Origin of the sequence: Salinibacterium sp. SWN248, assembly GCF_015864575.1 — a bacterium.
Classification (GTDB): Bacteria; Actinomycetota; Actinomycetes; order Actinomycetales; family Microbacteriaceae; genus Rhodoglobus.
On record NZ_JADYWW010000001.1, the window covers coordinates 1,249,188 to 1,304,639 of the forward strand.

Here is a 55,452-nt window from a genome sequence, read left to right on the forward strand (position 1 = left end):
GCTGCCTGAGGGTGGTGTGGTCTGGGTGAGGGGCGTCCGCGCCGCTACGCGGGGCTGAACCCGATGACAGGCTTGCCCGTGACCGGATTGCGCAGGATGGATGCCGTCACGCCATACACGTCAGCGATCAGCTGTTCCGTCAGCACGGTTTCGGTCGCGCCTGCCGCCACGACGCGGCCATGGGAGAGCACAATGATGTGGTCGCAGTAGCTCGCCGCGAGGGAGAGGTCGTGCAGCGCGGCGAGTACGGTGACGCCGGTGGTGCGCAGGCTCGACAGCAGTTCGAGCACGGCGAGTTGGGCGGCGATGTCGAGGTGGTTGGTCGGTTCGTCGAGGGTGAGTAGTTGCGGTTCTTGGGCGAGGGCGCGGGCAAGCATGACGCGTTGCTTTTCGCCACCAGAGAGGCTCTGGAATTCGCGTTCGCGGAACGCGGTCATTTCCACGGTCTCGAGGCTTGCCGTCACGACGGCAGCGGATTCGGGGGAGTCGGCCTCCCACAGTGACTGGTGCGGCAGGCGCCCGAGCTTCACGACCATGTCGACGGTGAGGGAGGAGTCGGTGGTGGCGTCTTGTTCCACGAACGCGGCGAGGCGCGCGCGTTGGCGACGCGGCATCCCGAGCAGGTCGGCGTTGCCGAATGTGACGGTTCCGGATGCCGGAGCCTGCACGGCAGTTAGGGCCCGCAGCAGGGTGGATTTTCCGGCACCGTTTGGCCCGACGAGAGCGCTGAGGGAGCCTCGCGCTACCGTGCAGTCGACATTGTCGATGAGCAGGGTGCCGTCGATAGTGACGCGGATTCGTTCGGCGACAAGGCCGGTGTCGTCACTCATGTTGAGCTCTTTCGCCGGGTGAGGAGGAACGCGAAGATGGGGGCACCGATCATGGCGGTGACAATGCCGACAGGAATCTCGCGCGGGTCGAAGAGTGTGCGCGCAAGGGTGTCGGCCCAGACGAGAAAGACGGCGCCGAGGAGGGCGCTCAGGGGGAGCAGGGCGCGGTTCCCGGGCCCGACGAGCAGTCGAACGGCATGCGGCAGGATGAGCCCGACGAAGCCGATCGATCCGCTCACCGAGACCATGGCGCCGGTGACGAGGGCGGATGCCGCCAGCAGTCCCCAGCGGGTCGCGCTGACGTTCACTCCGAGCGACGCTGCCTGCACGTCGCCGAAGGCAAAGGAATCGAGCAGCCGTCCCGTAAGCATCACGGGGACTCCGATCACGATGATGGCAACCATGGTGATGCCGACCGCAGGCCAGCGTGCTCCGCTAAGGGAGCCGAGCAGCCACGACAACACTTCACGGTAGGAGTCGCCGTCGACGCTCCAGAAGATGACAAAGCTTGTGACTGCCGAGGCAAGCGCCGAGACGGCGATGCCGGCGAGCACCGTGCGCGACGGGGTGATCGCGCCGAGGGATCCCGCCAACAGCAGCGTGAGGGTCAACGCGAGTAACGCGCCTGCAAATGCGGCAAACGGAAGTAACACGGCGGCGCCAAGCACAATCACTGACACCGCGCCCAGAGCCGCGCCCGATGACAGCCCGAGCAAATACGGGTCGGCGAGTGGGTTGCGCGTAATCGCCTGCATCACCGCACCGCTCAGCGCGAGCCCTGCACCCACTGCCGCAGCGGTGAGCACGCGAGGCAAACGCAACTGCCACACAATGCCATCCCGCAATTCTGTGAGCGGGCTCACTCCGATACCGAGGTGGCTGCCTATCGAGCGCCAGACCTCATCGAAGCGGATGTCGGCAGGGCCAATCGTCACCGCGATGGTGATCGACACGAGAAGTGCGATCCCCAGCGCGGTGCCGAAGGCGAGCGGAGAAACTTTAGCCATCGAGCTCCGCAATTTGAGCCGACAAGCTTTCGGCAGCTTCAACACTGCGTACGCCGGCCTCGCTCGCCGCGAACGGCACCACGAGGTAACGGCCAGCCTTCACAGCGCTGAGGTTCGCGGTGGCGGGGTTGGCCTCAAGCACGTCGATCTTGCTGTCTGCGGTGTTCCAGGCGGCATCCACGAGCACAATGAAGTCGGGGTCGGCGTCAACGACGGCTTCCCAGTTGAAGGGAGCCCACGTCGAGTCGATGTCTCCAGCGATGTTGGTGAGGCCAACTGTGTCGAGCAGCAGCTGCGGTGCTCCGATGCCGGCGCCGACGTAAGGAGTGTCGGAGCCCGAGGAGAACCAGAGAGCGGTGCGGGAGTCACCGTTGGCATCGATCGCGGCCAGTTGTGCCCGCTGTTCATCGACGATCTCGGTGGCATCCACGCGGAAGATCGAGGCAACCGTCTCGATGTCGCTGAAGACGTTGTCGAAGCTGAGCTGTTCAGGCTGTTCTGCGCTTTGGCAGGCGGAGGGAGCCACGAAGGTGTTGATGCCGAGAGAAGTGAGGTCGGCGCGCTCGCCGGCGCCGTCAGCGCTGAACGTTGATTCCCACCCGGCAAAGACAAGGTCGGGCTCGAGATCGAGAACGGCTTCTTCGCTCGGCACGCGCTCAGCAATCGAGGTCAGGCCCGCAGCATCGGATGCCCACTGTTCGGGCACAGGGCCGTCCTGAAACGCGGTTCCAATGATGCGATCGCCGAGGCCGAGCGCCAGAAGCATCTCGGTTGTTGACGACTTGATCGTGATGACGCGCTCGGGAGCGGAGTCGAAGGTGACATCGAAGCCACAATTGCTGAGCTCAACCGATTGCGTCGCAGCATCGGGCGACGTGGCGTCGGTCTCGTCAGCGGCAGCAGCGCATCCGCTCAACGCAAGAACAGAGACGCCTGCCAGCAGCGCGGTGCGGGAGAACGCGGAACGGGATAAAACGGAACGAGACAGTGCAGACATGGAGCCTTCCAAGAAACGGGTGAATGGGCGCGAGAATGCGCCACAAAGAACGAAAAGTGTTTCGAGAAGACCGGCAGCCCAATCCTGGGCAAACCAACCACGCCATACCAAGCGCACGGGTCTGTCGCACCAGTCTAGAGAGGTACAAAGCCTCATGCCTACACCGACCCACGCGGTCTGGCGTGCTCATCCGTGGGTTAGCTGACTGAGCGATTGCTGACCGGGGGCGACAGGGGAGCCGTTGCGGGGGTAGAATCGACGATCGTGTCTAGAATCAACGAGAGTCCGTATGCCGTGTTGGTGCGCGATCTCATTCACCGCCCAGGCGAGATGAGAGAGCACTCCATTCAGGTCGTCGTACCCGAAACCTTTGGTACCGCCGTTGTTGGGGTAGAAAAGGGTTCGAAACTGTCCGTCAAGGGCCGTTTTGAGTCACTCCACGACGGCATTCTTGTGGATGCTGTGGTGTCGGGCAAAGCGCAAGCAGAGTGTGTTCGTTGCCTCATTGACGTCACCCTGCCTGTCCGAGTCGAGTTTCAAGAACTTTTCGCGTATTCTGAGGACGAAGCTTTCGACTACACGGTTATCGACGAATACATCGATCTAGAACCTGTAGTGCGGGATTCGGTAGTGTTGTCACTGCCGTTCCAGCCGGTCTGTCAAAAGGATTGTCTTGGCCTGTGCCCCGAGTGTGGGGTTCGGTTGCTCGATAATCCAGGACACGAACACGAAGCGCCCATCGATGCTCGCTGGGCGGCGTTGGCCGGCCTCCAAGATTTCACGCAAGACTCGCATGACCAGAACTCGCACGACGCGAACGATTCACCTGAGACCCAAGAAGAAAAGAGTTAGCCATGGCAGTACCGAAGCGCAAGATGTCGCGGGCCAGCACCCGCATGCGCCGCGCCCAGTGGAAGGCAACCCCTCCCACCCTCGTCAAGACCGTTGAAAACGGCAAGACTGTTTACAGCCTGCCGCACCGCGCCAAGGTAGTCGAAGACTCCGCTGGCACGCCCCTGTACATGGAGTACAAGGGCCGCAAGGTCGCTGACGTTTAACTAGTCTTCACATTCTCGAGTCGAAATGGCGATGACGGGCTCTGCCTCACCGGTTGAGCTCTCTGCTGTGCTCGGGGTCGCTATTGACCCCGAGTTGCTCACGCTCGCGTTGACACACCGCTCTTTCGCGTACGAAAACGGCGGAATCGCGCACAACGAGCGACTCGAATTTCTTGGTGACTCAATTCTTGGCCAGGCAGTAACGGTCAAGCTGTATCGCGATAACCCGGAGCTTGACGAGGGAGACCTTGCCAAGCGTCGGGCTAGTCTCGTTTCTTCTGTAGCGCTCGCTGAAATTGCGCGCCTGATCGGCCTTGGCGCGTTCATTCGCCTCGGCAAGGGAGAAGAGCAGACGGGCGGCCGCGAAAAGCCGTCCATTTTGGCGGACACCGTTGAGGCAATCATCGGTGCCGCCTACCTCGACCTCGGCGAGGACGAAGCCACCGCGCTCGTCCTTCGCCTCGTCGCCCCGTTGCTTGCCGACCCTGAGCGGTTTGGCGCAGCGATGGATCCCAAGACGAGCCTTCAAGAGCTCGCCGCCCAAATCGGGCGTGGGGCTCCCGACTATCGCATCGAAGATAGCGGCCCCGATCACTCCAAGCGTTTTCACGCGAGTGTCTGCCTCGACGATGAAGTTATCGCGACGGGTATCGGCTCCAGCAAGAAGCAGGCCGAAATGGCTGCAGCGCTCGAAGCCTGGACTAGCCTCCAAGCCGCAGCGAAGTAACTGGCGTGCCCGAACTTCCCGAAGTTGAAGTGGTGCGCGCAGGGCTTGAACCGGCCGTTACCGGCGCGACTGCGGCATCCGTCACCGTGTTTGACGAGCGCTCTCTGCGCCGTCATGAGGGCCCGAGCGAAGACTTCATTGACCGTCTGACCGGTCGCACGTTTCTCACGCCTCAACGCCGCGGCAAGTTCATGTGGCTCCCTCTCGCCGATAGCGCCGAGGCTCACGGTGAAGCGCTCGTCACACATCTCGGTATGAGCGGGCAAGTACTTCTGCGCGATCGGAGCACGGATGACCGGCTCACGCGCATCCGCATCGAACTTGATCATCCTGACCACGGCGCACTGCGCCTCAACTTTGTCGACCAACGTATTTTCGGCTCGATGGCGATCGACAGCATGCTGTCCACTGTTGATCAGCCCGCTTTCGCGGTGCCGAGCCAAGTGGCACACATTGCGCGTGACCCGCTCGACCCCTTCTTTGACGACGCCAAGTTCTTGCGCTCGTTGAAGGCCAAGCGCACGACGGTGAAGCGGGCGCTGCTCGATCAAACCCTGATCAGCGGTATCGGTAATATCTACGTCGACGAAGCGCTCTGGGCGGCGCGCGTGCACTACAACCAGCCCACCGAGACGCTGAGTCGTGCAAAGGCCGTGCTGCTACTCACCGAAGTGCGGGCGGTGTTCTCCAAGGCTCTCGCCGAGGGCGGCACGAGCTTCGACACGCAGTACCTCAACGTGAACGGTGAGTCCGGCTACTTCGCGCACTCGCTCAACGTCTATGGTCAGCAGGGGCGGGCGTGCCCGCGCTGCGGTCGCGAGGTCGTGCGCGAGCAGTTCATGAACCGTGGCTCGCATTTTTGTAAGTTCTGCCAGCGTATTCGCGTGAGTCAGTCCGCGAGCTAGCGCAACTCTTTCTTCCACGCGCCTTCAGAACCGATGGGAACAAAGCCGACCGCTTCGTTCACCGAGAGCATGGGGCGATTCTCCGCCGCGTTGTAGGTGATGACCGAGGGATGGCCGGGCGCGACTCGTTGGAGATGCGCCAGATTCAACACCTTGAGCAGGTTGCCGAGGCGGTGACCGCGGTGCTCGCTCAGGACGATCGTGTTGTCTTGGAGCACCGCGAATTCCGGCTGCTCTGGCACGGTGAGCGCGGTGTAGGCCACCAATTCTGCTGAGGCTACGTGCTCAATCGCGGCGTAGACGGTCGTCACCCCGCTAGCGAGCTCGCGTTCGTCGTGATCGACCACTCGTTCTGCGGTCCAGATATCTTCGGGAGGCTCGAGTCCCGCACTGGGTTCGTCGGTACTCATGCGCGTGTAGAGCAGCGCGAGGTCGTCGCGCCACTGTTCTGGGCACATCCCCACCCACTCGTGCACGGCATAGTCGCGGCTACACCGCGTGATGGCGTCGTCGACGAGGGAGTGCAGGCCCGGTACCGGGAGGGGGAGCCGGCTCACGCGCTCAACCTGCTCGAAGCTGTACTGCTGCGACTGCAGAAACTGGGTGCCGTCACCGTCGCGAGGAACGGCGCCAAAGCCCGTGGGGGAGTCCAGTAGCGCACCATCAGTGGGCACGCTTGAGACGTAGACGTGAACTTTGCGCTTGCCCGCATCCGCCGCAATCGTTTCAAGCTCGGCGAGAAGGCGGGCCCCAATACCGCGGCGCCGATAGTCCGGATGCACGTACGCTTCGATCCACGCTGTGTCCGCCTCCTCGCCGACGTTGGTGCTGTAGTCGCCGCGGCCCACGATGCGTCCGCGATCGCGGGCGATGAGCATTCGCCGGTCTTCGAAGGCGCTGGGCTGCCAGGTCGCGAGGGAGACATGCGGGTCGTGCGCCAGCTCGGGGTAATGCTGCACTATCTCGTCGGTCTCATTGCGCAACGCGGTTGCCGCGGTGAAGTCATCCGATCCATCGGCCGAGAGCGCGAGGGGGATCTCGAGGGTCGTGATCTCGATCTCTAACATGAGCGCACCAATCTGCGGGGGTAAGCGCCACGGAGGTAGCCGACCAGAATACGCCGCGGGCCTGCAGCGCGCTAGGGGTTGCGGCGGCGCCCTCTGCGCGGCAGAACGGCCGGACCCCGCGCATCCGGTACCGTATAGCAAGGTTCTGACCAGCAACTTGGTCAGAAATTTGACCAACGCTGAGACCAGCAACGACCGGGCGGTGACGTGTACCTCAAGAGTTTGACCCTCAAAGGGTTCAAGTCGTTCGCTCAACCGACCACTTTTGCGTTCGAACAGGGCGTGACGTGTGTCGTCGGCCCCAACGGTTCGGGCAAGTCGAATGTGGTGGATGCTCTCGCCTGGGTCATGGGCGAGCAGGGTGCCAAAACTTTGCGCGGCGGCAAGATGGAAGACGTCATCTTTGCCGGAACGGCCACCAAGGGCCCGCTGGGTCGTGCCGAGGTAATCCTCACAATCGATAACGCGGATGGCGCGCTGCCGATTGAGTACAGCGAAGTCACTATTAGCCGCACCCTGTTCCGCAACGGCGGCAGCGAATACGCGATCAACGGCACCTCGTGCCGTCTGCTCGACGTTCAAGAGCTCCTCAGCGACTCCGGTCTCGGCCGTGAAATGCACGTCATTGTTGGTCAAGGTCAGCTGGATGCGGTGTTGCACGCCAGCCCCGAAGACCGTCGCGGCTTCATCGAGGAAGCAGCCGGCATCCTCAAGCACCGTCGTCGCAAAGAGAAGACGCTGCGCAAGCTCGACGCGATGCAGGCGAACCTCACGCGCCTCTCCGACTTGGCGGGAGAGATCCGTCGTCAGCTGAAGCCGCTCGGTCAACAGGCCGAGATTGCGAAAGAAGCGGCCTCGATTGCCTCGATCGTTCGGGATGCCCGCGCCAGGCTCCTCGCCGACGAAGTAGTTGAACTGCGCTCGAGCATCAACGACTTCAGCCGCAGCGAGAGCGAACGTAAGACGCAGCGCATCGTCTTGCAAGAGCAGCTCGACCAGAACAAACTGCGCGAAGCCCGCCTCGAGCAAGCCCAAGTCGGTGGCGAAGTAGACGAAGCCCGCCGCGTGGCTTTCGGCCTCGAGTCGGTGCAAGAACGCTTGCGTAGCCTCTACACGCTCGCGAACCAACGACTGTCGTTGCTCGGCCAGCAGAGCGACGCGCCTGTCTCGAGCAACAGCGTCAGTCAGACCCTCGTCGATGAAGTCAAAGCCGGCGCCGATGAACTTGCGACCGGTGTTGAGGATGCCGAGAAGGCCGTCGCCGCAGCCGCTGCCGCAACCGCGACAGCGAAGGCCGCGCTCGACTCCCTCGACGAAGAAATCGCCGCACAAAGCGCGCTCGTTTCGCGTCATGAACTGGAGAGCGCCGGTCTCACCGCTCGCGTTGAAGTCGCCACCTCCACTCTGACCGCAGCGCAGGGTGAACTCGTGCGTCAGCAGCAGGCGCTCGCCGAAGCCCAGGCTCGTCGCGAAGCCGCTCAAGCCGAGTTCGAAGCTCTCGAAACCCAGGCCAGCAACTCCACTGTCGAAAGCGATGGCTCGCTCGACACCGCCTACGAGGCTGCCGAAGCCACAGTTTCGAGCATTCAGGCCGAGATTGAAGCCCTGCGCGAAGCCCTCCACGCCTCCGAGCGCGAGCGCGATGCCTTGGCCGCCCGCAACTCGGCGCTATCCCTCGCGGTTGACCAGAAGGACGGCTCAAGCGCTCTCGTCGCGGCCAAGCTCTCGGGCATCCGCGGTCTCGTTGCTGAGCATGTCAAGATCACCCCCGGCTACGAAGCGGCCATCGCAGCCGCTCTCGGCACCCTTGCGGATGCCGTGCTTGCCGATGACCGCGATTCGGCCATTGATGCGCTGGCCGAGTCTGCCGCGCGCGATTTCGGTCGCGTCGAAGTGGTTGTCGCGAACGCCGCCAAGCAGTCGGTCTCGCTCGGAACGGCGGCCGGAACCATTCCGGCCACCGACGTCGTCACGGCCCCCGACGGAGTGCACGGTCTCCTCACCCACGTTCTCATCGCCGACGATCTTGAGGTCGCCCGCGCCGCGTACGGCTCACTCGCGAACGCCGCCGATCTCACCTTCGTGACTCGCGACGGAGACGTGCTCACGCAGTTCGTGCTGCGTGGCGGCTCTGGTGCGAAGCGCTCTCGCCTCGAGCTCGTTGCCGAGCGGGATGCTGCCGCTGACAAACTCGGCGTCGTCACCACGCAGATCGAGCGCACGAGCTTCGAACTCGACGAGAAGCGCCGCGAGTTGACCTCCGCGAAGACGGATGCTGAACAAGCCCTCGTGACTCTGCGCGAATACGACGCCCAGCTTGCCGCGCAGTCCGAGTTGCTCGGCCGTCACCGCATCCAAGCCGAAGCGGCGCAAGCCGAGTGCGACCGTCTGGCCCGCGCCGTCGATGTTGCCGAAGAAGCCGTGGCCGACGCCACCACCGAAGTGGCTCGCGCGCAGACCGCGGCAGACAAATACCAGGCTGCTCCGCGCCCTATGCTCGACGTCTCCGAACGCGAACCGATGCTGGCCGAAGTGGATGCCGCCCGGGCCCACGAAGTTGAGTTGCGCATTCAAATGGAGACCATCCGCGAGCGAGTGCGCGCCGAGCGTGCCCGCGCCGAACAGTTGGCAGCCCAGCTGGTGCGCGAGCGCGAAGCAGCCCAAGAGCAGGCGCGACTGGCCGTTATTCGTCAACGTCAGATCGCCTCCGCGACCAAGGTCGTAGAGATGCTTCCCGCGGTGCTCGACTCGGTTGATCGTTCGCTCTCCGAAGCACGCGTTGTTCTCGCGTCGAAGGAAGCGGCGCGCTCGGCCCAGAACGAAGAACTCTCCACTCTGCGCCGCGAAGAATCGGCATTGCGTGAACGCCTCTCGGCGGTCAGCGAAAGCGTTCACGGTCTCGAAATGCAGATCTACGAAAAGAAGCTGCATCTCTCCAGTCTCCTCGAACGCTCGGGCGAAGAACTCGGACTCGTCGAAGACGTACTCGTGGCGGAATATGGCCCTGAGGTGCCCGTTCCCGATGACCGTGTGAACGACGAAGCGGCCGAGAGCGCCGCCGTCGCCGAGCCCGATGAGAACTCCGCTGCCACGGAATCTGACGCGAGCCCCGCGGCACCCCAGCCAGACGAGAACGCTGAGCCTGTGGCATCCGGCCGACCGTTTGTGCGTGCCGAACAAGAGGTTCGCCTGCAGAAGGCCGAACGCAAACTTGCGCGCCTTGGCCGGGTGAACCCACTCGCGCTCGAAGAGTTCGATGCGCTCGAGCAGCGCCACAAGTTCTTGACCGAGCAGCTCACCGACCTCACGAACACGCGTAAGGACTTGCTGACAATCATCGATGAGCTCGATGAAAAGATGCAGGTCATCTTCGCGAGCGCATTCGAAGACACCAAGAACGCGTTCAACGATGTCTTCCCGGTGCTGTTCCCCGGTGGCACGGGAAGCATCTTCCTGACCAACCCCGACGAACTGTTGACCACGGGAATCGAAGTCACGGTGAAGCCGGCCGGCAAGAAGATCGAGCGCCTCTCCCTGCTGAGCGGTGGTGAGCGGTCGTTGGCCGCCGTCGCGCTGCTGATCGCCATCTTCAAGGCGCGCCCCAGCCCGTTCTACATCATGGATGAGGTTGAAGCGGCGCTCGACGACGCCAACCTTGGCCGCCTGCTGGCGATCTTTGAAGACTTGCGCCAGACCAGCCAGCTCATCGTCATTACCCACCAAAAGCGCACGATGGAAATCGCGGATGCCCTCTACGGCGTCAGCATGCGTGCCGATGGCATCAGCGCCGTCGTGGGCCAGCGCGTCGCTAAAGAGACGGCGTCAGTCGACGCGAGCTAGATCGTGAGGCGATCGCTCGTGATGAGCGGTTACTGCTAGTCGACGCGCGAGAGCGGTTCGCCATTGACGGTGTGCACACACCAGCCCGTGTGCAGCTTTTCGACCGTCGATACCGAGCCATTGAGAATGTGGTCGAAGTCACGACCGGCCAGTTGCGAAAGCGTGTAGCGGATGATCGTGCCGTGGCACACGACGATCACCTTTTTGCCGGGGTAGTCCTGAGTCACCTCGTTGAGGGCAGCGATTCCGCGCTCGACGACGTCATGGAGTGATTCGAGTCCGGGGTAGCCGCTGTGGTTGGGCCAGCGCTCGTTGATCTCAGGGGTCGTGAGGCCTTCGCCTTCGCCATAGTTGCGCTCAATAAGCAGGTCGTAGCTGCGACCGAGCTCGAGACCCAAACCGTCGGCGATGATCTGGGCAGTTTCGCGGGCACGCTGCAGGGGAGAGCTGACGATAACGTCCCACTCGGAGCCCCGCAATACCTCTACGGCCTCCCGTGCCTGCTCGCGACCGGTGTCGTTGAGGGGAATGTCGCTGGAACCTTGCATGCGTCCAGCAGCGTTCCAGTCAGTTTGGCCGTGGCGAATCAATGAGAGCATCTAAAAACCCTAGCGCGGTTAGGGAAGCAGCATGAACCTGCCTTAACCTGTAGTCATGGCAGCATCCTGGTCGCTCTCGGGCGCACTCAAATCAATGTTCGCGCGCGACACGATCGACGCGGAGACCTGGAGTGACCTCGAAGACGCAATGATCTCGGCCGACTTCGGCCCCGACATCACTGAATCCGTTATCGACGAGCTACGGGCAAGTGTCGCGCGTTTCAAAACTGACGACCCTGCAGACCTGAAGCGGATGCTGCGCGAAACCCTCGAGGAACGTCTCGCCCGCCTCGACCCGACTCTCACCCTCAGCGCCCGCCCCGCAGTCGTGCTGGTCGTGGGTGTCAATGGCGTCGGAAAGACCACCACGATTGGCAAGTTCACCAAGTTCCTCGTTGGCCACGGCCGCACGGTGGTCGTGGGGGCGGCTGACACGTTCCGTGCTGCTGCCGTTGAGCAGTTGGCGACGTGGGCGGAGCGCGGGGGAGCCGAAATCGTGCGCCCCCAGCAGCAAGGTCAAGATCCGGCATCCGTCGCCTTCCAAACGGTCGAGCGCGCTCAGCGCGAGGGCATCGACATCGCGATCATCGACACCGCTGGTCGTTTGCAGACCAAGAGCGGTCTGATGGATGAGCTTGGCAAGATCCGTCGCGTTGTCGAAAAGCAGACGGAGATCGCTGAAGTGTTACTCGTGCTTGACGCGACAACCGGCCAAAACGGTGTCGCTCAGGCAGAAGCGTTCATTCAGCACGCGGGTGTGACCGGTCTCGTCATTACGAAGCTTGACGGCTCAGCAAAGGGTGGCTTCGTGCTCGCCGTTCAGGAGCGCACGGGCATCCCGATCAAACTCGTTGGGCAGGGTGAGGGCATCAACGACCTCACCGGTTTCACCCCGCACGTCTTCGTGCAGGGCCTCGTCGGCTAGTTGCCGGTTGCTAGTTGTCGGACGCGCGGGTATCGGTCGCCCAGGCGCGACGAGTAAGCGCCTCGCGCTAGTTGCTGACCGCCTTGTGCGCCGCAGAGAGCTCGAGGTAGTGCGCGGCGTTCTCCCGAACGCCAGCTTTCTCCTCGTCGCTGAGTTCGCGGCGAACCTTTGCTGGCACGCCGGCGACGAGTGATCCGGGCGGAATCACGGTGCCTTCGAGCACAACAGCGCCGGCGGCGACGAGTGATCCGGTTCCGATTACGGCTCCGTTGAGCACGGTGGCGCTCATGCCGATGAGGCAGTCGTCTTCGACGGTGCAGCCGTGGAGTACGGCGCCGTGACCGACGCTCACTCCGGAGCCGACGGTGGTGGGGATGCCTTCATCGCAGTGCACGGTGACGTTGTCTTGCAGGTTCGAGCCTTCGCCGATCGTGATGGCGTCGGTGTCGCCGCGCAGAACGGCGCCGTAGAAGATACCGACGCGCTCGGCCAAGGTGACATTGCCGATGAGCGTGGCGTTGGGCGCAACGAAGGCGCTGTCGGCGACGGAGGGGGTTTGTCCGGCGAGGGTCACAATGAGAGCTGTCATGTCTCTAAGCTATCGCGTGCTGCGTGCGGGCTTCGCGTCACTGTGGACGCTCAGCGGGAGAAGCGGGAGGCGATCTCGATCAGCACGCTTTCCTTACCGACGTAGATGCCGTCGGCGCGGGGCCAGTGGCCAATCACATCGGTGAAGCCGAGGGCGTCGGCGCGACCCACAGCGTCTTCCCACGTGTCGACGCTTTCCAGACTGAACTGGGGTGCGCCATCCAAATTGAGGTAGCGATCAATGCTGCCGGATGCTCGGCCGGCCTTCTCGAGGGCGTCATCCATGCGCGCGGAGGCGTCGGCGACAATCTGCCACCACTCGTCGAGGGTGTCGGCGGTGCGGCCGAGGGTGAGCCAGCCATCGGCCAGTTCGGCGGTAAGCCGTAGGCCGCGAGGGCCTTCGGCGGCAACCACGAAGGGTAAGCGCGGGCGCTGGGCTGGTGCCCCGACCATCCGCGCGTTCACTGCGGTGAACCAGTCGCCGCTGAAGCTGATGCCGCCGCTGCCGGGATCTTCGAAGCGCAGCAACTCGTCGAGGCCGCGCACAAACTCTTCGAAGCGCGCGTGACGTTCGCGGGGGCTGAGTTCGGCTTGACCGAGCACTGTTGAGTCGAAACCGGTGCCACCCGAGCCAACGCCGAGCAGAAAGCGGCCAGCGCTCACGTCGTCGAGAGTTGCCAATTCTTTGGCGAAGGGAACCGGATGCCGGTAGTTGGGCGAGGCGACAAAGGTGCCGAGCCCGATGCGGTTCGTGACGCTCGCGGCTGCCGTGAGGGTCGGAACGGTGGCATACCACTGCTCGTCGGCGAGGGACCGCCACGACAGGTGGTCGTAAATCCAGGCGTGATCGAAGCCCATTTCTTCGGCGTGAATCCAGCGATGTTGGGCTTCAGCCCAGGGCTGTTGGGGCAGTATGACGATTCCGTGTCTCACGTTCTCACCCTACTCGGAGCCCCTGTCGGCGTTGTGGAGTCGCAGCACAGCCAAAGACACCTTAAACTGGTGGCATCATGGCCACTTTTGGAAATCTCACCGACCGCCTCGCGGATACCTTCAAGAACCTGCGCGGCAAGGGCAAGCTCAGCGAGGCGGATGTCGATGGCACCGTTCGCGAGATTCGCCGTGCCTTGCTCGATGCTGACGTTGCGCTCGAGGTTGTCAAGGAGTTCACGGGTCGCGTTCGCGAACGTGCGCTTGGCCACGAAGTTTCTGGTGCGCTGAACCCGGCGCAGCAGGTGGTGCAGATCGTCAACGACGAGCTCGTCACGATTCTGGGTGGCGAGGCTCGCCGCATCGAGTTCGCGAAGAACCCGCCGACGGTCATCATGCTCGCGGGTCTGCAGGGTGCCGGTAAGACGACCCTCGCCGGAAAGCTCGCGAAGTGGCTCGCAGCTGACGGCCACACGCCGCTGTTGGTCGCAGCTGACCTCCAGCGCCCGAACGCTGTCACCCAGTTGCAGGTTGTTGCCGAGCAGGCTGGCGTCGCCGTCTTCGCTCCCGAGCCGGGCAACGGCAAGGGTGACCCGGTCAAGGTCTCCAAGCAAGCGATGAAGTTTGCCAAAGACAAGCAGCACGATGTTGTGATCATTGACACCGCTGGTCGTTTGGGTGTGGATGCCGAGCTCATGAAGCAGGCAGCCAACATCCGCAAGGCTGTCGACCCTGACGAAGTGCTCTTCGTTATTGACGCAATGATCGGTCAAGACGCCGTCAAGACCGCTCGCGCCTTCCAAGAGGCCGTGGACTTCACGGGTGTAGTGCTCACCAAGCTCGATGGTGACGCTCGCGGTGGTGCAGCGCTCTCCGTTGCCTCCATCACCGGTCGTCCGATCATGTTCGCGTCGACGGGTGAAGGTCTTGGCGACTTCGAGCCGTTCCACCCCGACCGTATGGCCAGCCGCATCCTCGACCTCGGTGACATCCTCACCCTCATCGAGACGGCGCAGAAAACCTTCAACGAAGAAGAGTCGCGCAAGGTTGCCGAAAAGTTTGCGACAGACACATTCACTCTTGATGACTTTCTGCAGCAGATGCAGCAGCTCAAGAACATGGGCTCGATCAAGAGCATGCTTGGCATGCTTCCCGGTGCGAAAGGCATGCGAGAGCAGCTCGACAACTTCGATGAGTCGGAGATCACGCGCACTGAGGCCATCATCCAGTCGATGACAAAGCAGGAGCGCACCACGCCGAAGCTCCTCAACGGTTCGCGCCGCGTGCGTATTGCGCGTGGTTCGGGAACGACTGTCACCGAGGTGAACGCGCTCGTGAATCGCTTCGAGCAGGCCGCGAAGATGATGAAGACGGTTGCTAAGGGTGGAACGCCTCAGATCCCGGGAATGGGCCCGATCCCTGGTGGCCACGGCGGCAAGTCCGCTAACGCCAAGAAGAACCAGAAGAAGAAGGGTTCCAAGTCTGGCAACCCCGCCAAGCGCGCTGCAGAAGAGGCAGCTCGCGCTCAGGGTGCTGTCGAAACCTCTGCACCCGCCGGCTCTGGCTTTGGTCTTGGCGGTTCGAAGCCTGCCGCTGGGGGACCGTCACCAGAAGAACTCGAAAGCCTACAAAAGTTCCTCGGGCGCTAGCCGCTAGCACTTTTTGACCCTTCCGTCGCCGGTGCTGCACCACTCTTCGTGGTGTGTGCGGGAGGGGATATTGTGGAGCTATGACACAGAGCCGCCCCGTTCGTATTGCCGTTCAGCTTCAACCTCAGCACGCCGAATATTCGGTCATTCGTGACCGCGTAAAAGAGCTTGAACAGCTGGGTGTTGACGTTCTCTTCAACTGGGATCACTTCTTCCCGCTCTACGGCGAGCCCGACGGGCTGCACTTTGAAGCGTGGACCGAGCTGGCATCGTGGGCTGAGATGACGAGCCGCGTCGAATTCGGCACGCTCGTGAACTGCAATAGCTACCGCAACCCCGATCTGCAGGCCGACATGGCTCGCACCCTTGACCACATCAGTGGTGGCCGCTTCATCTTCGGTACAGGCTCAGGCTGGTTCGAGCGCGACTACCAGGAGTACGGCTACGAGTTCGGCACGGCCGGCTCGCGGTTGGATGCTCTTGCTGAAGCACTGCCGCGCATCGAGTCGCGCTGGGAGAAGCTCAACCCGCCGCCCACGCGCAAGATCCCTGTTCTTATCGGTGGTGGGGGAGTGAAGAAGACTCTCAAGCTTGTCGCCAAGCACGCCGACATCTGGCACAGCTTCGCCACGGGCGAGGAGTTGGTGCACAAGCTCGAGGTGCTTGCCGGTCACTGCGAAACCGTCGGCCGCGACATCAACGAGATTGAGCTCTCGAATGAGTTGCGCGAGAAGAGCGTTGAAGATGCTGACAGCATGCGCGAGCAGGGCATCACCCTCTTCACGCTCGGTATTACGGGGCCCGATTACGACCTCACGACTACCAAGCAGTGGCTTGCGTGGCGGGACTCTCAGAACGGCTAAAGGCACCTCTTTGGGGCTTTATTGGCGATCGGTTCCCCAAGCCGTCAAAACTCTGGCAGAATAGGCGGTTGAGTCCTCCGTAGCCCGACCCTCTAATCAGGCCCGGATGGAATCCACTAGAGCTTTTCTGCCGAGTGTGCCCCCACGCTCACGGCTAGCGGTTCGCCACCAATAACATTTAAATCAGGAGAATTGTGGCTGTAAAGATTCGTTTGAAGCGCATGGGCAAGATCCGTGCACCCTACTACCGCATCGTCGTTGCCGACTCGCGCAAGAAGCGCGATGGCCGTGTCATCGAAGAAATCGGAAAGTACCACCCCACCGAGGAGCCCTCGTTCATCGAGGTCGAGTCCGAGCGTGCACAGTACTGGTTGAGCGTTGGCGCGCAGCCTAGCCCGCAGGTTGAGGCAATCCTCAAGCTGACCGGCGACTGGGGCCAGTTCAAGGGTGACAAGAACGCTGTAAGCACCGTCAAGGTCAAGGAAGCCAAGGCAGAGTTCCAGGCTGACGAGAAGAAGAAGCCTGTTCTCAAGCCCAAGGCTGAGAAGGCAGAGCCCAAGGCTGAAGAAGCACCTGCTGCAGAAGCTCCCGTCGCTGACGAGGCTGCTGCTGAAGCACCTGCCGCCGACGCAGACAAGGCTTAGCAATTGCTCGCTCCCGCGCTCGAACACCTCGTTAAAGGCATCGTCGATCACCCCGAAGACGTTCAGGTCGTTGCAAAGAACACGCAACGCGGCGAACTCCTCGAGGTTCGCGTGCACCCAGAAGATCTTGGCCGTGTAATCGGTCGCTCTGGTCGCACCGCGAAAGCACTGCGAACGCTGATCACGGCTCTGGCCGATGGTCGCAAGGTTCGTGTCGACGTCGTCGACACTGACTTCTAAGCAGTGGGCGAAGTAAAGATTCCCCGAGAAGGTCGCACACAGCTGCGAGTGGGGCGTCTGACGAAGGCTCACGGGCTTAAGGGAGCCGTCAAAGTAGAGATGTACACGGATGCCCCGGAACGTCGTTTCGTTCCGGGCGCCGTGTTTTCTCTGCAAGTGCCGACAAGTTCGGCCTGGCATGGCAAGACACTAGAGCTCATTGAGCTCAAGTGGTTCAACGCACAACCGGTCGCGTTCTTTAAGGGCGTTCCTGACCGCAGTGCCGCTGAGAAGCTCGTCAAGGCAATTCTGTGGATCGATCACGATCCCAACGAAGCGCCAGAAGAAGACGCGTGGTTCAACCACCAGCTGATCGGCCTCACCGTTATCCGTGACGGCAAAAAGGTCGGCACTCTCGCTCAGGTAGATCATTTCCCCGGGCAAGACCTGTTGACGGTCACGACCGACAACGGCGACGTTCTGGTTCCTTTCGTGAAATCGATTGTGGCCAGCGTCGACATCGAAGCGGGCGAGATGGTTGTTACTCCGCCTCCCGGACTCTTCGAGGAGATTGCGGAAGACGCATCCGAAGAGCCCACAGAAACGGTCGTAGAAACGGTCGAAAAAGAGACGCCGAGCGCAGCTTCTGACGAGGCTGACGCGCCCGAGTGCGACTAGTAGCGAAGGTCACCGCGTGCGCATCGACATCGTGACGATCTTCCCTGATTTTTTCGGGGTGCTCGATATTTCCCTTCTGGGCAAGGCTCGCGAGCGGGGAATCATCGATTTGGGCGTGCACGATTTGCGCGACTACACACACGATCGTCATCGCACCGTCGATGACACTCCCTATGGTGGTGGCGCTGGCATGGTCATGCGCCCCGAACCGTGGGGAGAAGCGCTGGATGCCGTTCTCACGCCCGAAACGGTAGTGATCGTTCCCACGCCTGCCGGAGTTCCGTTCACGCAGGCTGCAGCCCGCGAACTGGCTCTCGAGAAGCATCTCGTCTTTACGTGCGGCCGCTATGAGGGCATCGATCAGCGCGTGATCGACTACGCGGCATCCACTGTTCGGGTTCGTGAGATCAGCCTCGGCGATTACGTGCTCAATGGGGGAGAAGTTGCCACGATGGCGATGATCGAGGCGATTGGTCGTCTCGTGCCAGGTGTGATTGGCAACCCCGAAAGCCTCACGGAGGAGAGCCACGAACAGGGCCTTCTCGAATACCCCAGCTACACCAAGCCATCGACGTGGCGTGAGCGTACTGTGCCTCCGGTGCTGCTCAGTGGCAACCACAAGGCGATTGCCGATTGGCGTCATGCGCAGCAGGTCGAGCGCACCAAGCGCGTCCGCCCCGATCTCTTGCCCGACGCGGAGTAGTACAACTTTCTTCGCGTCTCAGCCCCCTGTGTAAGCATGGAGCCATGACGATCAGAGTGACGCCCGGCTCCTTTTTCGCAGCGATTGCGGCAGTTGCGTTGCTGGCTGGCTGCACCGCGACTGATGCTGATTCTTCGGACTCGTCGTCGACGGATGCCGCGACGCCAGCGCCAGCATCAACGGCAAGCTCCGAAGGTGGAGCGGGTGAATCGAGCGACTCGACCCTCACCACTCGACGGATGACGGTCGACGATGTCACGTTCGCCGATTTCACCGCGAGCCCGCTCCCGGATGGTTACGCGCAGTCTGCGGTGTCGGTGGATGCGTGGCCGTCAGTTGACGTGCTCGTCGACGCCACTGACGCCGAAGTTGTGCAGGCTCGGGGAGAGTTGGCGGCGACGCTCGGCGGAGCGGACATGGTCATCACCGCTGAGGTGCCGTCGTGCGAGCTCATCGCCGTCTGGGTGCTTCCGCAGCCCGATAGTCTGCGCGTCGGCCACGAAACCAACCCGTCTGCGGTCGGATGCTCGGCGCCGACCACCTACGACGTGCTGTTTGCAATCCCGAAGGCAGGAACTAACAGCGAAGGCAGCTGGGACTACACCAGCGCGGTTGCGCCGATTCAGCTCGAGCGTCGCGTCGGCACCCAAAGTTAGAGCTGACCGCTTTCGAGAACGCTGGCGTGCGGTCTCGATACGTTGGAGTTAAGTGCGCGCGGACTGCTCCTACTTGCGAGCGGTAAGGACGAGCGGGCCATCCGGAGTCACGGCAACAGTGTGCTCGAAGTGAGCCGCGCGAGAACCATCGACGCTGCGCAGGGTCCAACCATCGTCATCCGTGTAAATGTCATCGGTGCCGATCATGAGCCAGGGCTCGATCGCGAAGACCAGTCCCGGCTTGAGCGGCATTCCACGACGGGCTTTTCCATCGTTGGGGATGTGCGGGTCGCCGTGCATTTCGCGGCCAACGCCGTGCCCACCAAAGTCCAAGTTCACTTCGTAGCCGGCACCGTAGGCGACATCACCGATCGCGGCCGAGATGCCGCCGATGCGATTGCCAACGATAGCCGCGGCAATGCCAGCATCGAGGGCGCGAGAGGTGGCATCCATGAGCTTGAGGTCTTCGTCACGGGGAGTGCCCACGGCGAAGGTGATCGCAGAGTCGGCAACCCAACCATCGACCGCAACAGCGAAGTCGAGGCTCAGGAGGTCGCCATCTTTCAGCGTGTAGTCGTGGGGGAGGCCGTGCAGCGCCGCGTCGTTGACGGAGGTGCAGATGACCTTGCCGAACGGCGAAGCACCAAACGAGGGGTGGTAGTTGATGTAGCAGCTCTCCGCGCCACGCTCGCGAATCATGCTGTGGGCAAGCGCATCGATCTCGAGCAGGTTCACGCCCACTTTGGATGCCGCTTCGGTAGCGGTGAGGACGCTGGCGACAAACTCGCCTGCCGCCTTCATCTCATTAATTTCGGCGGGGGTTCTCAACTCGATCATGCGGTAGCTGCCTCTTTCGTGTGCGGTGCCAAGAGTTGCGCAATGAACTCTCGGAGCTTGTCGATAAACGGTTCTTCACCGCGCGGGTCATACAAGAATGCACGCTCCAACAGCGAATCGGCGATTTCTACCGTCACTTCGATGTCGAAAGCGAGGGCATCCGAGGCGGGAACTTCGTAAGTGGTGACAAGAAGGTCGGTCAAGATCTCTGCCAGCGCCGTGTTGTTGCTTTTGCGATCAACGTTGAAGCGGCGGTCGATGATGTTGCCGAACGACAACACTCGAAAGCCTGGCTCGGTGCGGCAAAACTCGACATAGAGGTCGATGGCGGTGTTGAGAGCCTCAAGGCCCGTTGTCGCACGCTTCGCGAGGGTTGCCGAAAGCCCGGCGCGATATTTATCGAAGTTGCGTGACGCGAGGCCGCGAAGAAGCGACTGGATGTTGGGGAAGTAGCGATAGATAACGCCAACCGAGGAGCGTGACCGCTTTGCGACTTCACTCGTGGTGAGGGCATCAATGCCTATTTCGTCGAGCAGTACAGCGGCCGCATCGAGGAGGACGTTGATTCGTTCTGCGCTTCGCTGCTGCACTGGTTCGGTGCGAACGATCGCGGTGTTGGGCACGGGGGACACCAAGTCTTTCGGTTCGATGCTTCTCAGCATTCCTGATCACATCGAAGATACCCTGAGAAGCATGATGATCAGGCGTGCGTTTTATTACTGGCAGTTCATCGCGGTACTTGTCTTGCCCGTGTGGGTACTGATTGCGCGCGGAATTTACGGGTCGAGCGTGGGCTGGGACTTCGTTCTGTTTCTCATCCTGTGCCCCATCTTGGCTTTCGCGCTGCTCGCTATTGCCGGTCTCACCGTCGCCCGCAAGAGCGTTCGTGATTCGAAGAGCGTCTCGTGGATCGATGCGGGGCTGCTTACTGTGTGGCATGCCGCGATCATCATTTACGGCTTTGTGGATGCGCCGTTCCCGGCCGCACTCATTGTGATCGTCGCCATTGCAGCGTTCTGGATCGCCCTCTGGCAGCTGGTTACCGAGACACGCAACCGTTTCACGAGCCTCGTTGAGGGCTTCGAGCGCGATGCCCAACGGCCAACCCACCCGGGAGAGAAGCTCGACAATGGTCGTGTGATCATCCTCGAACCGGATGAGAATGGTAATTTCGACTAAATCTGTGGCAGAATTGTCGATTGTGCTCGCGCACGACTCTGCCATGAGGGCGTCGTAACCGCTTGAAGCACAAACTTTCTTATCTAACTAAGTGTGTTCGACTCATGGCGGGCGCAGAGAGCGATCACTAATGCATATTCTCGATGGCGTCGACAAGGCGTCTCTCAAAGACAACATTCCTGACTTCCGTGCCGGCGATAACGTCAAGGTTCACGTAAACATCATCGAAGGTACGCGCTCGCGTATTCAGGTGTTCCAGGGCGTAGTTATCGGTCGCTCGGGCCACGGCGTTCGCGAGACCTTCACGGTCCGCAAGGTCAGCTTCCAGGTCGGCGTAGAGCGTACCTTCCCGGTTCACTCGCCCGTCATCGACCACATTGAGGTTGTATCGCGCGGACTCGTCCGTCGCGCCAAGCTGTACTACTTGCGCGATCTTCGCGGCAAGAAGGCAAAGATCAAAGAGAAGCGCGACAACTAACACGACTCGCAATTCACAAACCAACGGCTCCCAGCGGCATATGCTTGCTGGGAGCTTTGGGGTTAAATGACAAACGAAACTGTTGAAAACACGCTGCCGGGCAGCCGTGGCGGTACTCGCCATGCAGCCAAGAAGACCGGCGGGTGGAAGCTTTTCCTTCGCGACTTAGTAATCATCTTTGTCGCGGCGATTCTGATCTCTTTCCTGATCAAGACTTATCTGGTGCGGTCGTTCTATATTCCGTCGTCGTCGATGGAAAACACTCTCCAGATCGATGACCGCATTCTGGTCAATCAGCTCGAACCTGACCTCTTTGCCATTGAGCACGGCGATGTTGTCGTCTTCACCGATCCGGGTGGCTGGCTCCCTGCGATCTCTAGCGAACCGCAGAACTGGTTCGTCGGCACCGTGGACGGCGTGCTTGCTTTCGTCGGGCTCAGCGCTCCCGACAGCAGCAACCACCTCATCAAGCGCGTCATCGGGCTTCCGGGCGATAGCGTGGAATGCTGCAATGAATTCGGGCAAATTATTGTCAACGGCATCCCGCTGGAAGAGCCGTACATCAAGCTTCCCGACGCGGTCACCAAGGCCACTCAAGAAGATTTCTCTGTCACCGTTCCCGACGACTCCATCTGGGTGATGGGTGACAACCGCTACAACTCTGCTGACTCCGCCTTTCACAAAGACGATCCCACCGGCGGTTTCGTGAAGATCGATTCTGTCGTCGGCCGCGCCATGCTCATCAGCTGGCCAACCGAGCGCTGGAGCATCCTCGATAACTACTCCACGACGTTCCAGCGGGTCACGCAGAACGCCGAGTAGACGGTGGCAGTAGCAGACCCGAATAGCGACGTTGAGCTCGAACTCTTTCGGGCGGGCGCGCTGGCAGTTATAGGGTGCGATGAGGTAGGGCGCGGCGCGATTGCGGGCCCCGTTGGTGTCGGCATGACGGCGATGACTCCGGCGCATGGTGACTGGCCGGTAGGCCTTCGCGATTCCAAGATGCTCAGTCAGAAACGTCGCGAACTCCTCGAGCCGCTCACTCTCGAGTGGGCGCCGCTTTCCGCTGTTGGATACGCGGATGCCACCGAAATCGACTCCATCGGAATCACCGCTGCCCTCGGGCTCGCCGGCAAGCGCGCGCTCATCCAATTGCACGAAGCGGGGCTCGACATCATGTCGTCCATAGTGCTGTTGGACGGCAGCACCGACTGGCTCAGCGGTGCCCTAACCGTTGCGCCGCGAGTGCACACCCGCGTCAAGGCCGACCGTGACTGCGTATCGGTGGCTGCGGCATCCGTGGTAGCCAAAGTGCAACGCGACAAGCTCATGATCGAAGCCGACGGGGAGTACCCGGGCTATGGCTGGCCGAGTAACAAAGGCTACGGTTCGGCAGCTCATTTCGAGGCCGTGCGCAGTCTTGGTGCCACCGAACTTCATCGGCACACATGGTTGCGGTAGTGCGGCCTACAATAAGGGCAGCATGGATGAAGACGAGTTTGAAGACTACGACCGTGAGGTCGAGCTTGCGCTGTATCGCGAATACCGCGATGTAGTGAGCCAGTTCCGTTTTGTAATTGAGACGGAACGGCGGTTTTACCTCGCCAACGAGGTCGATTTGGTGCGCCGCGATACGGAGCACGACTTCTACTTCGAGCTCTCGATGACCGACGTGTGGGTGTGGGATGTGTACCGTTCCGACCGCTTCGTGAAGAGCGTGCGCGTGCTCACGTTCAAAGACGTCAACATCGAAGAACTCAGCGCCAAGGATCTCGAACTGCCGAAGGAGCTCGCGCTCGACGAATAGCGCGTGTCGCTGGTTGGCCTGCTGCAGTTGTTACGGGGTTGGGTCGGCGTCGGTTTGGTGAGGGTATGCCGCTTAGCGCTCGGGCAGTGCTGCGGCGAGAACTTCCGCGAGATGCTTGCCCTCGGTGTTCGCGAGTTGTGATGCCTGGGTGCGGCACGAGAAGCCGTCGGCGATCAGAGTGCTGTCGGATGCCGCTTCACGCAGAGCAGGCAGGATGCCGTTCTCGGCGACCGCGACCGACACGTCGTAGTGTCTTTTCTCCATGCCAAAGTTTCCGGCGAGCCCGCAGCATCCGCTGATCTCGGTGACGGTTGCTCCCGTGGCGGCGAGCAGCGCGCGGTCGGCGTCAAAACCCATGACGGCATGTTGGTGGCAGTGCGGTTGAACGACAAAGGTGTGGTTGCTGAGGGCGGGCGGGGTCCATGTTTGTGGTCCCAGCGGTGCCGGTGCGGTGAGCAGCTCGGAAAGCGTAAAAGTTGACCGGGCGACGGCTGCCGCTGCGGGGTCGTCGGGCAGAAGCTCAGTCAGATCTGAGCGCAACACGGCCGTGCACGACGGTTCGATGCCGATAATCGGGATGCCGCGGTCGACATAGCCGGAGAACTCGCTCACCAGGTCGGTGAGTTTCTGGCGCGCACCCGCCAACTGCCCGGTGGTGATCCAGGTGAGGCCGCAACACACATCGCGTTCCGGAAGCAGGATCTCGTAGCCAGCCGCATCCAGCACACGAATCGTGGCGCGGGCGATATCAGGCGAGAAGTTGTCGGTGAAGGAGTCAGCCCAGAGGAGGACTTGGGGGCGCGGGGCTGAGTGGCGGTCCGCGGTTTCGGCTGCTGAGGTGGCGGGGGTTGAGGTGCCGGGGGTTGCCCGTCCAGCGCTGGTTGCCGCGGCCGGGGGCGCCGCGCGCAGGGCGCGAGCCTCGGCGCTCGAGCGGAAGGGGTGACGGGCGAAGGCGGGGAACGTGCGCCGAGCATCCATGCCACCGGCCCAGAGGGCGATGCGGCGCACGAGCGGCACGCGCAGTAGGGAGTTCGCGAGCGGGGCGAGCGGCGAGATCAGGCGCGCCCAGCGTGGCAGTTGGCCGAGGAGGTAGTGGCTGCGCGGGCGGAGTTTTCCCTCGTAGCGGCGGTGCAGCACTTCGGCTTTGAGGGTGGCCATGTCGACGCCGGCGGGGCAGTCGCTCGCGCAGGCTTTGCAGGAGAGGCAGAGGTCGAGGGCGTCGCGCACTTCTGGCGAGTTCACGCCGCCCGAGACGAGCGAGCCGTTGGCCATTTCTTGCAGTACGCGGGCGCGGCCGCGAGTGGAATCCTTCTCGTCGCCGGTCTCCAAGAACGACGGGCACATGACACCGTGGCTGGCCGAGTTATCGGCACGACACTTGCCGACGCCAACGCAGCGATGGCTGGCCGTTGTGAGGTCGCCGTCGTCGTCGCTCAACGCGAAACCATTGACCTTGATGAGCGGCAGCGCGACCGGGCGGCGCAACGCGGCATCGACCGGCGCCGGGTCGACAACGATGCCCGGGTTCATCAGATTGTTCGGATCGAAAAGTCTCTTGAACTGCCCGAACAGCTCGATTGCGGCCGGCGAATACATGCGCGGCAGCAGCTCGCTGCGTGCGCGACCGTCGCCGTGTTCGCCCGACAGCGACCCGCCATGGGACGCCACAAGGGTGGCGGCGTCATCCACGAAGGCTCGCAAAACTGCGCCATCCGTCGCGAGAGGAATATCGAGCCGAACATGAACGCAACCGTCGCCGAAATGGCCGTACGGCATCCCCTCGATGTTGTAGTCGGCCAGCAGGGCGTCGAAGTCTCGAAGGTAGGCGCCGAGGCGCTCCGGAGGTACGGCGGCGTCTTCGAAACCGGGCCACGCTTGTTTTCCGGATGCCGTGCGACCGGCCAGCCCGGCACCGTCTTCTCTGATGCGCCACAGTTGTGTCGCGGCCGCCGAATCGGTGATGACGCGGGACTCGATTGCCTCAGCATCGGCGGCGAGACGGTTCGCGCGCTGGAGAGTCTCGGCGGGGTCGTCGCCCGTGACCTCGACGAGCAGCCAGCCGGCGCCCGCGGGCAGGGCGGCAACGGCGCGGGCTCCGCGCGTGCGGCTCACAGCATCCACGATTCGGGCGTCGAGTCCTTCAATGGCGCTGGGATGGTGGGGGAGAAGCGCGGGCACGGAGTCGGCGGCGGTCGCCATATCGGGATAGCCGAGGGCGACGAGCAGCGGATGCTGGGGCTGGGCCACGAGGTCAACGGTTGCCTCGAGCAGCGTCACGAGGCTGCCTTCGGTGCCCACGAGACTGCGGGCCAAGTTGTTACCGTGCTCGGGCAGGAGGTGTTCGAGACTGTAGCCCGACACCTGACGGCCGAAGCGCCCCAGCTCGGTGCGGATCGTCGCGAGGTTACTGCTGATAAGGGCAGGGAGACCATCAACGATGGTCGGGTCATTAGCCGCGGTGAAGCGTCGCCCGAGGCCATCGACCACATCGAGGCTCTTCACATTGTCGGCGGTTTTGCCGAACTGCAGGGAATGAGCTCCGCAGGCGTTGTTGCCGATCATGCCTCCGATGGTGCAGCGCGACCACGTAGAGGGATCGGGGCCGAAGCGCAGACCATGAGGCTGCGCGGCGGATTGGAGGGTGGCCAACACGGTGCCCGGCTGCACGCGGGCGGTTCGGGCATCCGCATCGACCTCAAGAACGTGGTTCAGATGGCGAGAGAAATCGAGCACGATGCCGCTGCCGATTGCGTTGCCCGCGACTGACGTTCCAGCACCGCGCGAGGTAAGGGGAGTGCCGCTGTCGCGAGAGACGGAAAGCGCGGCCAGCACGTCGTCGGTGTCGCGCGGAAACACGACCACGTGCGGCACAACCCGATAGTTCGAGGCATCGCTCGAGTATTCGGCACGGCGCCGCGTGGAGTCATCGACCTCGCCGCGCACCGCAGAAATCAGTGCGTGAACGAGGTCACGGTGCTCCGGCGATGGCGTGGTCGGCATGCACCCATTCTGCCCCTAGAGTCATCTCATGCTCTCGATCTTTGCCGTCGTCGTCGCCGGGCTCGGCTTTGGGCTCTCGCTGATTATTGCCATCGGCGCCCAAAACGCGTTCGTCCTGCGGCAAGGGCTGCGGCGGGAACACGTCACCGCAGTGGTGCTCGTGTGCATGCTCTCCGACATCGTGTTGATTACCGCCGGTGTTGCTGGCCTCGGGGCGCTCATCGAGCAAGCGGGTTGGCTCTTGATCGTCGCCCGCGTCGGCGGCGCACTCTTTTTACTCGTCTACGCGTTCTTGTCGCTTCGTCGGGCAACCCGTCCGCAAGCACTCACCGCAACAGCATCCGGAACGGGGATGACTCTCGCTGCAGCCCTCTCCACAGCGCTCGCGCTCACCTGGCTCAACCCGCACGTGTACATCGACACCGTGCTGTTGCTCGGCTCCATCGGCGGAACCTATGGCGACGACCGCTGGTGGTTCGCGCTCGGGGCGTGCCTCGGCAGCGTGATCTGGTTCACGGCGATCGGCTACGGCAGTCGCTATCTGCGACCCCTCTTCGCTAAGCCGATGGCGTGGCGGGTGCTCGACATCCTCATTGCGGCGGTCATGGTCGTGCTGGCGGGCAGCTTGATCGCCGGGTTATTCGCGTAGCTGCGCCCCGCGGTCTGTGCTCTGCACCCTGTGCGCCCGAAAAAGGTTTCGTGACAATTCGTTAGATTCGCTAGGCGGATGCTCGGCTGAGTGTTAGAAATCGACTATGCGTATTTGTGGAGTCGCTCTTGTCGGTGTCGCGGTTGTTCTCGGACTTTCCGGGTGCGTGTCGGCGGAGCCACAAGTATCGGAGTCTTCGGGGGCTTCGGGTGATGCAGGCGAATCGAGGATGTCGTTCTTGAGCGCGGACCCCGGCATGCAGCGATCAGGTTTCAGCGACGCAATTCTCTTTGAGCAGGTAGACGTGGGTGCCCACGAGTATTCGCTCCCGCCGCTCAGCGACTCGGTTGATCAGCTCTTTCTCGCCATCGGCTGCGACCGGACATCGGAGTTTGAACTCTTTCTCGTGTCCGACGGAGAAGTTGTGGACGGAGTGCAGGCAAACGACTGTGCGAGCGAGCGCGGAACTGCGGCAGCAACCAGCATTACGGAGCCGTTCGACGTTGACCCGTCCACTCTGAAGCTCAGGGTTACCGTCGACGACGGTGTGTGGTTCAGCGTCTCGGTGTTTGAAGCGGGCGGTACGACCGGCTAGATCACTAGTCCTCCCCATCGGGGTGCGTGGGCGAGTCTTCTCCCACATCGTGCCGCGCCACGTTCTCAGTTGTGCCCAGGCGCGACTCTTGAGCCATGGCAGCAAAAGACGAACTAGGCGCGCACGGCGAGACCCTCGCGGCCGACCACCTCATCAGGTCAGGGCTCGAGATCCTTGATCGCAATTGGCGGTGCTCACAGGGCGAACTCGACATTGTGGCGCGGGAGCGCGACGAGCTCGTGTTCGTCGAGGTCAAGACTCGTTCGAGCGTGCTGTTTGGGCATCCATTTGAGTCGATCACTGCCACGAAACTTGCACGTTTGCGACGGCTCGCTGCGGCTTGGTGTGACGATCACCCCGGATCTGGTTCTTCCGTGCGCATTGATGCCGTTGCGGTAATTGTGCCCTCGCGTGGAACTGTCGAGATCGAGCACCTGAAGTGCATCTCATGATCGGCAGAACCTATGCCGTCTCCCTACTCGGCCTCGAAGGCGCCATCGTGGAGATCGAAGCCGACCTCTCCAACAACCTTCCCGGGTTCGTGCTCATCGGCTTGCCCGATACTGCGTTGGGCGAAGCGAAAGACCGCGTGCGGGCCGCAGCAACGAACTCCGGATGCGGGCTGCCGAACCGCAAAATCACCGTCAACTTGTCGCCAGCAGCGCTACCCAAACACGGCTCCGGTTTCGACCTAGGCATAGCCGTCGCGGCGCTCGCCGCGTCCGGAACCATCTCTGCAGAATCGATCGACCGGGTGCTCCATATCGGAGAGCTCGGGCTCGACGGGCGCTTGCGTCCGGTGAACGGTGTGCTTCCCGCAGTGCTCGCCGCATCGCGGGCCGGATTCACGACAGTGATGGTGCCGAGCGGCAACGCTGACGAGGCATCGCTCGTGCCCGACATGCGCGTGATCGCGGTGCCCTCACTGCGGGATGCCGCCATTTGGCATGGCGGAGAATTCGAGACTGAACCCGTTGAGGTGATCACGCGACCGGCCCCCGAGGCGGCCCCCGATACCGGTGGCGATCTTGCCGACATGATCGGCAGTAGCGATGCTATCGACGCAATGCTCGTCGCTGCAGCGGGTGGCCACCACGTGTTCTTGCTTGGCCCTCCCGGTGCGGGCAAAACAATGCTCGCGGCTCGACTTCCTGGGCTGCTGCCCGACCTCGATCCCCAAGCAGCTCTCGAAGTCTCCTCCATTCGTTCGTTGGCCGGGTTGCCGGTGGGCAGCAGTCTCACCACCCGGCCACCCCTCGAAGCGCCCCATCACACGGCGACGGCCGCGGCGCTCGTGGGAGGCGGCAGCTCGCAGATACGTCCGGGTGCTGCCGCCCGAGCCTCCGACGGAGTGCTCTTTCTCGACGAAGCACCCGAGTTTGCGCCGGCAGCGCTGGACGCACTTCGGCAACCGCTTGAATCGGGGGTTATCAGCATCCATCGGGCGAATGCGATTGCTCACTTTCCTGGCCGTTTTCAGCTCGTGATGGCGGCCAACCCCTGCCCCTGTGGGCAGTGGGGCGCCCGCGATAGTGAGTGCACCTGCCCGCCCAATAGTCGGCGGCGCTACCTCGCACGCCTGTCGGGTCCGCTACTCGATCGCATCGACATTCAATTTCGCGTCGAGCGCATCACGAGCGCTCAACTGCGGTTAGCGGGCGAGCGACCGTCTCTTTCGACGGCGGATGCCCGCGCCCGCGTCACAGCGGCCCGTCAGCGTGCGGCCGCTCGCCTTGAGACCACGCCGTGGCGGCTCAACTCTCACGTGCCGGGCTCGTATCTACGCGGTCGCGAGCTGCGGCTAGCGCCCAAGGTCACGGCGGGGCTTGACCGCGCTCTTGAACGCGGCGGCATCACGATGCGCGGGTATGACCGTGTGCTCCGCGTCGCCTGGTCGCTCGCTGACCTCGCCGACGATTCCCGGCCCGACGACACCCACGTCGGGCAAGCGCTCTATCTCAGAAAGGCCATGTCACAGTGAGCATATTTGGACTCAAAGAATCAGAAGTCGCCACCCTTGTGAAGGCAGTCAGCGTTGGCGGCGGTGATGATCTCGACCGCGACGCGATCGAAGAACGCTTCGCGCGTGCAACGTGGAGTGGCCTTGCGGAACCCGGCGATCGTCTTGCTGGTCGCGCCATTCAGCATCTCGGCGCCGTGCGAGCACTCGCCGGCGTTGTCGAACGCTGGGAACCAGAACGCTTCGCTGGCGCGCTGTCAACGGGCGGTGACGCGGTGGCTGATGGCGACATGGCTCAAGCAATCGAGCGCTGGATGCCGCGGCTCAAGTCCAACACCGCGCTCATCGCTCTGCGGCAGGCCGCCCGCTTTGGCGCACGCCTGCTCACGCCCCACGACCCCCTGTGGCCGTCGCGCCTCAACGATCTCGACTGGCACGCGCCCTCGGCGCTCTGGGTTCGCGGAACCGACGAAGCTCTTGCCGGAATCGATCGCGGCATCGCCCTCGTCGGCGCTCGTGCGGCAACCGGCTATGGCGAGCACATCACGATGGAAGCTTCCGCCGGTCTCGTCGATCGTGGCTACACGATCGTGTCTGGTGCCGCCTACGGAATCGACGGCATGGCCCACCGCGCTGCTCTCGCCAGCCAAGGACTCACTGTCGCCTTCCTCGCTGGGGGAGTAGACCGTTTCTATCCGAGCGGCCACGACGCGCTCCTCGGTCGCATCGTCGAAAACGGCGTCGTCATCTCGGAGTTGCCGTGCGGCTCACCACCCACCAAGTGGAGATTCCTGCAGCGCAACAGATTAATCGCTGCGGCAAGCCTGGCGACGGTCGTTCTTGAGGCGGGCTGGCGTTCGGGGTCGCTCAACACGGCAGGTCACGCCGCTGCCCTCGGACGCCCGCTCGGTGCAGTGCCCGGCCCGGTGACCAGCGCTGCCTCAGCAGGCTGCCACCGCCTCATCCGTGACTACGACGCCGTGTGCGTCACCAACCCCGACCAGATGGCCGAGCTCGCACCCCTCGAGCAAGCGCTCCTGTCGGTCGACGAGGCGACAGACTCCGCGGGCACTACACAAATTCCGAGTGAGCATTCGGATGCTGGCAGCCCAGCCAACACTGAGACCACACGCCTTCTCGACGCCCTCAGCGCTCGCAGCGCCCGCACCACCGATGACATTGCCGCGCGCAGCGGCCTCGCGATCTCCACGGTTCGCGCCCAACTCGGGTTGCTCGAACTCGACGGTCGCGTCGCCGAAACGGAGCGCGGGTGGAAGCGCGCAGCGAAGAACCGCGGCTAGCGGTGCTGAGTTACGCAGTAACCGCGCAGCCCAGCACCGAGCCAACTGTCTTACTGTGCCGGCGCTACAGCTCCCGTGGATTCCGCGGGCGCACGCCCCTCAAGGATGTCGACGAGCGTTGCATTCCATTCACTCCGGTTCTCGATGAAGGCGACGTGTCCGCTGTTTTCGAAATACGTCAAAGTCGAGGTGGGAATCAGGCGGTGAGCTTCTTCGCTCCACCGAGGATCCCCAATAGCGTCGTGCCGCCCCGAGAAAATATGCACCGGAGTCTGCACCGACGGGAGTACTCCACGCAGATCGTTGTCGATCAGCTGGGCCCGCTGATGGGCGGCACGTCTCGAGATCGGCGCTTGTTAGAAACCGCCCTGCGCTATCTCGACACTCAGGGTTCCGTATCCGGCGTTGCTTCGAGTCTTTCTATTCACGAAAACACCGTGCGCCAAAGGATGGCGAGACTCGATCAGTTGCTCCCCGGGTGGCGAAGGGCCTCGGAGTCTGGACGTGCACATCGCGTTGCGGACGCATGCGGTGTTGGATGCCGGCTAAGAGGCTGTCTGCGAAAGAGAGCCGGGGTGTCGGCCGTCGCGATCACACCCGCCGGCCAGCTAAAGGTGCTGTCCGGCGAAAAATTAGCACGGTTTGCGCCGTGTGAGCGCAAGGGGTGAAAGCTGTGAATGTCGCGCACGTCACGCAAGACTCCTGTGCAAACATGAGAATTCTGCCACATCACTGCGTTTGAGGCAGTAATCATTAGATTTCTTTACGTTTCATGTCGGGCTTTTTAGATTGTCACTAATCCTTATCTCTGCGAGGGTAGACAGGCTTAGCCCACGGATGTGTATAGGAAAGGCGACAAAATGAACGATCAGTTCTTCCAAATTATCGCGATGGTCATTTATTTGGCCGCAATGCTTGGGATCGGTTGGTGGGCGTACAAGCGCACCAGCAACCTTGACGACTACATGCTCGCTGGCCGCAAGCTCAGCCCCGGAGTCGCGGCGCTGAGTGCTGGAGCATCCGACATGTCAGGTTGGCTCCTTCTCGGACTCCCCGGCGCCTTCTACCTTGGTGGCCTCTTCCAGGGCTGGATCGCCATCGGCCTCACCATCGGTGCATGGCTCAACTGGAAATTTGTCGCACCGCGACTGCGTGCGTACACCGAGGTTTCCAAAAACTCGATCACACTGCCGAGCTTCTTCGAGAACCGTCTCCGCGACAAGTCACGCGTTCTGCGCGTCACTGCTGGAATCATCATCCTCGTCTTCTTCACCTTCTACGTATCCTCCGGAATGGTCGCCGGTGGCGTCTTCTTCCAGAGCGCATTCGGCTCTGAATACTGGATCGGAATGCTCGTTGTTGGTGGAGTAACCGTTCTCTACACCCTCTTCGGCGGATTCATCGGCGCCACCTACACCGACGTCGTGCAGGGCATCATGATCTTCCTCGCCCTCATCGCAGTGCCCATTGTCGGCATCACGCAGACCGGTGGAGTCGCCAACACGATCGAATCGATCCGTGCAGCGAACACCGAAATTGATATGTTCAGCCTCTTCACCGGCGGAACAGTGCTCGCCGCGATCTCCGCAGCAGCGTGGGGCCTCGGTTACTTCGGCCAGCCACACATCCTCGTACGCTTCATGGCGCTTCGCTCTCCTGGAGACGCCGTAGCCGGTCGCCGCATCGGTATCAGCTGGATGATCATCTCCGTTATCGGCGCCATGGCATCCGCCCTCATCGGTGTTGCGTACTTCCAGCAGCACCCTGAGCTCACGCTCGATAATCCTGAGCGCGTGTTCCTCGAACTTGCACAGATCTTCTTCCACCCGCTGATCGCGGGCCTTGTCCTCGCAGCAGTACTCGCCGCCGTCATGAGCACGATTTCGTCGCAGCTCATCGTGTCGTCATCGGCACTGGTCGAGGACCTCTTCAAGATCGTCGCCAAGAAGGAAGCAACACCCAAGGCTCAGGTCATCCTGGGTCGTATGGGCGTACTGATCGTCTCGGTCGTCGCGATCATCCTCGCGTGGGACCCCGACTCGTCGATCCTGAGCCTCGTCGCTTACGCGTGGGCTGGCTTCGGTGCCGCCTTCGGACCGATCGTTATCCTGTCGCTCTTCTGGCGCAAGCTGACCAGCGTCGGAGCGATTGCTGGAATGATCGCTGGCGCAGTCACCGTCGTTATCTGGGGCAACGTTCCCGTATTGACGGGCGCGATGTACGAGATCGTTCCTGGCTTCGCGCTCAACATCATCGTTGCCGTAGTCGTGAGCCTGCTCACCTTCAAGAACAGCGACAAAATCACTGAAGAGTTCGATACCACTCTCGAAAGCGTGCGTACCGGAACAGTTCAGCTGCCGGTAATCCCTAAGAACAACTAGTTATCCACGTGCGCGCGTCTAGTTGAGCGCGACCGCGAAGAAATGCCCGCCCCACAGTTGTGGAGCGGGCATTTCTAGTTGAGCGACGCGGCTACTTCTCCGTCCTCGGCGCGGGGTGTTGGAAGCGCACGCTGCCCTCATTGAGCCCCACGCGGCGACAAATCGAGTACTTTTCGAACGGGTGCGGGTGCGGGTGCGGGTGTGGGATCGCTGAAGACTGCGGTAGCGAGATGCTCTGCACGATAGGCCCAGCGCTGGTGGCGTACCGCGCCTTCATGATCTCCTCCATCGACTCGGTGATCTTGCCTGCCGCGGGAGTGCGCCGCACCACAATCTATAAATTCGCGGTGGATGACAGCCGTGCGGCTTAGGCTTGCCGTGTGATTCAACTCGGCCAGTACCCAGCACCCAGCCACGTCATCGCGCATGTCAGTGATACTCATCTGCTCGCGGGCGGTCGACCGCTCTATGGTGCGGTCAACACGATTGATCACCTCGAGCAGGCGCTGGCCCAGCTTGAGCGTTCGACGGCGCACCCTCAAGCCATTGTGTTTACGGGAGACCTCGCCGACTTGGGCGAGCCCGATGCTTACGTGCGCTTGCGCGCCATCGTCGAACCCGCGGCCAAACGAATGAACGCCGAGATCATCTGGGTCATGGGCAACCACGACGAGCGCGCCCAGTACTCGTCACTCCTTTTTGGCGAAGAGTCGGATGCCCCGCAAGACTGCGTGTACATGATCGACGGGTTGCGCATCATCTCGTTCGACACCACCGTGCCCGGCTACCACCACGGCGACATTAGCGACGAACAGCTGGAATGGCTGCGCGCGGAGCTCGCCACCCCGGCCCCGCATGGCACTCTTCTTGCGGTGCATCATCCGCCCATCCCAACTCCGATGTTGGAGGCGATGGGGATGCTCGAATTGCAGCGCCAAGAACGGCTTGCAGAGGTCCTTGAGGGCAGCGACGTTCGCGCGATTCTGGCAGGCCACTTGCACTATTCGACGCATTCGACGTTCGCTGGCATCCCCGTTTCAGTCGCGTCCGCAACGTGTTACACCCTCGACCTCAGCGCCCACGAACGGCTGCTTTCCGGCGTCGACTATGGGCAGTCCGTTAACGTCGTTCATGTCTACGACAAGCAGACCGTGCACTCGATCATCCCGGTGGGTGACACCGCCGAGATTACCGGCCACTCGTCTGAAGCCTGGGCTCAGATCGAATCGATGACGCCCGAGCAGCGACTCGAAACTTTCTCGGCCAAGAACTCCACGTTCAATGCGGCTGAAGTGGCGGCATCCGACTAGCTCGGGCGTGATGCGCGCTTCTCGCCCGCGTCGCGCGTGCACGAAGCATCCAGTGCACCGTGAAATCATTGAGCTATGACTTTGGGCTCGACACACACCGCACCGGCATCTCGAATCGAACAAGAGCGGCGGGAGATTTCGCCCGAGTTCATTACGGACACGATCCGGGTGCTCACGAGCCACGAGTCCATCCGTAGCTTTGAAGCGACCCCGATTGCGGCGGAAGCCCTTGATGCCATTGTGGTGTCGGCCCGCAGTGCTCCTACGTCGTCCAACTTGCAGGCATTCAGCATCATCGTCGTCGAGGATGCGGAGCGTCGTGCCCGGCTAGCTCACCTGGTCGGCGACCAGCGTTACGTTGCCGAAGCGCCCGTCATGCTCATATTCTGCGCTGACGTATCGCGCTTCCATTACCTCGCCGAGCGTCAGGGGCACAGCTTCGACGCCGACAACCTCGAGATGTTCTTGACGGCATCCATCGATGCCACTCTCGCGTTAGAGAACGCACTGGTGGCGGCCGAGTCGCTCGGCCTGGGGGCTGTGCCGATTGGTTCTGTGCGCAACAACCCTACGGCCATTGCCGAAGAACTGGGCCTGCCGCAGGGAGTCTTTGCTGTTGCCGGTCTCACGCTCGGCTATCCGCGCGCGGGTGTGCGTCGGGGGAGCAAGCCCCGGTTGTCGAGTGACGCTGTCGTGCACCGTGAGCAGTATTCGGGTGCCGAAGTCGAGAAGCACGTCAGCGACTACGACGACGTCATGATTGCCAATGGCCTCTATGCCGGGCGTCAGGTCGCGAGTGGGGGCGTGCAGATTCCGGATGCGGAATACGGCTGGGCTGAGCACACTGCCCGCCGCACTAGCAAGCCCGAGGGTGTCACCGGGCCTTCAGTTGCCATGCGCGATCATCTTAAAGACGAGGTCGAAGCGCGCGGTTTTAGAATCCGCTAGCGCCCGAGGGTGCTGTCGTCGCTAGCGCGGCTTGCTCTCGCCACGAACACCATGATCACTGGTTGGGCCACTTTCATGAGGCCCCAGACCAGTTTGTAGCGCACGCTCGGCACCGACACGGCGCGACCGCGTGCTGCTGCACGCAGGGCGGAACGAACTACAAATCCAGCATCGAGCCACATCCATCGCGGCGCCATGTCGGCGCGCTCAATGCCAAGACGAGCGTGGAATTCGGTGCGCACGAATCCGGGCGCGACTGCGCTGAATGTCACCCCACGGTGGCGGTAGTGGGCATTTGCCCAGCGGCTGAAGCTCAGCGGCCACGATTTGGCGGCGCTATAGAGACCGAGCGGTGCTCCGCCGGCAATGCTCGCGACGGTGAGCACGGTGCCGCTACCGCGACTCAGCATTCCACTGAGCACGGCATGGCTGAGGCGCAGCGGGACGGTCGCGAGAATCTCCAGCATGCGCGCCTCATCATCGATGGAGTTCGTTTCGAATTCTTGCGGCAAGCCATAGCCGGCGTTGTTAACCAGGTAGCTGATGGGAGCATCCGACGCTTGCAGTCGCTGTTCCACGAGGGCACGGTCGTCGACGTTAGTGAGGTCGGCTCTGAGCACTTCGGTCGTGACGCCGTAGCGCGAGTGCAACTCGGTCGCGACAGAGTCGAGCCTGGAACGATCGCGAGCGACTAAGACAATGTCGTACCCGGCTGCAGCAAGTTGGTGCGCGAACTCTGCCCCGAGGCCGGAGGTCGCTCCGGTGACGAGCGCAGTGCCAGCATGGGGTTGTGGGGCCTGAGTGGTCATCCCGAAACGCTATCGTGCCGAGGCGTATTGTTCGAAGCATGCCGCACGATAGAGGGGTGAGCCTGCCGCGTCGTGTTGATGAGTTCGTCGAGTACCTCTCGGCAGACCGCGGCTTCAGCGTGCACACGGTTCGTTCGTATCGCTCTGATCTCACCAACCTCGTCACATTCGCTGCCGAACGTCTGGCGACAGAGCCCGCTGATCTCGATCTCGAGCTCTTGCGCGAGTGGTTGTGGCAGTCATCCCAAGAGGGGCTCGCGAAAGCCACATTGGCGCGTCGGGCTGCTGCTTCGCGAGCGTTCAGCGCGTGGTTGGCTCAGAACAATGTCATCGAAGTGGATGTCGCGGCTCGCCTCAAGGCCCCCAAGGCCGAGCGGCACTTGCCCCGGGTTCTCAATCGCGACCAGATGGCTCAGATGTTGCAGAGTGTTGAGGCGCGGGCATCCACGGCGGATCCCGTCGCGTTGCGGGACAGGGCCATTGTCGAGCTCCTCTACGCGTCTGCGTTGCGGGTGAGCGAGCTTGTCGGGCTCAGTGCGAATGACGTGGATGATTCCCGACTAACGGTGCGCGTCATGGGTAAGGGCTCGAAGGAGCGGGTGGTGCCTTTTGGCATTCCAGCTCAGCACGCGATCGCTGATTATCTCAAGCGCGGACGACCTCAGCTCACCGCCGAAAACGGGGGAGCGGCACCGCTATTCGTGGGCGCCCGCGGCAAGCGGGTCAGTGCGCGCACGGTGTATGAAGTGATCGCGCATTTGTTGGCGGACGTTCCTGGTTCGGGTGGGTCAGGGCCACATACGCTGAGACATACGGCCGCAACTCACTTGTTGGATGGCGGCGCTGATTTGCGCGCTGTTCAAGAACTTTTGGGGCATGCGAGCCTCGGCACTACCCAGCTCTACACGCACGTGTCGACTGAGCGGTTGCGTGAAAGCTATCGCACGGCGCATCCGCGCGCTTAACCATCACCAGCGGGCAGCGATCATCCGCGCGGTGTGTGCTGCTCGTTAGGGAAGAAGCGGCCCGTTGCTGATGTGATTCTCTGGCTTCCACGAGGTGCGACGGGGGCCGGGCAGGTCGATCTTGGGTGGTGCAACGGCCGGCTTGGGGGCGGGAACGTCGGCGGGCTCGGGCAACTGTGCGCGATAGATGGCGACGACCTGGTCGAGGTAGCGCTCAATGACGTCTTTCTCGTCGTCATCGAAATTGTCGAGAACACTATCGATGCCCATGATCATCGGCATGAGGGTTGCCATCGCGGTTTCCACGGAGCGCGGGTTGGGCACCACAACGATGCTGCGGCGATCGGTCGGATGCTGGGCGCGCGTGACATGGCCGACTCCAATAAGGCGGTCGATGACGGCGGTGACGGCAGGTGTTGAGATGTTGAGGCGCCGAGAGAGTTCGGTGGGCGGCAGGGGGCCGCTCATGATCAGGTGTTCCATCGCTTCAAGGTCGGTGGCGTTCACCGAGAGCGTGCGGCCCACGTGTTGTTCGAACTCTTCACTCGTATCGAGGATGTCGCGCAACAGCTGGGTGGGGCGCCGCGCTTGAGGTCGCTCCATGGGGGGCTCGGTGGGTTGCATGGTCTCTACTTTACCGGTAGGTTTCTAACTTGTCTAATATCTAGTTAATCGAAGTACTTTTCTTCAGAAGGAGAGCGATGTCTCGCCTCAGGACGTTCATCACCGCCCGCCGCACTTCGTGGATCGTATTGGTTGCCGCTTTTCTTGCGGCCGGAGCGATCTTCGCCGCGGGTTCGGGCAACGAGGAGGGCGCGCTTCCCGGCATCGGCCTGCCGGATTCCGCCGAATCTGCCCAGGCTGCGGCAGCGGCAGAGGACTTGCCCGGCGCGGATTCCACCGTGGCGTTGCTCGTCTACACCCGTGACGGTGCCGACCTCACCGACGACGACATCGCGGCGATCACGTCGGCGACAGCGTCGCTCAGCGACCTCTCTGCTGAAGGATTCGTTCCGCCGGCCTCGTTCTCCGACGACGGCACCACAGCGCTCGTCACCGTTCCGCTCGACACACTCTCCGAGGCCGGCGAACAAGCCGAGCGGGCAGACGAGATTCGCACCGAAGCCAACGCTGACCTTCCGAGCGGGCTTTCCGCTCTCCTGAGTGGTCCAGAAGGATTCGCAGTCGACATCGCCGCCGTCTTTGAAGGCGCAGACTTCACCCTTCTCATCACCACCGTGATTGTTGTCGCGGTGCTCCTGCTCGTGACGTACCGCAGCCCCTGGTTGTGGCTGGTGCCGCTCATCGTTGTTGGTACCGCTGACGGTCTTGCCGGAATCGTCGCGGCCCGGGTGGCCACGCTCGCCGGCATCCAGCTGGATGCCTCGGTCACTGGAATTCTCTCGGTACTGGTCTTCGGTGCCGGCACCAACTACGCGCTGCTCTTGATCGCTCGATACCGCGACGAATTGCGCTTGGAAGAAGACCGTCGCGAGGCGATGTCGCGAGCACTGCGCGGAGCTGGCCCCGCCATCATCGCCAGTGGCAGCACAGTGGTGCTCGCCCTCCTCACTCTCGTATTCGCGGAGCTGCAGGGCAACCGTGCGCTCGGCATCGCGTGTGCCACGGGAGTCGTTATTGCCATGATCTTCGCGCTCGTTGTCTTGCCGGCCGCTCTCGTCTTGTTCGGTCGTGGTCTCTTCTGGCCGTACATCCCCAAGTTCGGCACGGAAGGCAGCGCCGAGCGCGGTGTCTGGCACAAGCTGGGCGTTCTCGTCTCCAAGAAGCCTGTTGCCGTAGCTATCTTGGGTGCGATCGTGCTGGGCGCTCTTTCCTTGGGTGTGCCGCAGATCAAGATCGGTCTCTCGCAGACCGAGAGTTTCACGCAGGTTCCCGAAGCGGTTCAAGGTCAGGAACTCATTGCTGATGCCTTCCCCGCTGGTAGTGGTTCGCCGGCATCCGTCATCGTGAATTCTGACTACACCGAGGAAGCGGCCCAGGCTGCCGAGGGTGTTGACGGCGTCGACGCTGTACGGATCGGTGAAAGCACCGACACCATCACGCAGATCAGCGTGGTGTTGGATGACGCGGCCGAAACTGAGGGCTCGTTCGCCGCTATTGAGGCTCTTCGCGCTGAACTCTCCACGATCGATGGTGCTGATGCGCTCGTCGGCGGGTTGGATGCGCAGGCTCTCGACGTGCAGCGTGCCCAGCAGCATGACCAAGATCTGGTGATCCCGCTCATCCTGGGGCTCGTGTTCATCGTGCTGGTTCTCCTGCTGCGTTCGCTCGTGGCGCCCATTCTGTTGCTGCTCACGGTGCTTGCTTCGTTCTTTGCGAGCTTGGGTGCGAGCTGGTTGCTGTTCCAGTCGGTCTTCGGATTCCCGGCGATCGATACCAATGTGGTGCTGTTTAGCTTCCTCTTCCTCGTGGCCCTCGGTGTGGATTACAACATCTTCTTGGTCACGCGGGCTCGAGAAGAAGCGGTCGAGCACGGCACACGCCAGGGAATGATTCGCGCGCTCTCCTCGACCGGTGGCGTCATCACGAGCGCGGGTATTTTGCTCGCCGCGGTGTTCGCTGTGTTGGGTGTTCTGCCGCTCATCACGCTCACGCAGATCGGAATCATCGTCTGCATTGGTGTGCTGCTCGACACTCTTCTTGTTCGCACGGTGATCGTGCCGTCGCTTGCGTTCATGCTTGGCGAGAAGTTCTGGTGGCCTGGGCGCGTTATCTCGGTCGGTGCAGAAGTGCGCACCCCGAAGCGTGCCGCAGCAGAGCACGTTCGCGAACACGCTCCGTCTCACTCTGAAGATCACGCTCCGAAGCACGCCGAGGGTGACCACTCGCCAAAACACAGCATCGACGCTTAGGCAACGCACAACTCGGATGCTCGCCCTAGTCGGGCCCGTAGGCGCTATGCGCTCGGGCTCGGCTAGGGCTTTCGTGTCGGCAGCAGTATCGCGCGAGGGATTGCGCCGAGGTAATTCAGCGGCGACACATATTCGCCATCGAGGCGCACCCCAAAGTGGATGCACGTGACCGAGCAGTGTCCGGGCTGCAGCTCGCCAATCACCTCTCCCTGCTGCACGGAGTCACCGCGGGCCAGCGTGGTGGTGACGGGCTCGTAGCTCGTGATGAGCCCGCCAGAGTGCCGCAATGACAGCACGGGGCGATCTACAACGACTCCCGCGAAGTGCACGACACCCGCGGAGGGAGCTCGCACCTCAGTCGTGGTGCCAGCGCCAATGTCGATTCCACGATGTCCCGCCGAATACTCCGTCTCCGGCGCGATATAGGGGCGGATGATCGGATGCGGTATCGCCACTGGCCAATCCCACTCGGTGGTCGTGGTCGCGCGCGCGCTCGCGCCGGTGACCGCCACCACGAGGAGCGCAAGAATCATGGATGCAGGGGTTCGAAACATCCATTCAGAGTGCTCGTCTGACCTTCCTTATAGCGGCCGAAATAGACATCAGTGGAAACCTGTCCCCTGTGATGCTGTTGTGGGGGAGCGATGGTATGATTTTGGCAGCACCGCGTGTATTCGCGGTGACTACGCGTGCCCCGTTGCAGTACAACTACCGCAGCACACGGCCGCTATCTCCACTCAGTCCCCTCTCGTGCACCATTGCGTTGGGGGCGGAGGTATGCCCGGGCACTAGGATTCGCGCCAACCGGTCGCGAGTATTAACTGAGAAGGCCATTGCCGCCACGTGCGCCAGTGAGCCAGAAAAGGAGAACGGCCATGGCCGTCGTAACCATCCGCCAGCTGCTCGACAGCGGCGTACACTTCGGACACCAGACTCGTCGTTGGAACCCGAAAATGAAGCGCTTTATTCTGACCGAGCGCTCGGGCAGCCACATCATCGACTTGCAGCAGTCGCTTGGTTACATCGACGCTGTCTATGACTACGTCAAGGAGACGGTCGCCCACGGCGGAACCATCCTCTTCGTCGGTACCAAGAAGCAGGCACAGGGAACCATCGCTGAGCAGGCACTGCGCGTAGGCCAGCCCTACGTCAACCAGCGCTGGCTCGGTGGACTCCTCACCAACTTCCAGACGGTTTCCAAGCGTCTTGCACGCATGAAGGAACTTGAAGAGGTCGACTTCGACGACACCACTCGTGGTTTCACCAAGAAGGAACTGCTCATTCAGAAGCGCGAGCTTGTGAAACTGCAGAAGAGCCTCGGTGGTATCCGTAACCTCACGAAGACCCCTTCGGCGATCTGGATCGTTGACACCAAGAAGGAGCACCTCGCTATTGACGAGGCTCACAAGCTTGGTATCCCCGTTATCGCCATCCTCGACACCAACTGCGACCCCGACGACGTTGCGTACCCGATCCCGGGTAACGACGACGCCATCCGCTCGGTTGGTCTGCTCACGCGCATCGTTGCTGACGCTGCTGCTGAGGGCCTCATCCAGCGTCACCAGAAGCCAGAAGAGGGCAAAGAAGTAGAGCCCATGGCTGCTTGGGAAGCTGAGCTTCTTGGTCAGGCTGACGCCGATGCTGCTGCAGCAAAGACCGAAGAGCCCAAGGCCGAAGAAGCCAAGGCTGAGGAAGCTAAGGCTGAAGAGCCCAAGGCTGAAGAAGCTAAGGCCGAAGAGCCCGCCAAGGCAGAGGAAAAGGCTGAAAAGGCCGCCGCTAAGCCCGCAGCAAAGAAGACCCCCGCGAAGGCTGCAGACGCAGCTGACGACAAGAAGTAAGGATTCGAACAATGGCAGACTTCAGCCTCGAAGACCTCAAGACCCTGCGCGAGCGCCTCGGCACCGGCATGGTTGAAACCAAGAACGCTCTCGTTGAGGCAGGCGGTGACCTCGAAAAGGCCACCGAACTCCTGCGTCTGCGCGGTGCCAAGAGCAACGCAAAGCGTTCTGACCGTTCCACCAGCGAAGGCCTCATCGCCGCGAAAGCCGCTGGCGGATCAACCACCATCATCGAGCTCGCCTGCGAGACCGACTTCGTTGCCAAGGGTGACAAGTTCGTTGCTCTCGGCGAGGCCGTTGCTACTGCAGTTGCTGAGTCCGGCGCGTCGACCGTAGAAGAGGGCCTCGCAGCCCCCGCTGGGTCGTCGACTGTCGAACAGCTCATCAACGATGAGGCTGCGATTCTCGGTGAGAAGTTCGAACTGCGTCGCCTGACCAAGGTCGAGGGTGACTCGTTCGAGGTCTACATGCACCGCACCAACAAGGACTTGCCTCCGCAGGTCGGCGTTGTTGTCGCGTACACGGGTGACGATGCAGAGACCGCTCGCGGAATCGCGCAGCACATCTCGTTCGCTGCTCCGACCTACCTTTCGCGTGAAGACGTTCCGGCAGATGATGTCGAGAACGAGCGTCGTATCGTTGAAGAAATCAGCCGCGGAGAGGGCAAGCCTGACGCTGCGCTCCCCAAGATCGTTGAAGGTCGTCTCGGTGCGTTCTTCAAGCAGGTTGCCCTGCTTGACCAGGACTACGCTCGCGACAACAAGGTTTCGGTCGCCAAGGTTGCCGCTGACGCGGGCATCACCATCACTGGTTTTGCACGCTTCAAGGTAGGCGCCTAACACGCATATCGATGAAGGCCCGAGGCGCTAGTGCCTCGGGCCTTTGTTGTGTGCCGCCGCGGATCAGGCGGCCCATCACGGTGTTTGCGGCGAATGTGCTGTGCGCCCGTGCTGAACTCTCCGCAACGCAATACCCTGTAATAGAGAACCGCTAGGGAAAGAAGACGATGACAATTCAACGCAAACGCCGAGTGCTGCTAAAACTGTCGGGAGAAGCATTCGGTGGCGGACAGTTGGGTGTTAACCCCGACGTTGTCTCGGCCCTGGCCAAAGAGATTGCTGCGGCTGCCGCTGACGTAGAGATCGCCATCGTCGTCGGTGGTGGCAACTTCTTCCGTGGTGCGGAGCTCAGCCAGCGAGGAATGGACCGCGGTCGCGCTGACTACATGGGCATGTTGGGCACCGTTATGAACGCCCTCGCCCTCCAAGACTTCCTCGAGCAAGCGGGTACCGCTACCCGCGTTCAGTCGGCCATCGCGATGACTCAGGTCGCCGAACCGTACATTCCGTTGCGCGCCGAACGCCACCTTGAGAAGGGCCGCGTCGTCATTTTCGGTGCCGGTGCAGGCTTGCCGTACTTCTCCACCGATACTGTCGCCGCTCAACGCGCTCTCGAGATTGGTGCTGAAGAAGTGCTCGTTGCTAAGAACGGTGTCGACGGCGTCTACGATTCTGACCCCCGTAGCAACCCGGATGCCCGCAAGCTTGAATCAATCAGCTTCCAGGACGCTCTCGTGCAGGGCCTCAAGGTCGTCGACTCGACCGCCTTCAGCCTGTGCATGGACAATGCGATGCCTATGCTCGTATTCGGCATGGAGCCTGCCGGCAACCTCACGCGCGCCATTGTGGGAGAGCAAATCGGCACTCGCGTGCACGGATAGCGCTTAGCGCCCCCCACACCACCCAAGCTAAACGATTTCCGAGTGCCGCACCGCAGTTGTTCACCCCTCTGCACGCTAAACTTGGATGAGACCCAGAGGAGTGCCCCGTGATCAGTGATGTTCTAGCCGAGGCTAGCGAAAAGATGAACAAGGCAGTAGAAGCTGCCAAAGATGACTTCGGCACGGTTCGTACCGGCCGCGCTAACCCGGCGTTGTTCCAGAAGGTCCTCGTGGACTACTACGGAACCCCCACACCGTTACAGCAGCTTGCGTCCATGGTGAACCAAGAGGCTCGTACTCTCCTGATCACCCCGTTCGACAAGTCCGCGCTCAAAGACATTGAGAAGGCAATCGCAGGCGCTCACCACCTCGGTGCAAGCGTCGGAAACGATGGCAATGTCATCCGCGCCACTTTGCCGGAACTGACGGAAGACCGCCGTAAAGAGTTCGTCAAGGTTGTACGTGACAAGGCTGAGCAGGCTCGTGTCTCGCTTCGCAACGTGCGCCGCAAGGCGAAAGACGACCTTGAGGCGCTCACCGAGGTTGGCGAAGATGAGGTCGCGCGCGCCGAGAAAGAACTAGAAGCGAGCACGAAGGCTCACGTCGACACCATCGACGACGCTCTCAAGCGCAAAGAAGCTGAACTGCTCGAGGTCTAATGGTCTCCGAATTCGAAGCTCACGTTCGAGCTACAAACGACAAGATTAACGCCCGCACAGGGCGTCCTTTGGCGATGGCTCTCACCGTGGGGCTGGGGCTGGGTCTTGCGTTGTTGTTCAGTCTGATCTTTGTCAAAGAGCTATACATGCTCTTTGCCGGCGTGCTGGTTGCCTTCACGGCATTCGAGCTCGCCAGTGCGCTTCGTTTTGCAGGCCTCAAGATTCCGCGAGTGGCAGCTGTCATCGCGGCAGTCGCGGTTGTTCCGGCGTCGTTCTATTGGCAGGCTGAAGGCCAGTGGTTCGTCACGCTCGGTGGCATTGTGTTCGTGTGGCTGTGGCGACTCGTTGAAGTAGTCGTGATGCCGAGTCACCGTGGCTCCGTGCGGTCGATCATGCGCGACCTCGGCGCCGGCGTCTTCGTGATGTTATACGTCGCGTTCTTGGCAAGCTTCACGGTGCTGCTCACTGCTCAAGACGGTGGTCAGTGGTGGACGCTTGCAATGTTGATCGTGGTTGTTGTCAGTGACATCGGGGCGTATGCGAGCGGGCTTTCGTTTGGCAAACATAAGATGGCTCCCACCATCAGCCCCGGCAAAACCTGGGAAGGGTTTGCCGGAGCAGCGCTTGCGGCGATCACTGCAGGCATTCTGCTTGCCCTCTTCATGATCGATCAGCCCTGGTGGGTTGGACTCATCTTTGGTCTCGTCATCTTGGGTACCGCCACCATGGGAGATCTAGCGGAGTCACTTATCAAACGTGACCTCGGGATCAAAGACATTAGTACGTGGCTTCCGGGCCACGGTGGCTTCTTGGATCGCGTAGATTCGTCGCTTTTGTCAGCCGCAGCGGGCTATGCACTCTTTCTTATCTTCTCGTAAGGCACAATAGAACCGTGAGCACCACATTTCCCCGTAGCCGAAAGTCAAAGCTCGGGTACAACGTCGACCAGGTCGAGGACTTCCTCGAGGAGGCGCGTCGTGCCTACACCGCCGATCGCGGCGACTCGTCAGTCGTGTCGTCTCGCACCATCCGCAAGCTGGCTTTTGCCATGCAGAAGGGTGGATATTCGCCGGTACACGTCGACTCCGCGTTGGAGCGCCTTGAAGACGCATTCGCCGCTCGTGAGCGTGATCGTGCGATTGCGGATCTGGGGGAGACCGCCTGGTACGCCAACGCTCGCTCCGAAGCGCAAGAGATTCTCAACCGTCTGGCACGACGCGATGGCAAGAAATTCGCGCGCACGAGTTCTTTCACCATCGGATACTCGATCAAAGACGTTGATGCGTTTGCTCAGGAGCTTTCCGACTACTTCCAGCACGGTGCCCCGCTCACGATCGATCGCGTGCGCACGGCGGCTTTCCGCAGCGCCAAGGGTGGCTATCGCGAAGCGCAGGTCGATTACCTCATCGACTCTGTCATCGACGTCATGCTTGCCGTTCGCTAATTCCCTCTGTTTTTTCAGGTCTGTCCGTTAGCATCGTCGTACTTTGTTTATTAAATCTCATGCGGCAATCCTCCGCGCTCAGGCCAAGAGTCAGAGCGCGGATCTTTCTGGGCGGCACAAACGCGTCTCGTGGAGCTTGCCTGCTTTCGCTTCGACAGTGAGCTTGGGATTCATCGCTACGTTGATGATGGCTGCTCCGACGCCGGCGAGCACTGTTTCGGCCGCTCCGGCGCCGTTGAGTACCGTACAGCGTGCAGAAGTGCAATCGATCACTGTTGCCGAAGGCTTCGTTAATGAAGTCGAGCGCGACAAACTCACGATCAAGGAGCTCGTCGTTGAGCCTGTCGTGGTCGCCGCTCCCGCAGCGCCGGCAGTGGGAACGCCTGACCCAGGAACCGCGCAGGCTGTTGCCTTGTCCATGCTGACAGCCCGTGGTTTGGGCTCGGGGGAGTACAACTGCCTCGTCAGCCTGTGGAACCGCGAATCTGGGTGGAACGTGTATGCCCAGAACGCGTCGAGTGGTGCCTACGGCATCCCGCAGGCGCTTCCCGGCAGCAAGATGGCTACTGCGGGTGCGGACTGGGCTACTAACCCCGCAACTCAGATTGCGTGGGGCTTGAGCTACATCGAGGGCCGTTACGGAACTCCGTGTGGCGCGTGGGCTTATTCAGAGTCCAACGGCTGGTACTAGACCGTCTCGCGTCACCGCATAAGCTTGAGCTATGCCTCGTTCTAATCGCCCCCGCGGGCGGCGTCGTCCCGACGATGACGACAACGGTGACCTCCGGCAGGCACTGTTTGGCTCGCGGCGCACCGAAATGAAGCGTGACGGCGAATGGAACGTTCAGCCTGTCTCGCCCGCTAACGCCGTAAAGAACTACACGTGCCCCGGATGCTCGCAAACGATTACTTCGGGCACTGCGCATACCGTTACGTGGCGTGCTGACGGCATCATGGGGTCCGCAGACGACCTCGCCGCCCGGCGCCACTGGCATCAGCACTGCTGGAAGATCAGATTGTGAGCCGTACCCTGTGAACGAAACTGCTGTGAACGACACTCCCGCAAGCGAACCCATTCGGGGTGCTACCGAGCTCCCGGCGGTGCGCGAGAATATCGAGCTGCACACCGACGACGGCTTCACCCTGGTGGGGGAGTTGTCGCTTCCGGAGTCCGGCCACATCGCAGCGACGCTCGTCACGCTTCACCCCTTGCCGACGGCTGGCGGATTTATGGACTCGCACATCATCCGCAAAGCTGCCGCTCGACTGCCGGCACTCGCCGACATCGCTGTGCTGCGCTTCAACTTCCGTGGGGTTACCTCTCCTCGCGGAACATCAGAGGGCTCGTTCGGTGAGGGCGAGCTTGAAGCGCACGACCTCGCGGCGGCAATGGACTTCGTGCGTGAACGCGGGCTTCCCAACGTGTGGTTGCTTGGGTGGTCATTTGGCACAGAGGTCACACTCAAGTACGGCTTGCAGCATCCGATCACGGGCGCAATTTTGCTTTCGCCGCCGCTGCATCGTGCGACCGCGGATGACGTAGCCGCGTGGGCAGCAAATGAGCGCCGCTTGGTTGCGGTGATTCCCGAGCTCGATGATTACTTACGGCCTGAAGAAGCCGCGCAGCGTTTTGCCTCGGTGCCTGAACTGGAATTCGTCGCCGTCGAGGGTGGCAAGCACCTGTGGGTGGGGGAGACGCAAACCTATCGCGTGCTTACCGAGGTCGTAGCACGGCTCAACCCTGTGGTGCTGCCGTTGCCGCGCACGTGGCCGCCCGAGGCCACACCGGCCCTGTGACGCCTCGTCGCTAGAGGTCTGCTTGGCGCGGCACGACAACTTGCTGAACAATCAGCAGGATCGCTGCGGCAACGGGGATTGCGATAAGCGCCCCCAGAATACCCAGTAACGTTCCCCCCGCGAGGGCGGCAATCACCACGAGCGCGCCGGGAATCTTGACGGCTTTGTTCATGATGCGCGGGTTGAGCAGGTAAGCCTCAACTTGCATGTAGATCAGGTAGTAGATTCCTACGGCGATCACGCTGGGTGGGCCGTTGAACAGCAGCACGAGCAGGGTGATCACGATGGAGCCGCTCAGTGTTCCGACGAGTGGGATGAGTGACCCGACGAAGGCGATGAAGGCCAGCAGTGCTGAGTACTTCACGGGGAGCCCGAATGCCGGGAAGATCAGAGTCAGGACCAGGAACGACAGCACACCGTTGACGAGCGCGAGTGAGCCCTGACCGATGACGTAGCGACCAACTGCTGCGCTGACTTGTTCGGCGAGGTCGATGAACTTCGCGCGCTTGGTCGCAGGCACGAGTTGGTAGAGGCCACCCTTGATGTTGTTGAGCGACGATACGAAGTAAATCGTGAGGATAAGCACGATGATGGCGCCGGTAATCCCGGTGGCGATACCGATGCCGACGGCGAACACTCCGCCACCGATCGTGGTGAAGTCGAGGTCTGCGATCCAGACGTTGAAGCCGTCGAGCAGATCTTGCACGTTGAGCCACGGGAATGCTGTCTCGACGCTCTCGCGAACGGTTCCATCGAAGAAGGCTGTAACGAGTCGCGGAATGGCTTCGGACGCGTTTCTGACCTGCTCGGCGATAACGGGAACGATCGCAAAAATGAGCCCGGTGAAAACCCCAAGCACGCCAGCCAGCACGGTAAGAATCGCGGTCCATCGCGGGAACTTCTTGGTCTCGAGCCACGTGACGACAGGGTCGAGGCCGAGCGCGAGGAAGAGCGCTGCTCCCACGTACGTCAGGATCGTCGCGAGCGAAATCACCGTCTGGCCGATTCCGACCGCGACAAGAACCCCTAGACCGCCGAGTAGTCCGAGGCGGAATGGATTGAGGATCTTCATTGCATGGCTCCGTTCGGCCTAACGCAACTGTGTCGGGCTGAGCGCAATTCTAGGTGCCGTGCGGGCTGTTACTAGCTAACTTCCTCGGCTTGGTTCAGAACTCCGCGAAGGTTTTCGAAGTATCCGGCAACTGTCTCGCGTTCCGCCTTGATCTTCGCGAGGCGGTCTTCGGCCTCGCTGACGAGATCGTGGGAGCGCTTCTCGGCGTCGTCGAGCATCGCCTTGGCGCGCTGTTCGGCATCCGCGACTTCGTCGGTAGCCCGACCAGAGGCGTCGGCGAGCAACGTTTTGGCTTCGGCTTGCGAGCTCTTGGTGAGCTCCTCTGCTTCGTTACGTTTAGCGTTAGCCTCACGCACAGCTTCGGCCAGTTGGGCTTGGGCTTCCTCGAGGTAGTTCTGCGTTTGAGCTGTTGCCTCTTTGTGCTGCGCCAGGAATTCTTTTTCGGCGTCATCGCGGCGTGCCGCAATTTCCTGCTCAAGTGAGATTCGGGCTGCTTCGGCCTCGCGCTCGATCGTGGTGCGGGTCTCCTCAAGCTGATGCTTGATGGTGGCCCGTGTCGACTCAACCTCGTTGGCTAGTTCTGCGCGCTGGCGTGCGATGTCGCGCTCAAGGTCGGTGGTCTGCTTCTCGACATCGTGAGCGAGCGTGGACCGTGTCTCTGACGCGTAGCTTTCGAGTTCGGTGCGCTTGCTGTCGATTTCAGCATCCAGCTCTGCGTGGCGGCGTGCCATTTCTTCTTCGAGGCCCGCCGTTGCCGAGGCGATTTCTGCTTCGAGCTCGTTGCGACGGGTGCTCGTCTCGGCGTCGAACTCGGCACGAGCGGTGGTGCTCTCCTGTTCGAAGGCGGCGCGAGCACTCGTGATTTCGGCTTCGAGACCGGCCTGCGTGGTCTCCACATCGCTTTCCAAAGCCGCCCGTGTTGTCGAGACTTCCTTGGCCAGTGCCTTCTTGGTGGAAGTAACTTCCTTGTCGAGCGCCTTCTTCTGAGCGGCGACATCGGCGGCAAGCTCTTTTCGGGTGGTCTTGACGTGAGCATCAAGCTCAGCCCGCGTCGTGGTGACCTCGTCGTCGAGGGCAGCCTTTGCGGTGGCAACCTCTGTTTCGAGTTCGGAGCGAGTGGTCGTAACCTCTTGTTCAAGTGAGGCTTGGGTCACCTTCACTTCTTGCTCGAGTGCCGTCTTGGTGCTGGAAACTTCCTGTTCGAGCGCTGCCTTGGTGCTCGTTACCTCATGTTCAAGAGCAGCCTTCGTGGTGGACACCTCGTCTTCGAGTCCCGCACGGGTTGTGGTGACGTCGCTCTCGAGTTGCTGACGGGCTTCGCGCTCTTCGTGCTCCCACAGCTCGCGGGCCTCAGAGAGTTCGGCTTCGAGGGATGACTGCGTCGCGAGAACGGTCTTTTCAAGTTCAGTGAGCGTGTTCGCTGCTTCGGTCGCGGCGGCAGTGCGCGTGGCTTCTGCTTCCGCTTCGAGTGCAGCGTAGGCGGCATCGAGCTCAGCCTGATGCTTGGCCTTGGCCGCTTTTGTTTCGTTGGCGAGCTTGGTATGGGCCGCTTTTGTTTCGTTGGCGAGCTTGGTGTGAGCTGCCTTTGTTTCATTGGTGAGCGTTTCGCGCGCTGTGGCTGTTTCAGCCTCGAGCTCGGCGCGTGCCGTCTCGATCTCGCGAGCAAGATCAGTGCGTGCTTGTTCGATGTCGCGGTGGAGGTCTTCTCGCTGCTTGGTGTTTTCAGCCTCAAAGGTTGCACGGCCGAGCTCAGCGTCGCGAGCCAAGGACTCTGCGGCTTCGCGGGCTTCAGCCACTTCGCTTGCGGTGCTGGCACGCAGCTCCGTCATGGCGCGTTCGGTTTCGGCACGCAGCGCTGCAGATTCTCGCTTGGCTGAGGTGCGAGCATCCGCGGCCTCTGTCGCTACAGCACCGCGAATAGTGGCGGCTTCGCGCGCAGCGTCGGTAACGAGCTGAGAGGCTTCGTCTTTCGCCCGACTGATGAGAGCGTCAGCTTCGGCACGAGAGGATTTGGCGAGGGCGGCAGCTTCACTCTTCGCATCGTTGAGGATGCGTTCGGATTCAGTCGCCGTGTCGGCACGCAGCGTAGCGGTTTCTGACTGCACGGCCTTGCGCATTTTTTCGGCGTCGATGTCAGCTTGGCTGATCAGCTGAGTGGAGTGCTCTTCAGCAACGCGCAGCATGCTTTCGAGCTTGGAGCCGAGTCCGCTGTAGGTGGGGCTTCCCGATTCGTCGAGCTCAGCCTGAAGATCCTCGTTGACGGCCAGGAGTCGCTTTACCTCTTTAGTGGAGGAAGTGCGATCTGCTTTGGCGGCTACAAGCTCACGACGAAGCTCGCCGATCAGTTTGTCGACGTCGTCCCTCTTGTAACCGCGCATCTCTGTGCCGAAATCGGTATCGTTCGCGGCCAAGATTTCTCCTCGATGTCAGCGGAATGAACCCTCTGAGTTTAGTGGGGTGAGGGGGCCTCCTGTCATTCTGGTCTCATCCCCAATCTGGGGCGTTCACTGATCTCGCAGAAACTTCCCAGAAGAGTAACTAGTTCGCACGAAGACGATCGGCTATTCTTGAACGTCTTTGTTGTTGCCTACCCGCGTGGATGGGGCCCTTACCTCCAGTCCGACCGAGGTTCAGCCAGTGTGGCTAGGGCCCTCGCACGGCGAGTAATCCTGGGCAACACGAAAGGAGAGATAGTGAGATTCGTTCTCGCCATAGTTAGCTTCATGCTCGCAGCCGGACTCATCGGCTACGGCATTGCACAGCAGACCATTCTTGCGACCCCAGATCAAATCTCGGTTTCCGCAGAAACCAGCGGCGCCGCGCCTCTCACCGTGGTCAGTGGTGAAGCATTCAATGAGTACTCGGGCAACCAGACGATCCGCATCGAAGGCGATCGTCGCATCGTCGCTGCCTACGGTCGCACCACCGACGTGCTCGCGTGGGTAGGTGAGGCCAGCTACAACATGGTCACTCTCGACGCCGAAACGGGAGACCTCGCCACTGAGAGCATCAGCGGCACAGAACAAGAGGTTCCCGACCCCTACACCTCTGACCTATGGCTCGAGAGCTACGAGGCTGAGGACGAGCTCGCTCTCACCGTGAAGATTCCGAGCGATGTGTCATTCATCGTGGCCGCTGATGGCATCGAGCCCGCACCAAACGCGGTATCGATCTCGTGGCCGCTCGACAACACCACACCCTGGGCTGGTCCGCTCATCCTCGGTGGTGCTGCCGTGTTGCTGCTCGGCCTGATCTTCTTGATGTGGGCTGTGCACCACATGCGTCGTGCTGGCGGCCCTCGTCGCAAGCCGCAAAAGATGCCTAAGGTTCCCAAAAAGGCTCGCTACAAGCCTTCTAAGCGTGGTTCCAAGACGAGCGAAAGCACCACTTTGCGCACGAGCGTTCGCTTCGCAGTGCCGACCGTTCTGGTGAGCGTTCTCGTGTTGAGCGGATGCACGACCTCGAGCACGCCGAACTCCGCAGCCGATGAGAGCGTCCCGAGTCCTACTGCGACCTCCACCTCTGCGGCAGGAACCGCGGCAACTCCCGCGGTATCCGTGCGTCAGATTGAGAAGATCGTTGCGCAGATCAGCGCGGTCTCCCAAGAGGCCGATGAAGAGCGCGACACGGATCTCATCGAGACACGCTTCGCGGAAGCTGCGCTGGAATATCGTCTTGCGAACTACAAGATGCGCAAAGCAGACGATTCGATTGCGCTCCCGGTCGCGATTCCGGATGGCCCCGTGCAGCTGACGTTGCCGCAACAGACTGAGTCCTGGCCGCGCACGGTCTTCACGATCATCCTCGATGAGACTGATTCAACGGTCGCTCCGATTGCATTGTTCTTGGAGCAGGAAACCCCTCGCGACAATTACAAGGTCAGCTACGCCATGAACCTTGAACCCTCCGTGGTGTTCCCGGATGTCGCGGCAGCCAGCGTGGGTACCTCGCGCCTGCCCGCCGATAGCGGTCTTTTGCGTTCTTCACCCACCGAGGTTGCTCTCAACTATGCAGAGATTCTTGAGCAGGATGTCGAAAGCGACTCCTACCTCGACTTCGAAGCTGAGGGCGACAGCCTTCGTGTGAGCGTCGGTCTTGCCGTGAAGAAAAAGGAGAAGGCCGCCCTTTCCAGCACGGCCACTCTGACCTATGGTCACGAGCTTGGTTCGGCGGATCCGATCGCGATGGCGACGATCGATGCGGGCGCAATTGTTGCCGTGCATCTTTATGAGACCAAGGTCGCAGCGCCCAAGGAAGAAGGGTCTGCTGTGACCTTTAGCGGTCAGACGAAGGCTCTCTCCGGCATCTCGATTACCGAAGAGGGAATCAAATCTACCTACGGGGATCAGTTACTCTTTTATGTCCCAGCAGCGGGCAGCGATGAGAAGATCATCCTGCTTGGCTACACCCAAGGACTTGTTGCAGCATCGGAGTTGAAATGACTAACGCCCCCCTGAATGCCGCTAGCCTTCGCGGCGCAGTGGATCTCTCATCCCTCGTTCGCCAGCACAACACGCCCGCCCCCGCGGCCGGCGAGGGTGCCGGCGCCACGACGGCGGGAGAAGCGCCACAGCCCAGTGGTTTTGCCACCAGCGCGAACGACGCTTCGTTCACGCAAGTCCTTGAGCTGTCAAACACGGTTCCCGTGATCGTCGAGTTCTATGGGCAGGGCATCGAGCCAGCTCTTGAGCCCGCAATCGCGCAGTACAAGGGCCGTTTCGCGCTAGTTGTGGTGGATGCCACGAGCAACCCGCAACTGGTGCAGGCCTTCCAAGTGCAAGAGGTTCCCACGGTAGCCGCGGTTATCGGGGGGCGTCCTGTGCAACTCTTCAGCGGCATCATGCCCGAGAACGACCTCAAAGAGGTGCTCGAGCAGGTGTTGCAGTTGGCAGCAGAGAACAAGGTGACCGGCACGTTGCCGGCCCCCGAGGAGTCTGGCGCAGCTGAAGAGGAACCAGTGGAAGAGCCGCTGCCGCCGCTTCATCAGGAAGCGTTTGATGCCATTTCGGCTGGCGACTATCCCGCAGCGATTGCCGCGTACCAGTCAGCCATTACTCAGAACCCGCGCGATCAGCAAGCAGTCGCTGGGCTTGCTCAGGTGTCATTGTTGTTGCGCCTTGACGGGCACACGGTTGACTCTGTGCGCAGCGCAGCAGCCCAAGATCCCCTCAATGTTGACGCTCAGTTGGCGGTTGCCGACCTCGATGTCTCTGGCGGCCACCTCGGTGATGCCTTCGATCGTTTGCTCGAACTCTTTCCTTCGGCTGACGCCGACGGCAAGAGCGCTATCCGCACTCGAATGCTCGACTACTTCGAAATTGCGGGCGCTGAAGATCCTCGTGTGGCCGATGCGCGTCGCCGTTTGACACTGCTGCTCTACTAGGGCGGGTGGCGTTCAGTCGGGGCGCCTAGTTGCTGCGCGAAACACGCTAATCGCGCACGCGGCGCGACAATCGCACGCGGCGCGTCAATTCCGCACGCTGTGTGTTAGCCGCGTGCGATGGGAGCGGTAATTGCCGCAGCAGCGCGGATGAGGTCACTCGGCGCGAGTTCAATGTCACAACCGCGCGTACCGCCGCTGACAAAAACGGTGTCGAAGAGTTCAACGGTTTCGTCAATCACCGTGCGGTGCGTTATTCGCTGGCCAAGCGGACTGATTCCTCCGAGTACGTAACCAGTGCGGCGTTGCGCGACCGTGGGATCAGCCATGCTGGCCTTCTTTCCGCCCACAACGGTGGCGAGTGCTTTGAGGTCCAATTTTCCGGAGACAGGCACTACAGCTACGACCATCTCGTCATCCACCATCGTCATCAATGTCTTGAACACTTGCTCGGGGTCAACGCCGAGTACCGTGGCCGCTTCTACACCGTATTCAGTCGTGCCCGCATCGTGCGCATAGGGGTGCGAGGTGAAGGAGATGCCGAGCGCGTCGAGCGCCACGGTTGCCGGAGTACCGAGCGCCATTAGCGGGCTCCTGCGTTCAGGCGAGTAGAAGCGGGGTCGAAGCGAGAGTGCATGCAATCTAGAGTAATGACACACAGACATCCGGATGGATTCTGTGGGGGAGTAGCGGAGTTACGGTGACGATCTATCTTGACTATGCGGCGACAACGCCCATGCGCCCGGCTGTGGTTCAGGCGTTTGCGCACGCATTGCCGGTCGTCGGTAACCCTTCGTCAATTCACTCCCAGGGGCAAGCGGCCAAACGCATGCTCGAAGAGGCGCGCGAGGCCGTGGCCGCGAGTGTGAGCGCAGACTCGGTTGAAATCACCTTTACTTCTGGCGGAACAGAAGCAATTAACCTTGGCATCAAGGGGCTGTACTGGGCCCGTAATTCTGGTGGCGTCCAACGCCGCCGAATCTTGGTTGCCCAGGCCGAACATCACGCCACTATCGATGCTGTGGAGTGGATGAGCGCTCACGAGGGCGCAGTACTCGACTGGATTCCCGTCGACGCTGTCGGTCGCATCGACGTGGGCTATGTGCGCGAGGCGCTCGCCGACGACGTTGCTCTTGTCTCGATGCTCTGGGCCAACAACGAAGTCGGTACCCTCCAGCCGGTTGCCGAAATTGCAGCGCTTGCCAAGGCCCATGGGGTTCCCGTGCACGTCGACGCGGTATCCGCGCTCGGTTACGTTCCGATCGACTTTCATGCTGCTGGTGTTGCTGCGCTCAGCGTTTCGGCACACAAGATCGGGGGACCGGTCGGCGTCGGCGCGCTCGTGATCGCTCGTTCGGCATCCGTGACTCCGCTCATTCATGGCGGAAGTCAGCAGCGCGCACGCTCCGGCACGATGGATGCTCCGGGGGCGGTTGCTTTTGCGGCAGCAGCGCGGGAGGCCACAGCCGATCTGGCAGAGCAGGCAACTCGGCTCACGGCGCTGCGCGATTCTCTTATCGCCGGAGTTTGCTCAGCAGTGCCCGAGGCTGTGCTGCGGGGCGATC

59 protein-coding genes (1 of these 59 cut by a window edge) are annotated in these 55,452 nt (G+C 61.7%); 42 read left to right on the forward strand and 17 right to left on the reverse strand.

All coding sequences use genetic code 11. The features are described 5' to 3' along the window. Positions 1–44 precede the first annotated feature (44 nt). Genes I6E73_RS05925 through I6E73_RS05935 form a run of 3 tightly spaced genes read right to left on the reverse strand, consistent with a single transcriptional unit; the run spans position 45 to position 2,834 of the window. Positions 45–830, reverse strand: coding sequence for an ABC transporter ATP-binding protein (locus tag I6E73_RS05925; RefSeq protein WP_197106079.1), 786 nt, complete (start codon positions 828–830; stop codon positions 45–47). Continuing rightward, positions 827–1,837: a putative F420-0 ABC transporter permease subunit gene (locus tag I6E73_RS05930; RefSeq protein ID WP_197123833.1), complete on the reverse strand. Its 1,011-nt coding sequence runs from the start codon at positions 1,835–1,837 to the stop codon at positions 827–829. Before I6E73_RS05930 ends, I6E73_RS05925 begins: the two co-directional genes overlap by 4 nt. Beyond that, the gene (locus tag I6E73_RS05935; RefSeq protein ID WP_197123835.1) at positions 1,830–2,834 is read right to left on the reverse strand and encodes a putative F420-0 ABC transporter substrate-binding protein; all 1,005 of its coding nucleotides are present in this window, start codon (positions 2,832–2,834) and stop codon (positions 1,830–1,832) included. The genes I6E73_RS05930 and I6E73_RS05935 overlap by 8 nt, the downstream gene beginning before the upstream one ends. Positions 2,835–3,098: 264 nt before the next feature. Here I6E73_RS05935 and I6E73_RS05940 point away from each other — a divergent pair, with 264 nt between their 5' ends. Genes I6E73_RS05940 through mutM form a run of 4 tightly spaced genes read left to right on the forward strand, consistent with a single transcriptional unit; the run spans position 3,099 to position 5,524 of the window. Further along, on the forward strand, positions 3,099–3,686 hold the full coding sequence (locus I6E73_RS05940; RefSeq protein ID WP_307783833.1) for a YceD family protein: 588 nt from the start codon (positions 3,099–3,101) through the stop codon (positions 3,684–3,686). A 2-nt stretch (positions 3,687–3,688) separates the two neighbouring features. Then, the gene (gene rpmF, locus I6E73_RS05945) at positions 3,689–3,892 is read left to right on the forward strand and encodes a 50S ribosomal protein L32 (protein ID WP_009772721.1); all 204 of its coding nucleotides are present in this window, start codon (positions 3,689–3,691) and stop codon (positions 3,890–3,892) included. A 25-nt stretch (positions 3,893–3,917) separates the two neighbouring features. Then, positions 3,918–4,619 (forward strand): ribonuclease III, encoded by a 702-nt coding sequence (gene rnc / locus I6E73_RS05950; RefSeq protein ID WP_197123837.1) that lies wholly within the window; start codon positions 3,918–3,920, stop codon positions 4,617–4,619. A 5-nt stretch (positions 4,620–4,624) separates the two neighbouring features. Further along, a complete protein-coding gene (gene mutM, locus I6E73_RS05955; RefSeq protein ID WP_197123839.1) occupies positions 4,625–5,524 on the forward strand; it encodes a bifunctional DNA-formamidopyrimidine glycosylase/DNA-(apurinic or apyrimidinic site) lyase in 900 nt (299 codons plus the stop codon). On the opposite strand, the gene I6E73_RS05960 is transcribed toward mutM, so the two are convergent. Beyond that, on the reverse strand, positions 5,521–6,591 hold the full coding sequence (locus tag I6E73_RS05960; protein ID WP_197123841.1) for a GNAT family N-acetyltransferase: 1,071 nt from the start codon (positions 6,589–6,591) through the stop codon (positions 5,521–5,523). The genes mutM and I6E73_RS05960 overlap by 4 nt on opposite strands. 207 nt (positions 6,592–6,798) lie before the next feature. Here I6E73_RS05960 and smc point away from each other — a divergent pair, with 207 nt between their 5' ends. Then, a complete protein-coding gene (gene smc / locus I6E73_RS05965; protein ID WP_197123843.1) occupies positions 6,799–10,431 on the forward strand; it encodes a chromosome segregation protein SMC in 3,633 nt (1,210 codons plus the stop codon). Positions 10,432–10,466: 35 nt separating this feature from the next. On the opposite strand, the gene I6E73_RS05970 is transcribed toward smc, so the two are convergent. Then, positions 10,467–11,030, reverse strand: a complete 564-nt coding sequence (locus I6E73_RS05970) for a histidine phosphatase family protein (RefSeq protein ID WP_197109682.1) — start codon at positions 11,028–11,030, stop codon at positions 10,467–10,469. 55 nt (positions 11,031–11,085) lie between these two features. Here I6E73_RS05970 and ftsY point away from each other — a divergent pair, with 55 nt between their 5' ends. Further along, positions 11,086–11,955 (forward strand): signal recognition particle-docking protein FtsY, encoded by an 870-nt coding sequence (ftsY, locus tag I6E73_RS05975; RefSeq protein WP_197106064.1) that lies wholly within the window; start codon positions 11,086–11,088, stop codon positions 11,953–11,955. A 67-nt stretch (positions 11,956–12,022) separates the two neighbouring features. Here the strand turns inward: ftsY and I6E73_RS05980 are convergent, their stop codons facing one another. Then, positions 12,023–12,544 carry a gamma carbonic anhydrase family protein gene (locus tag I6E73_RS05980; RefSeq protein ID WP_197123845.1) on the reverse strand — a complete coding sequence of 174 codons (522 nt, stop codon included), beginning with the start codon at positions 12,542–12,544 and terminating at the stop codon, positions 12,023–12,025. A 50-nt stretch (positions 12,545–12,594) separates the two neighbouring features. Continuing rightward, on the reverse strand, positions 12,595–13,476 hold the full coding sequence (locus tag I6E73_RS05985) for an LLM class flavin-dependent oxidoreductase (RefSeq protein ID WP_197123847.1): 882 nt from the start codon (positions 13,474–13,476) through the stop codon (positions 12,595–12,597). 77 nt (positions 13,477–13,553) lie between these two features. Between I6E73_RS05985 and ffh the strand changes: the two genes are divergently transcribed. The 7 genes from ffh (at position 13,554) to I6E73_RS06020 (ending at position 18,885) form a co-directional block, all read left to right on the forward strand. Next, positions 13,554–15,122: a signal recognition particle protein gene (gene ffh, locus I6E73_RS05990; RefSeq protein WP_197123849.1), complete on the forward strand. Its 1,569-nt coding sequence runs from the start codon at positions 13,554–13,556 to the stop codon at positions 15,120–15,122. A gap of 80 nt (positions 15,123–15,202) precedes the next feature. Next, positions 15,203–15,985 carry an LLM class F420-dependent oxidoreductase gene (locus tag I6E73_RS05995; protein WP_197123851.1) on the forward strand — a complete coding sequence of 261 codons (783 nt, stop codon included), beginning with the start codon at positions 15,203–15,205 and terminating at the stop codon, positions 15,983–15,985. Between the two features lie 194 nt (positions 15,986–16,179). Further along, a complete protein-coding gene (gene rpsP, locus I6E73_RS06000) occupies positions 16,180–16,629 on the forward strand; it encodes a 30S ribosomal protein S16 (protein ID WP_197106059.1) in 450 nt (149 codons plus the stop codon). Between the two features lie 3 nt (positions 16,630–16,632). After that, on the forward strand, positions 16,633–16,869 hold the full coding sequence (locus I6E73_RS06005) for an RNA-binding protein (RefSeq protein ID WP_010203243.1): 237 nt from the start codon (positions 16,633–16,635) through the stop codon (positions 16,867–16,869). Positions 16,870–16,917: 48 nt separating this feature from the next. After that, positions 16,918–17,526, forward strand: coding sequence for a ribosome maturation factor RimM (gene rimM, locus I6E73_RS06010; protein WP_197123853.1), 609 nt, complete (start codon positions 16,918–16,920; stop codon positions 17,524–17,526). A gap of 16 nt (positions 17,527–17,542) precedes the next feature. Next, positions 17,543–18,229 (forward strand): tRNA (guanosine(37)-N1)-methyltransferase TrmD, encoded by a 687-nt coding sequence (trmD, locus tag I6E73_RS06015; protein ID WP_197123855.1) that lies wholly within the window; start codon positions 17,543–17,545, stop codon positions 18,227–18,229. 44 nt (positions 18,230–18,273) lie between these two features. Further along, the gene (locus tag I6E73_RS06020; RefSeq protein WP_197123857.1) at positions 18,274–18,885 is read left to right on the forward strand and encodes a hypothetical protein; all 612 of its coding nucleotides are present in this window, start codon (positions 18,274–18,276) and stop codon (positions 18,883–18,885) included. Between the two features lie 69 nt (positions 18,886–18,954). Here the strand turns inward: I6E73_RS06020 and map are convergent, their stop codons facing one another. Together map and I6E73_RS06030 are read right to left on the reverse strand one after the other, a co-directional pair. Next, entirely contained in the window at positions 18,955–19,722 is a 768-nt protein-coding gene (gene map / locus I6E73_RS06025) for a type I methionyl aminopeptidase (RefSeq protein WP_197123859.1), read from the reverse strand. Next, positions 19,719–20,384 (reverse strand): TetR/AcrR family transcriptional regulator, encoded by a 666-nt coding sequence (locus I6E73_RS06030; RefSeq protein WP_231599661.1) that lies wholly within the window; start codon positions 20,382–20,384, stop codon positions 19,719–19,721. Before I6E73_RS06030 ends, map begins: the two co-directional genes overlap by 4 nt. A 31-nt stretch (positions 20,385–20,415) precedes the next feature. Between I6E73_RS06030 and I6E73_RS06035 the strand changes: the two genes are divergently transcribed. The 5 genes from I6E73_RS06035 (at position 20,416) to I6E73_RS06055 (ending at position 23,186) form a co-directional block, all read left to right on the forward strand. Continuing rightward, the gene (locus tag I6E73_RS06035) at positions 20,416–20,901 is read left to right on the forward strand and encodes an MFS transporter (protein WP_197106055.1); all 486 of its coding nucleotides are present in this window, start codon (positions 20,416–20,418) and stop codon (positions 20,899–20,901) included. A gap of 130 nt (positions 20,902–21,031) precedes the next feature. Beyond that, entirely contained in the window at positions 21,032–21,379 is a 348-nt protein-coding gene (gene rplS / locus I6E73_RS06040; RefSeq protein WP_129071803.1) for a 50S ribosomal protein L19, read from the forward strand. Positions 21,380–21,445: 66 nt separating this feature from the next. Further along, positions 21,446–22,201 (forward strand): signal peptidase I, encoded by a 756-nt coding sequence (lepB, locus tag I6E73_RS06045; protein ID WP_197123861.1) that lies wholly within the window; start codon positions 21,446–21,448, stop codon positions 22,199–22,201. Between the two features lie 3 nt (positions 22,202–22,204). Next, positions 22,205–22,840, forward strand: coding sequence for a ribonuclease HII (locus I6E73_RS06050; RefSeq protein ID WP_197123863.1), 636 nt, complete (start codon positions 22,205–22,207; stop codon positions 22,838–22,840). A gap of 22 nt (positions 22,841–22,862) precedes the next feature. Then, positions 22,863–23,186 (forward strand): DUF2469 domain-containing protein, encoded by a 324-nt coding sequence (locus I6E73_RS06055; RefSeq protein ID WP_009772690.1) that lies wholly within the window; start codon positions 22,863–22,865, stop codon positions 23,184–23,186. 72 nt (positions 23,187–23,258) lie between these two features. Here the strand turns inward: I6E73_RS06055 and I6E73_RS06060 are convergent, their stop codons facing one another. After that, positions 23,259–26,186, reverse strand: a complete 2,928-nt coding sequence (locus I6E73_RS06060) for an FAD-binding and (Fe-S)-binding domain-containing protein (protein ID WP_197123864.1) — start codon at positions 26,184–26,186, stop codon at positions 23,259–23,261. A 28-nt stretch (positions 26,187–26,214) separates the two neighbouring features. Between I6E73_RS06060 and I6E73_RS06065 the strand changes: the two genes are divergently transcribed. The 5 genes from I6E73_RS06065 (at position 26,215) to dprA (ending at position 30,691) form a co-directional block, all read left to right on the forward strand. Next, complete coding sequence (locus tag I6E73_RS06065) at positions 26,215–26,835, forward strand: LysE/ArgO family amino acid transporter (protein ID WP_197123866.1); 621 nt, start codon at positions 26,215–26,217, stop codon at positions 26,833–26,835. Positions 26,836–26,941: 106 nt separating this feature from the next. After that, positions 26,942–27,430 carry a hypothetical protein gene (locus I6E73_RS06070; protein ID WP_197123868.1) on the forward strand — a complete coding sequence of 163 codons (489 nt, stop codon included), beginning with the start codon at positions 26,942–26,944 and terminating at the stop codon, positions 27,428–27,430. Positions 27,431–27,525: 95 nt separating this feature from the next. Then, positions 27,526–27,882, forward strand: coding sequence for a YraN family protein (locus tag I6E73_RS06075; RefSeq protein WP_197123870.1), 357 nt, complete (start codon positions 27,526–27,528; stop codon positions 27,880–27,882). Continuing rightward, positions 27,879–29,411, forward strand: coding sequence for a YifB family Mg chelatase-like AAA ATPase (locus tag I6E73_RS06080; protein WP_197123872.1), 1,533 nt, complete (start codon positions 27,879–27,881; stop codon positions 29,409–29,411). The genes I6E73_RS06075 and I6E73_RS06080 overlap by 4 nt, the downstream gene beginning before the upstream one ends. After that, positions 29,408–30,691, forward strand: coding sequence for a DNA-processing protein DprA (gene dprA / locus I6E73_RS06085; RefSeq protein WP_197123876.1), 1,284 nt, complete (start codon positions 29,408–29,410; stop codon positions 30,689–30,691). The genes I6E73_RS06080 and dprA overlap by 4 nt, the downstream gene beginning before the upstream one ends. Positions 30,692–30,741: 50 nt before the next feature. Here dprA and I6E73_RS14590 read toward each other — a convergent pair whose 3' ends face one another. Further along, positions 30,742–30,969, reverse strand: a complete 228-nt coding sequence (locus tag I6E73_RS14590; protein ID WP_231600574.1) for an alpha/beta fold hydrolase — start codon at positions 30,967–30,969, stop codon at positions 30,742–30,744. Positions 30,970–31,017: 48 nt separating this feature from the next. Here I6E73_RS14590 and I6E73_RS14965 point away from each other — a divergent pair, with 48 nt between their 5' ends. The 5 genes from I6E73_RS14965 (at position 31,018) to I6E73_RS06110 (ending at position 35,330) form a co-directional block, all read left to right on the forward strand. Next, positions 31,018–31,359 carry a helix-turn-helix domain-containing protein gene (locus I6E73_RS14965; RefSeq protein WP_374189165.1) on the forward strand — a complete coding sequence of 114 codons (342 nt, stop codon included), beginning with the start codon at positions 31,018–31,020 and terminating at the stop codon, positions 31,357–31,359. 192 nt (positions 31,360–31,551) lie between these two features. Next, on the forward strand, positions 31,552–33,072 hold the full coding sequence (gene putP, locus I6E73_RS06095) for a sodium/proline symporter PutP (protein WP_197123880.1): 1,521 nt from the start codon (positions 31,552–31,554) through the stop codon (positions 33,070–33,072). 230 nt (positions 33,073–33,302) lie between these two features. Beyond that, a complete protein-coding gene (locus I6E73_RS06100; RefSeq protein ID WP_197123881.1) occupies positions 33,303–33,443 on the forward strand; it encodes a hypothetical protein in 141 nt (46 codons plus the stop codon). A gap of 9 nt (positions 33,444–33,452) precedes the next feature. Continuing rightward, positions 33,453–34,382: a phosphodiesterase gene (locus I6E73_RS06105; RefSeq protein WP_197123883.1), complete on the forward strand. Its 930-nt coding sequence runs from the start codon at positions 33,453–33,455 to the stop codon at positions 34,380–34,382. 75 nt (positions 34,383–34,457) lie between these two features. After that, positions 34,458–35,330: an NADPH-dependent oxidoreductase gene (locus I6E73_RS06110; protein ID WP_197123885.1), complete on the forward strand. Its 873-nt coding sequence runs from the start codon at positions 34,458–34,460 to the stop codon at positions 35,328–35,330. On the opposite strand, the gene I6E73_RS06115 is transcribed toward I6E73_RS06110, so the two are convergent. Further along, positions 35,327–36,139, reverse strand: coding sequence for an SDR family oxidoreductase (locus I6E73_RS06115; RefSeq protein ID WP_197123887.1), 813 nt, complete (start codon positions 36,137–36,139; stop codon positions 35,327–35,329). The genes I6E73_RS06110 and I6E73_RS06115 overlap by 4 nt on opposite strands. Before the next feature lie 38 nt (positions 36,140–36,177). Here I6E73_RS06115 and I6E73_RS06120 point away from each other — a divergent pair, with 38 nt between their 5' ends. Beyond that, on the forward strand, positions 36,178–37,104 hold the full coding sequence (locus I6E73_RS06120; RefSeq protein ID WP_197123889.1) for a tyrosine recombinase XerC: 927 nt from the start codon (positions 36,178–36,180) through the stop codon (positions 37,102–37,104). A 45-nt stretch (positions 37,105–37,149) separates the two neighbouring features. Here the strand turns inward: I6E73_RS06120 and I6E73_RS06125 are convergent, their stop codons facing one another. Then, positions 37,150–37,728 (reverse strand): MarR family winged helix-turn-helix transcriptional regulator, encoded by a 579-nt coding sequence (locus I6E73_RS06125; protein ID WP_197123891.1) that lies wholly within the window; start codon positions 37,726–37,728, stop codon positions 37,150–37,152. A 77-nt stretch (positions 37,729–37,805) separates the two neighbouring features. On the opposite strand from I6E73_RS06125, the gene I6E73_RS06130 reads away from it, so the two are divergent. After that, entirely contained in the window at positions 37,806–39,977 is a 2,172-nt protein-coding gene (locus tag I6E73_RS06130) for an MMPL family transporter (RefSeq protein ID WP_231600575.1), read from the forward strand. Positions 39,978–40,039: 62 nt separating this feature from the next. Here I6E73_RS06130 and I6E73_RS06135 read toward each other — a convergent pair whose 3' ends face one another. After that, positions 40,040–40,531: a M23 family metallopeptidase gene (locus tag I6E73_RS06135; protein WP_197123893.1), complete on the reverse strand. Its 492-nt coding sequence runs from the start codon at positions 40,529–40,531 to the stop codon at positions 40,040–40,042. A 321-nt stretch (positions 40,532–40,852) separates the two neighbouring features. Here I6E73_RS06135 and rpsB point away from each other — a divergent pair, with 321 nt between their 5' ends. The 9 genes from rpsB (at position 40,853) to I6E73_RS06180 (ending at position 47,435) form a co-directional block, all read left to right on the forward strand. Then, complete coding sequence (rpsB, locus tag I6E73_RS06140; protein WP_197123895.1) at positions 40,853–41,815, forward strand: 30S ribosomal protein S2; 963 nt, start codon at positions 40,853–40,855, stop codon at positions 41,813–41,815. Positions 41,816–41,826: 11 nt separating this feature from the next. Then, the gene (gene tsf, locus I6E73_RS06145) at positions 41,827–42,654 is read left to right on the forward strand and encodes a translation elongation factor Ts (protein ID WP_197106033.1); all 828 of its coding nucleotides are present in this window, start codon (positions 41,827–41,829) and stop codon (positions 42,652–42,654) included. Between the two features lie 167 nt (positions 42,655–42,821). Then, positions 42,822–43,535, forward strand: coding sequence for a UMP kinase (gene pyrH, locus I6E73_RS06150; RefSeq protein ID WP_197106032.1), 714 nt, complete (start codon positions 42,822–42,824; stop codon positions 43,533–43,535). A 107-nt stretch (positions 43,536–43,642) separates the two neighbouring features. Beyond that, positions 43,643–44,194, forward strand: coding sequence for a ribosome recycling factor (frr, locus tag I6E73_RS06155; protein ID WP_197106031.1), 552 nt, complete (start codon positions 43,643–43,645; stop codon positions 44,192–44,194). Next, positions 44,194–45,072, forward strand: coding sequence for a phosphatidate cytidylyltransferase (locus I6E73_RS06160; RefSeq protein ID WP_197109713.1), 879 nt, complete (start codon positions 44,194–44,196; stop codon positions 45,070–45,072). Before frr ends, I6E73_RS06160 begins: the two co-directional genes overlap by 1 nt. Before the next feature lie 14 nt (positions 45,073–45,086). Continuing rightward, positions 45,087–45,638 (forward strand): DivIVA domain-containing protein, encoded by a 552-nt coding sequence (locus tag I6E73_RS06165; protein ID WP_197123897.1) that lies wholly within the window; start codon positions 45,087–45,089, stop codon positions 45,636–45,638. Positions 45,639–45,795: 157 nt separating this feature from the next. Next, positions 45,796–46,329, forward strand: a complete 534-nt coding sequence (locus tag I6E73_RS06170) for a lytic transglycosylase domain-containing protein (protein WP_307784236.1) — start codon at positions 45,796–45,798, stop codon at positions 46,327–46,329. A gap of 31 nt (positions 46,330–46,360) precedes the next feature. After that, positions 46,361–46,660 (forward strand): hypothetical protein, encoded by a 300-nt coding sequence (locus I6E73_RS06175; RefSeq protein ID WP_197106028.1) that lies wholly within the window; start codon positions 46,361–46,363, stop codon positions 46,658–46,660. A gap of 10 nt (positions 46,661–46,670) precedes the next feature. Further along, on the forward strand, positions 46,671–47,435 hold the full coding sequence (locus I6E73_RS06180; protein WP_307783838.1) for an alpha/beta fold hydrolase: 765 nt from the start codon (positions 46,671–46,673) through the stop codon (positions 47,433–47,435). Positions 47,436–47,445: 10 nt separating this feature from the next. Here I6E73_RS06180 and I6E73_RS06185 read toward each other — a convergent pair whose 3' ends face one another. Both I6E73_RS06185 and I6E73_RS06190 read right to left on the reverse strand, forming a co-directional pair. Next, positions 47,446–48,507 carry an AI-2E family transporter gene (locus tag I6E73_RS06185; RefSeq protein ID WP_197106027.1) on the reverse strand — a complete coding sequence of 354 codons (1,062 nt, stop codon included), beginning with the start codon at positions 48,505–48,507 and terminating at the stop codon, positions 47,446–47,448. 71 nt (positions 48,508–48,578) lie between these two features. Further along, the gene (locus tag I6E73_RS06190; RefSeq protein WP_197123899.1) at positions 48,579–50,918 is read right to left on the reverse strand and encodes a hypothetical protein; all 2,340 of its coding nucleotides are present in this window, start codon (positions 50,916–50,918) and stop codon (positions 48,579–48,581) included. A gap of 282 nt (positions 50,919–51,200) precedes the next feature. On the opposite strand from I6E73_RS06190, the gene I6E73_RS06195 reads away from it, so the two are divergent. Both I6E73_RS06195 and I6E73_RS06200 read left to right on the forward strand, forming a co-directional pair. Next, a complete protein-coding gene (locus tag I6E73_RS06195) occupies positions 51,201–52,949 on the forward strand; it encodes a hypothetical protein (RefSeq protein ID WP_307784237.1) in 1,749 nt (582 codons plus the stop codon). Further along, positions 52,946–53,890 (forward strand): tetratricopeptide repeat protein, encoded by a 945-nt coding sequence (locus tag I6E73_RS06200; RefSeq protein ID WP_197123903.1) that lies wholly within the window; start codon positions 52,946–52,948, stop codon positions 53,888–53,890. The genes I6E73_RS06195 and I6E73_RS06200 overlap by 4 nt, the downstream gene beginning before the upstream one ends. Positions 53,891–53,994: 104 nt before the next feature. Here I6E73_RS06200 and ybaK read toward each other — a convergent pair whose 3' ends face one another. Beyond that, on the reverse strand, positions 53,995–54,471 hold the full coding sequence (ybaK, locus tag I6E73_RS06205; protein WP_197123912.1) for a Cys-tRNA(Pro) deacylase: 477 nt from the start codon (positions 54,469–54,471) through the stop codon (positions 53,995–53,997). A 116-nt stretch (positions 54,472–54,587) separates the two neighbouring features. On the opposite strand from ybaK, the gene I6E73_RS06210 reads away from it, so the two are divergent. Further along, positions 54,588–55,452, forward strand: partial view of a cysteine desulfurase family protein gene (locus I6E73_RS06210; protein ID WP_197123914.1) — the 5' portion only. 314 nt of this gene lie beyond the right edge of the window; 865 of the gene's 1,179 nt are visible here — the first part of the coding sequence; it begins with the start codon at positions 54,588–54,590; the stop codon falls past the right edge of the window.

Bases quoted from the DNA above. Each gene is read 5' to 3' on its own strand.
- putP (WP_197123880.1), top strand. From the start codon at position 31,552: ATGAACGATCAGTTCTTCCAAATTATCGCGATGGTCATTTATTTGGCC.
- I6E73_RS06035 (WP_197106055.1), top strand. From the start codon at position 20,416: ATGATGATCAGGCGTGCGTTTTATTACTGGCAGTTCATCGCGGTACTT.
- rpsB (WP_197123895.1), top strand. From the start codon at position 40,853: ATGGCCGTCGTAACCATCCGCCAGCTGCTCGACAGCGGCGTACACTTC.
- I6E73_RS06175 (WP_197106028.1), top strand. From the start codon at position 46,361: ATGCCTCGTTCTAATCGCCCCCGCGGGCGGCGTCGTCCCGACGATGAC.
- I6E73_RS05935 (WP_197123835.1), bottom strand. From the start codon at position 2,834: ATGTCTGCACTGTCTCGTTCCGTTTTATCCCGTTCCGCGTTCTCCCGC.
- I6E73_RS06200 (WP_197123903.1), top strand. From the start codon at position 52,946: ATGACTAACGCCCCCCTGAATGCCGCTAGCCTTCGCGGCGCAGTGGAT.
- I6E73_RS06070 (WP_197123868.1), top strand. From the start codon at position 26,942: ATGCGTATTTGTGGAGTCGCTCTTGTCGGTGTCGCGGTTGTTCTCGGA.
- I6E73_RS06060 (WP_197123864.1), bottom strand. From the start codon at position 26,186: ATGCCGACCACGCCATCGCCGGAGCACCGTGACCTCGTTCACGCACTG.
- pyrH (WP_197106032.1), top strand. From the start codon at position 42,822: ATGACAATTCAACGCAAACGCCGAGTGCTGCTAAAACTGTCGGGAGAA.
- I6E73_RS06020 (WP_197123857.1), top strand. From the start codon at position 18,274: ATGACGATCAGAGTGACGCCCGGCTCCTTTTTCGCAGCGATTGCGGCA.
- I6E73_RS05970 (WP_197109682.1), bottom strand. From the start codon at position 11,030: ATGCTCTCATTGATTCGCCACGGCCAAACTGACTGGAACGCTGCTGGA.
- I6E73_RS06120 (WP_197123889.1), top strand. From the start codon at position 36,178: ATGCCGCACGATAGAGGGGTGAGCCTGCCGCGTCGTGTTGATGAGTTC.
- tsf (WP_197106033.1), top strand. From the start codon at position 41,827: ATGGCAGACTTCAGCCTCGAAGACCTCAAGACCCTGCGCGAGCGCCTC.
- I6E73_RS06135 (WP_197123893.1), bottom strand. From the start codon at position 40,531: ATGTTTCGAACCCCTGCATCCATGATTCTTGCGCTCCTCGTGGTGGCG.
- I6E73_RS06185 (WP_197106027.1), bottom strand. From the start codon at position 48,507: ATGAAGATCCTCAATCCATTCCGCCTCGGACTACTCGGCGGTCTAGGG.
- I6E73_RS05930 (WP_197123833.1), bottom strand. From the start codon at position 1,837: ATGGCTAAAGTTTCTCCGCTCGCCTTCGGCACCGCGCTGGGGATCGCA.
- I6E73_RS06115 (WP_197123887.1), bottom strand. From the start codon at position 36,139: ATGACCACTCAGGCCCCACAACCCCATGCTGGCACTGCGCTCGTCACC.
- I6E73_RS06080 (WP_197123872.1), top strand. From the start codon at position 27,879: ATGATCGGCAGAACCTATGCCGTCTCCCTACTCGGCCTCGAAGGCGCC.
- I6E73_RS06100 (WP_197123881.1), top strand. From the start codon at position 33,303: ATGCTCTGCACGATAGGCCCAGCGCTGGTGGCGTACCGCGCCTTCATG.
- I6E73_RS05995 (WP_197123851.1), top strand. From the start codon at position 15,203: ATGACACAGAGCCGCCCCGTTCGTATTGCCGTTCAGCTTCAACCTCAG.
- I6E73_RS06110 (WP_197123885.1), top strand. From the start codon at position 34,458: ATGACTTTGGGCTCGACACACACCGCACCGGCATCTCGAATCGAACAA.
- I6E73_RS06065 (WP_197123866.1), top strand. From the start codon at position 26,215: ATGCTCTCGATCTTTGCCGTCGTCGTCGCCGGGCTCGGCTTTGGGCTC.
- I6E73_RS05960 (WP_197123841.1), bottom strand. From the start codon at position 6,591: ATGTTAGAGATCGAGATCACGACCCTCGAGATCCCCCTCGCGCTCTCG.
- ffh (WP_197123849.1), top strand. From the start codon at position 13,554: ATGGCCACTTTTGGAAATCTCACCGACCGCCTCGCGGATACCTTCAAG.
- I6E73_RS14965 (WP_374189165.1), top strand. From the start codon at position 31,018: ATGGGCGGCACGTCTCGAGATCGGCGCTTGTTAGAAACCGCCCTGCGC.
- ftsY (WP_197106064.1), top strand. From the start codon at position 11,086: ATGGCAGCATCCTGGTCGCTCTCGGGCGCACTCAAATCAATGTTCGCG.
- I6E73_RS06160 (WP_197109713.1), top strand. From the start codon at position 44,194: ATGGTCTCCGAATTCGAAGCTCACGTTCGAGCTACAAACGACAAGATT.
- rnc (WP_197123837.1), top strand. From the start codon at position 3,918: ATGGCGATGACGGGCTCTGCCTCACCGGTTGAGCTCTCTGCTGTGCTC.
- I6E73_RS06055 (WP_009772690.1), top strand. From the start codon at position 22,863: ATGGATGAAGACGAGTTTGAAGACTACGACCGTGAGGTCGAGCTTGCG.
- I6E73_RS06125 (WP_197123891.1), bottom strand. From the start codon at position 37,728: ATGCAACCCACCGAGCCCCCCATGGAGCGACCTCAAGCGCGGCGCCCC.
- I6E73_RS06130 (WP_231600575.1), top strand. From the start codon at position 37,806: ATGTCTCGCCTCAGGACGTTCATCACCGCCCGCCGCACTTCGTGGATC.
- I6E73_RS05980 (WP_197123845.1), bottom strand. From the start codon at position 12,544: ATGACAGCTCTCATTGTGACCCTCGCCGGACAAACCCCCTCCGTCGCC.
- I6E73_RS06075 (WP_197123870.1), top strand. From the start codon at position 27,526: ATGGCAGCAAAAGACGAACTAGGCGCGCACGGCGAGACCCTCGCGGCC.
- I6E73_RS06030 (WP_231599661.1), bottom strand. From the start codon at position 20,384: ATGCTGAGAAGCATCGAACCGAAAGACTTGGTGTCCCCCGTGCCCAAC.
- rplS (WP_129071803.1), top strand. From the start codon at position 21,032: ATGCATATTCTCGATGGCGTCGACAAGGCGTCTCTCAAAGACAACATT.
- lepB (WP_197123861.1), top strand. From the start codon at position 21,446: ATGACAAACGAAACTGTTGAAAACACGCTGCCGGGCAGCCGTGGCGGT.
- I6E73_RS05925 (WP_197106079.1), bottom strand. From the start codon at position 830: ATGAGTGACGACACCGGCCTTGTCGCCGAACGAATCCGCGTCACTATC.
- map (WP_197123859.1), bottom strand. From the start codon at position 19,722: ATGATCGAGTTGAGAACCCCCGCCGAAATTAATGAGATGAAGGCGGCA.
- rpmF (WP_009772721.1), top strand. From the start codon at position 3,689: ATGGCAGTACCGAAGCGCAAGATGTCGCGGGCCAGCACCCGCATGCGC.
- ybaK (WP_197123912.1), bottom strand. From the start codon at position 54,471: ATGGCGCTCGGTACTCCGGCAACCGTGGCGCTCGACGCGCTCGGCATC.